We start from the raw sequence: 57,671 nt of genomic DNA, 5'->3' as shown, positions 1-57,671 counted from the left end.
TACGGCATGGCGACCACGCCGGCCAGCCTCGACGTGGCCCTCGAAGACTTTTCCAAAGTCATTCCCGGGCTGCTCCAGCTTGCCGCCGACGAAAAGGCCGTCGCCCTGATGTCGACCGAAATCGAGCGCACCCGCCGCCGCGTCAACGCCCTCGAGCACGTCATGATCCCCAACTACGCCGAGACCATCAAATACATCTCGATGAAGCTGGACGAACAGGCCCGCTCGACCACGAGCCAGCTGATGAAAGTCAAGGAAATCGTCAGCGAACACTGAAACGGCACAAACAAAAATGCCACCCGTCGAACGGCGGGCGGCATTTTTGTTTGTGCTTGCGAAACGGCTGAGTGCGGGGCGACATCCGATGCGCGTACCGGCGTGCCTATTCCACCAAAACGCTGAGTTTTCGTTTTCGCGGAATAGGAGATTGAGTTCATGTTTATGGGGAAGTGCCCGTCCATATTTTTTCTATTCGTTTTGCCTGATTCTAATCATTTTTTCCTCCCAGATTCTAACCACTTTATTGCCAAAATGGTTAGAATTGGGTAGAATTGGTTAGAAAGAACAGAAACGTGAGGTGGAAAAAATGACCGGCGAAAGTCTGACTGTAGAATACAAGCGAGAATACTTCGACGAGATCAAAAAGACGATCATCGCCTTTGCCAACACCGACGGCGGCGAACTGCTGATCGGTGTGGACGACGATGGAACGGTGCTCGGCGTGGACGATCCTGACGACGTGATGCTGAAAGTGACGAACAGCGCCCGCGACACTATCAAGCCCGATGTGACCATGTTCATGCGCGTTGAAACGCGTGTTATCCAGGGGAAAAAAGTCGTTGCCGCGAGCGTGCAGAGGGGAACGGCTTGCCCATATTACCTGAGCGCGAAGGGAGTACGCCCTGAAGGCGTCTATGTGCGGCAGGGCGCATCCACCGTGCCGGCTACGGAAAGCGCGATCCTGAAGATGATCCTCGAAACCAGCGGCGACAGCTTTGAAGACGCTCGTTCGCTGATCCAGACGCTGACGTTCCACAGCGTCCAAAAGACATTTGCCGAAGAAAAAGTCGCGTTCGGCGAAACGCAGAAGCGTACCCTTGGCCTCATCGGCGAAGACGGCGCGTATACCAATCTTGGCCTGCTCCTTTCTGATCAGTGCCAGCATACCATCAAGCTGGCCGTCTTTCAGGGCAGCACAAAGAACACGCTGTTCAAAGACCGCGCCGAATTTTCGGGGTCGCTGTTTGACCAGCTTGATGATGCCTACGTCACGATCGACCGCTATAACGCGACGTGCGCCGAGTTCAAAGGACTCAAACGCATCGACACTCGCGACTATCCGCCCGAAGCCGTGCGCGAAGCCCTGCTCAACGCCGTTGTGCACCGCGATTATTCGTACAGCGGCTCAACACTGATCAGCATTTACGATGACCGCATTGAGTTCCTCTCCCTCGGCGGTCTTGCCAAAGGCATTGCCAAAAGCGACGTGATGATGGGTGTTTCCGTCCCGCGCAACAAAAAACTGGCCAACGTGTTCTACCGCCTGCACCTGATCGAAGCGTTCGGGACGGGAATGCTCAAAATTAAAGAGAGCTACGACGGCCGCCCTCTGCAGGACTTTATCGAGATATCCGACAACGCGTTCAAGATCACCCTGCCGAACGTGAACGCGCAGCGCCAGAATAGCGAAACGGAACGGCTGCAGACGCGCCCCTTCCAGCCGCTTGAACAGCAGATAATGGACTATATAAAAACCCGTGACAGTGCCACGCGCGCCGAAGTGCAAAAGGCGCTGGGCCTGTCGCAGAGTGCGGCGGGGAGAAAACTGAGAGAGCTTGTTGTGAGCGGCATGCTTATGAGGAACGGAGAAGGAAGAAGTACTGCATACTCAATGAAAAAAGAGTCGTGAATGAATCGAAATAACTCGGGATAACAGAGTGCCAGTTGATGAAAAGAGAACTCGGGACCAGCGGCTCAGCCGGCGGTCCTGAGTTTGACTGCGACGATCGTTTCGCGCTGCCACGCACGTTTGTCGGGGCGGTGGCGGAGAGCGTCGAAAGGATGCCTTTCGTGGTCCAGGTCGAGGGCGACAGCATGGCGAACGCGCGTATCTGCGGCGATTCGTATGCGGTCGTCAATCCGGCGGAAGAAATCCTCGACGGCGACGCGGCGCTGGTGAAAGTCGGCTCGAGATACGTGATCCGCTGGCTGTACTGGAAGGCGAACGGCGGCTGTGAACTGCGGGCGGCGTCGGAGAAGTTTCCCGAGATGTCGCTTGACGCGGCGCAGCTGCGCGGCGCGGTGCCGTCGGTGCTCGACAAGGTGATGTGGACTTTTTCGCGCCCGCTGGTGGGGCTGTAAAACGAAAGCGTGAAACTGCGGCTTCGATAAGCCGGGAGTTTCACGCTTTTTTTGTGTATAATTGATGCGACACAGAGGGGTGTGATGCCATGAAAAAACGGATCGTTCTCGCGTTCGGCACGCGGCCGGAGGCGGTCAAGATGGCGCCGGTGTATCTGGCGCTGGCGCGCAGCGGCGCGCTGGAGCCGGTGATTTTGCTGACCGGGCAGCACAGGACGCAGCTCGAACAGGCGCTTTCCATCTTCGGCGTGCCGCACGAGCGCAATCTGGACGTGATGACCGAGCGGCAGACGCTGCCGGAATTGGCGGCGCGGATCTTGCCGCAGGCGGCGGCGGCGTTTCGCGAGCTGGAGGCCGATTACGTGCTGGTGCACGGCGACACGCTGACGACGTTCGTCTCGGCATGGGCGGCGTTTCTGGAGCGGATCCCGGTCGGGCACGTGGAGGCGGGGCTGCGCAGCGGCTCGATGAGCGAGCCGTTTCCGGAGGAAGCCAACCGCGTGCTGACCGACGCGCTGTGCGACACGTTCTTCGCGCCGACGGAAGGCGCGCGCGCCAATCTGTTAAAGGGCGGCGCGCCCCCGGCGCGCGTTTTCGTGACGGGACAGACGGCGGTCGACGCGATCCTTTTTGCCTCGAAAAAAGGAGTTTTGCCCGACGGCGTGCCCGATCTTGGCCCGGTCGTGACGGTGACGCTGCACCGGCGCGAAAACTGGCCCGTGCTGAACGAGCTGGCGCGGCGTCTGGCCGATGTGGCGCGCGCTCGCGCGGAGTGGACGTTCGTGTTCCCGGTCCATCTCAATCCCGTGGTGCGCGAGGCGGTGGTGCCGCCGCTGTCGGGCGTGGAAAACGTGAAGCTCGTCGAGCCGCTGGAATACGGCTGCATGGCGGCGCTGCTGGCGCGCAGCCGTTTGATCCTGACGGACTCGGGCGGTCTGCAGGAGGAGGGGGCGTCGCTGGGCGTACCGGTGGCGGTGGTGCGCAACGTCACGGAGCGCCCGGAGGGCGTGGAAGCGGGGATCGTGACGCTGCTTGGCAACGATCCGGCGCTCGCCATGGATCGATTTGCGGCGCTGATAGACGACGAACCCCGCCTCGACCGCATGGCTTCCGCGCGGAATCCCTACGGCGACGGGCGCGCTTGCGAACGGATCGCCGCGGCGCTGGAACGTCGGCTGGCCTGATTCTTAAAACAAAAGGACTCCCAAAGGCAAATCGCTTTCGGGAGTCCTTTTGTGTGTCGTCAGTCCTCGATACCGTTGGCCTTGAGAACTTCGTTCAGGCCGCTGACGAGATCGTCGGGGTCGATGCCGTGGGCCATGGCGCCCTCTTCGAGGCTTTCGGCGTGGGAGATCGCGCAGCCGATGCAGCCCATGCCGGACAGCATCAGGGGCTGGACGACCTGCGGATACTTGTCGACGATGTCGGCGATCAGCATATCCTTGGTGATCATATCAATGCACTTCCTTTTCGTTAAACAGCAGATTGAATTCGGTCAGATTATATCCGAAGGAATCGCAAATGTACAGTTATTTCTGATTGTAATACTTATGTATGGGCGCCAGGTCACAGCAACGGGCTCAGCAGCTTGGTGACCGACTCGAGCGCCATGGAAACGTGACCGCGTTTTCCCCATTCGTCCTGCGTAAGGCGGTGGGAGTCGCAGATGTAAAGTCCCTGCACGCGGTGGATGCCGAAATTCTCCTGCACGCCGTAGAGGATCATGTTGATCTCGAAATTGAGGGAGAACGAACGGATGTCGAAGTTGCTCGAACCGACGAAGCCGAGGTTGTCGTCCACGGTGACGGTTTTAGCGTGGAGCAGCCCCTTGTCGTAAAGGTACACTTCGACGCCGAGGCGGAGAAAATCCTCGTAATACGCGCGCGAGGCGTAACCGGCGATGATCTGGTCCGACCGGGCCGGCGTCACCAGTCTGACTTTGACGCCGCGCAGGCGGGCGACTTCGATGGCCTGGAGCATGCCCTCGTCGGGGATCAGATAGGGCGTGGTGATCGTCACCTGTTCCTGGGCGCCGATGATGGAGGCGATGATGAGCCGCTGATAGTTTTCGGTCTGGTAGGAGGGGCCGCTCGGCACCGTCTGCAGGCACGACGGCCCCGAGAAGTTATCGTTGGCGGAGAACAGGTGCGCGGTGTCGAGTCGCTCGCCGGTCTCGACATACCAGTCCTCGATGAAGACGCTCTCCAACTGACGCACGACCGGGCCGCGGAAGCGCAGGCTGACGTCTTTCCAGATCAGCTTGCCGAAGCGGCCGTAGCTGGGTTCGGTGACGTTGTGCGAACCGGTGACGGCGACGCGGCTGTCGAAGACGGCGAGCTTGCGGTGGTTGCGCAGGTCGAAGCGGGCCGCTTTGGCGCGGTAGATGCGCACGGGAAGGGCTTCCTCCACCTGGACGCCGTCGCGCTGGATGTCTTCTCTCAGAGAACTGCGCAGGAATTCGCGCGAGCCCACGGAATCGAGGAGCAGCCGCACAGTGACGCCGCGCCGGGCCGCCCGCCGGCAGGCGTTGACCACCTTGCGTCCCTGAGAATCGTCGGCGAAAATGTAGTAAAGCAGGTCGATCTCGCTGGCGGCGGCGTCGATCTCGTCGACGAGCGTATCGATGAAATCGACGGCTTCGGTGACGTACTGCACCGTGTTGCCCTGAACGGCACTCAGATATCCCAGATTCTGAGCCAGATTGGCGGTGGCCTGGAGCGACGGCGGCAGCTGCGGCGAAATGGCGCCCGGCAGTTCGGAATGCATCATGCGCGCGCGGATGTCGTGAAAATACGAGAGCATGGCGTTGTGGCGTTCCATGCGGCGCGACGGCAGCACGTTGGTGCCGAGGATGGAGTAGGCGATCATGCCCGGCCACGGCCAGAGCAGGATCACCAGCAGCCACGCCGTGGCCGTAGAAGGATTGTGCCGCTGGGGGATGATCACCAGCGCGGAGAGGCGGACGATGAACGATACGATGTCCAGCCCGGTGAGGAAGAAAATGCTGAGCCCCTGACCCCACGTCATCAAAATCAGTCCTTTATGCAAAGAGCGATATGAGGAAAACGCATTTATCATAACACAAACGCTTGAGCTTTTTAATTGACGATGAGAATGAGACAGGATAAAACATTTGGCAAAGCGAAGAAACGTCCCGACGCCGTCTTTCCCAAAACTTTGCCATCTTTGCGCTGTGCCGAGACGGAGAAAAGATACGTTGAAAACGGGAACGAGTCCCGGGAAAGCCCTCCTCCATGGCGGCTTCCGCACTCTTGACTTTAAAGCGAGCGGGGAGTAAAAAGTAACGGTCGTAAGGCTTGTTCGATCATTTGCGGAGGAGTGTGGTATTGTGGTCAAGGATCTTTTGGCGGCGCTGGCCGTCGTCGTCAACGGCATCCCGCAGGGGCTGCTGGCGCTGATGTACGGTTTTGCGGCGCTGCCGACGGCGCTGGCTTTTCTGGCCGGCGTGGGCGGTTCGCTGTATTTCAACTCGGTGGCGACGATTTCCTTCCAGGCCGAGACGATCGCGCTGGCCGGCAATCTGGGCAAGGATATCCGCGAGCGTCTCAGCATGGTCTTCTGGGGCGCGGTGTTCCTGCTGGTCCCCTCGCTGCTGGGGCTGAACGAAGCGATCGTGAGCTGGATCGGCCCGGCGGTCGTCGATTCGATGATGGCCGGCGTCGGCCTGATGCTGGCCAACGTTTCGGTGGACATGCTCAAGTCCGAAAAGTATTCCGGCTCGCTCTCGGTGGCCGTGGCGCTGGCCGTGTGGTTCTGGACGCGCGACCTGGCCTGGACGATCATCGTTTCCGTGACGGCGGCGACGCTGCTTTACAACTATCTGCTGCGCGTGCGCCGCATGGAGCTCGACCGTCTGTCCGCCGACGTCGGCAACGAAAAGTTCCGCTTCGGCAACATCGAATGGCGGTTCTGGAGCAGCCGGCGCGTCTTCTCCGGCGCGCTGGCCATGGCCTGTATCAACATCGGCGCCAACATCTCCTTCGGCAAGATCACCGGCTCCATCGCGCGGGTGAACGCCAACGTCGACCATCTGGCGATCTACTCGAGCGCGGCCGACATCGTTTCCACGCTGTTCGGCGGTTCGCCGGTGGAGTCGATCATCTCCGGCACGGCGACCGCGCCCCACCCCGTGCTCTCTTCGGTGATGATGATGGGCATCATGGCGGCGCTGCTGATCTTCCGCCTGCTGCCGACGATCGGGCGTTACGTGCACCGCTCGTCCATCGCCGGGTTTTTGCTCGTGCTGGGCGTGTTCGTGACGTTCATCAACAACGCGGCGCTGGCGATCGGCGCGGTGCCGCCCGAGGCGCTGAACGGCTTTGGCTTCGCGCCCTGGGGCATGGTGGTGGGCGCGACGATCTTCGCCTCGGCGCGTTGGAATCCCTTCGTCGGGCTGGTCGCCGGCACGGCGATCCGCATGATCTTCCATCTATAAAGAGCACAAGGAGAACTGAGCGATGACTGAAAAAACGTACGAACTGCGCCTTTTGGGACTGACCCGCCAGCTGCCGCTGCGCCGCGTGGCCGATCACGTGACGGTGGCTTCGTTCGTCATGCTGGGCGACACCGAGCTGGTCGAAACCTGCGCCGAAGAACTGGCGAGGCGTCTGCCCGAGGGCATCGATTACCTGGTCTGCCCCGAGGCGAAGGCCATTCCGCTGACGCACGCCATCGCGCGGCGTCTGGGCATCGACTACATCGTCATCCGCAAGACCGTCAAGGCCTACATGGAAAATCCGCTCATCGCCGACGTCATGTCGATCACGACGGCGGCGCCGCAGCATCTTGTCATGGACAGCGCCGATGTGCAGAAGATCTATCACAAAAAGGTGGCGATCATCGACGACGTCGTGTCCACGGGCGGTTCGCTGCGCGCCGTGGAGAACATCCTCGCCAAGACGGCCTGCACGGTCGTGGCCAAGGCCGCGCCGCTGCTCGAAGAAGGCGGCTACGACGGCAAGGACCTGATCTATATCCAGCGTCATCCCGTTTTCACGGATTGAGTCGATCGCATCGTGACGGCGTTGTTTTTGCCGTTCTTTTATAGAGGCGCGCGCCGCGGCGGAAGAAAAAAATTTCGCCGCGGCGCTTTTATTTTGGCGCTCTTCGGTTAGAATAAGGGCGGCGATTGACGCCGATTTTCGACGTGAAATTCATGATGGCGAAGGAGATTATCCATGGGACGACTTTTGGTGGTCTTTACGGGCGGCACGATCGCCAGCGGTTTCGACGGGCAGGGCAAGGCCCCGGTTTCGGGCGCGTCGCGGCGTCTGAAAGATTCTCTTGCCGAGCTTTTTGCCGAGCGCGGCGTGGAGGCGGTCTTTCGCGAGCCGCTCGGGAGTCCCGGCATCGACAGTTCGGAGATGGATCCGGGGCACTGGCTGCTGATCTCGCGCTGCATCGCCGCGGAGCTGGAGCGGGGACTTTCGGGCGTGCTGATCCTTCACGGCACGGACACCATGGCGAGCACGGCCGCGTGGATGAGCCTGTGTTTCGGCAGTCTGCCCATTCCGGTCGTCCTCACCGGCAGCCAGCTGACGCTGGACTACATGCCGGAGGACGTCACCTCGAACCTGCGCGGAGCGGCCATGGCCTGCTGTTCCGATCTGCGCGGCGTGTGGGTCTATTTCAACTGGAAACTGATCCCCGGCGACCGGGCGCACAAGACGCACGCCATGCATCCGGACGCGTTTAACGCCGTCAACGGCCAGCCGCTGTTCTTCAATCCCGACTGGGGACTGGATCCGTCGCCGGCGGCTTTCCGCACGGCTGCGGCGGGACAGCTGCCGGAAGAAACGCGCAGGATGATCGGCCTCGATCCCGACGTACTGCGCGAGCGCTGCGCCGCTATCCGCTGGTTCTTCGCCCAGCCGGGAGCGCGTTTTGAATGGCAGGGCGACGAGCGCTTCCTGTGTCTGCTCGGCTACGGCGCCGGCAACATGATCCCGTCCGTGCTGGACGGCATCGAACGGCGTAACGGAACGACGCCGTACGTCGTCGCGTGCAGCCAGGCCGAGGGCGGCGTCAAACACCCCGAAGGCTACGACCGCGTCGGCATGGCCCGTCTGGCGAAGGCGGGGTTCCGCGTCTGGAACCAGATGGACCGCTCCGTCGAGTTCGTGCACAGCCTGTGCTGCTACGCGCTGGCGGCGTCTTTTGACGCGCCGGAAAAGGCGCTGAACCGCTATCTGCGCGAGTGTCGGCCATAAAATCATAACCACCGGCCGTGCCGGTGGTTTGCACAAGCCCCCTTGGGGCATCTTCCCAGCCGAGCCTATAGGCTCATCGAAAAGTCTGTCAGCCGCACAACTCTCACAGGCTGCCCCTAAAGGGGCTCTCTACTTGCCTTCCTGTGCCGGCTTACCCGTAAACGGGTCAACGTACTCTTTGATCGTCAACTGTTCCTCGGCATGATCTTCCTGTAATTGATTCCTGATGGAGGTCTCTATTGCATTCTTGTTGCGTCCTACCGTGCTTACGTAATAACCGCGGCACCTGAAATGTCGATTGCCATATTTGTACTTCAGATTTGCGTACTTCTCGTAAATCATCAGACTGCTTTTACCTTTCAAGTAACCCATCACCTGTGATATGCTGTATTTGGGCGGTATACTCAGGAGCATGTGGACGTGATCTTTACATGCTTCCGCCTCCAATATTTCAATTTCTTTGTACGCGCACAGTTTTCTCAGCATCAAACCAATGTCTTGTTTGATCTTCCCGTAGATGATCTGGCGGCGATACTTCGGCGCAAATACCACGTGATACTTACACTCCCACTTCGTGTGTGCTAAACTACTTATGTCAAGTTTCATCAGGACTTGATCCTCCTTTGGTTTGGCTTGGCGGCTGACAGACCGTTCTTACTTTACCAAAGGAGGAGTCCTTTTTCTCCATAGCTAAAGCCTTTTGGAACCACCGGCACTGCCGGTGGTTTTCGTTTTACAACAAAAGCAGGCGGCCCCGTCAGGCCGCCCGCTTTCGCTATGCTTCCGCTTCCCGGCAGATCGCCACGCCGGCCGAAGCCCCGATCCGCGTCGCCCCGGCGGCGATCATTTCTTCCGCCTCTGCGCGCGTATGGATGCCGCCGGCGGCTTTGACGCCGACGGTCGGTCCTGCGGCGGCGCGCATCAGCGCCACGTCGCGCGCGGTCGCGCCGCCTTTGGAAAATCCCGTCGAGGTCTTGACGAAATTCGCTCCCGCCGCGGCGGCCAGACGGCAGGCGCGGCCCTTTTCCTCGTCGGTGAGCAGGCAGGCTTCGATGATGACTTTGACGGTACGCCCCTGCGCGCCCCTGACGACCGCGGCAATGTCCGATCGCACGTATTTGTCGCCGCCGGCTTTGAGGTCGCCGACGGAGACGACCATGTCCAGTTCGTCGGCGCCGTCCGCTACGGCCTGGCGGGCTTCGAACTCCTTGACGGCGCTGACCGAAGCGCCGAGCGGGAACCCGATCACCGTGCAGACTTTGACGCCGCTGCCGCGCAGCTCTGCGGCCGCCGTCGCCGTCCAGCGGGGATTGACGCAGACCGAAGCGAAGCGCCATTGCCGCGCTTCGGCGCAGAGCGCGCGGATCTGGGATTCTGTGGCGTCGGGCTTCAAAAGCGTGTGATCGATATAGGACGCGAGATCGTTCATGAAAAAACCTCCGACGAGAAAGATCTTTAGGAAAATGACGAATCAGTACGTTCATTATGGCATAAAAAAGTCCCATTGTGTAAAATAAAAGGGACGAAAGACAGAAGGAGGTATGATGATGTACGGAAGAGCGAAAGGAAATTTTCTCGTCCTCTCCGGTCTGGCGGTAGCGTTTTTTGTAGGACTGGTTTCTCTCGGCGCCTGGGAGCTTCACGGCGGCACCGAAGAACCGCCCAAACCGCAGATCGTCGGTACCGCGTTGAAGCCGGCCATCGTCGGCCCTGACCTCGCGAGTGAACAAGCGACCGGCGTCGTGGCCAAGAACGTCGGCGCCAATAAAGGCCTCAGAGATGATGTCGAACTGCCCCGCCCGGCGGACGAGCCGGCACCGGCCGCCATCGCCCGCAGCGATGAAAAAGGACGCTGGATCTATATCGACAAGGCCGGTTTCAGACTGTATCTTGCCGAGGGCAACAAAGCGATCGACTCATGGGGCGTCGCCCTGGGCAAGGTGCCCGGCAACAAGCGGAAAGCCGGCGACATGCGCACGCCCGAGGGCAGTTTCTCCGTGCAGCAGATCCAGGACGCCAGCAGCTGGACTCACGACTTCAAGGACGGCAAGGGCGTCATCAAAAACGCTTACGGCCCGTGGTTCATTCGCCTCAAGACCGGCTGGAAGGGGATCGGCATCCACGGCACGCACGATCCCGAATCGATCGGTACGCTGGCCAGCGAAGGCTGCATCCGCATGAAAAATGAAGATCTGCAAAAACTCAAGCCGCTGGTCGTGAAAGGGATGAAAGTCGTCATCGGTCCCAACGCCGTCCAGGAGAAGAATGAAGAAACAAAAAGCGTGCCCGAAAAAACCGCGAAGGAAAAAAGCAGCCCAAAGAACGGGAAGAAGAAATAAAGTTCCCGCCTGAAAGCTCTTGCATTTTTCCCGGGAGTCTGTTAATATACCCGATGTCGCCATGAAACGGCGCTTTATCGCGGGGTGGAGCAGTCCGGTAGCTCGTCGGGCTCATAACCCGAAGGTCAGAGGTTCGAATCCTCTCCCCGCAACCAATTTAACGGCGGTATAGCTCAGTTGGCTAGAGCATGCGGTTCATACCCGCAGTGTCACTAGTTCGAATCTAGTTACCGCCACCAATCAGAAACGTTCCCCCTCGGATCGCCGAGGGGGATTTTTGTTCTTGTGTTCTGCGCGCTCTCGGCCTGAGGTCATGCTCGTTTTCGTCAAAAATGGCAGAAGGCCTTTGCTCTTTTTAATGAGAACCAGTATGATAATGAAAATAAATCTGCCTGCGGGCATTTTATGGAAGATGATTTTATGGACGTTGAACGGATTCTTGGAGAGAGCGGCGTTTCTCTTGCGCAGATGCTGGCGGCGCGCGAGCGGCGGGGGGCGCGTCAGCGGGACATGCTGCGCGGCGGCGGAAAAAGTCTGATCAGTTATACGCTGAACATGCCGGGCGAGATCAAACAGTTTCCTTTGGCGCAGGCGTTTTTTCGGCACGGGCTGGCGCGGCTGGAGCGGCATCTGGCGCGGAACGGGATCTCGATCGTCACAAAAGCATGCCGCGTCGAGCCGACGGGCAGCGAGGCCATGCTTTTGACCGACGGCGCGCCGGCAGACGTCAAAAGGCTGACTGTCGCCCTCGAGATCAGTTCGCCTGCGTCGCGGCTCTACGACATGGACGTTCTGGCTTCCGACGGGGTGAAAATTTCCCGTGACGCTTTGGGTTTGCCGCCGCGCCGGTGCGTGATCTGCGGGCGCGCCGCGATGGACTGCGCGCCGCGCCGGATCCATCCGGCGCGGGAACTGGCCTGCGCCGCCGTGAAGCTGATGTACGACGACGCCGTCGGCCGTTTTGCCGATACGGTCGCGAGCGCCGCTCAACGGGCGCTGCTGTACGAGGTCTGCGTTTCGCCCAAGCCGGGGCTGGTGGACCGCTTCAACTCGGGATCGCATCGCGATATGGACCTTTTCACGTTTATGGACAGCGCCGGCACGCTGGCGCCGTATTTCCACCTCTGTGCCGCGCTGGGGGCCGAAGCGGCCGAACAGGAGCCGGAGCGGCTTTTTCAATCGCTGCGGCTGCCGGGGATGGAGGCCGAAACGGTCATGCTGGAAGCGACCGGCGGCGTCAACGTTCACAAGGGCGCGATCTTCTCCGTCGGCGTGATCTGCGCGGCCCGCGGCTGGCTGTGGGGGCGCGGGGAAAACGCCGCGGCGGAGCGGTTGGCCGGCGTGGCGCGGAAGATGCTGACGGGGCTGAAAGATGAGTTTTCTCCGCAGGGACAGTCCGCGGGCGAGAAAATTTTTCGCGAAAGCGGCGTCACGGGGATCCGCGGCGAGGCGGCGGCCGGCTTTCCCGCGGTGATCGAATGCGGGCTGCCCGTTTTCGAACGGCTGTTAGCGGAGAATCTGCCGCTGAACGACGCCGCGGCGGTGACTCTGCTGCATCTGATCGGCGCCGCGGACGACACGAACATGATCCGGCGCTCCAGTTTGTTCCGCTTTCGTGAGGTACAACGCGAGATCGGCCGTCTGCTCGATGAAAAAACTGTGCCGGACATGGCGGGCATCGCCCGGCTCGACCGCCAGTTCATAGCGGAGAACCTCAGTCCCGGCGGCAGCGCCGATCTGCTGGCGTTGACGCTGCTGCTGCATTTTATGCGGGATTTCGAGAGTGAAAAAGCGCCATGGCGGAGTGAGAGCTAAGCGGCTCGGGTCAACGTCTGTGTGTGAAAGGAGTGATCCACGTGGCAATTCTTGGAGCTTTTGCGGTGCCTCATCCGCCGTTGATCCTTCCGGAAATCGGGCGCGGAGAGGAAAAGGGAATCCAGGCAACCATCGACGCCTATCGTGAAGCGGCCCGCCGGGCCGCGGCGCTGAAGCCCGACGTTCTGATCGTCCTGTCGCCCCATTCCATCATGTATCGCGATTATTTTCACATCTCGCCAGGGCAACAGGCGCGCGGAAGCTTCGCGGCGTTCGGCCGGCCCGACGCGGCGTGCGCCGTTTCTTACGACGACGCGCTGGCGGAAGCGATCGGGTCTGAAGCGGCGGCATCCGGGATCCCTGCTGGGAAAAAGGGCGAACGCCGTGCCGAACTCGATCATGGCACAATGATTCCATTGCGGTTCTTTTGTCAGTCGTGCGGCGCGATCCCTGTGGTCAGAATCGGTCTTTCGGGACTGCCGTTGCTCGAGCATTACAACTTCGGCAAGGCGATCGCCCGCGCGGCGGAGCGTTTGGGGCGCAGGGCCGTCGTCGTTGCCAGCGGCGACCTGTCGCACAAATTGAAAGCCGACGGGCCTTATGGTTTTGCGCCGGAAGGGCCCGAATTTGATCGGCGGATCATGGAGATTTTTTCGTCGGCCGACTTCGGCGCCATGCTCGAGCTCGATCCCGTTTTCTGCGAAAAAGCGGCGGAATGCGGTCTGCGTTCTTTTGTCGTCATGGCGGGCGCCTTCGACGGCTGCGACGTGGAGAGCGAGGTCCTGAGTTACGAGGGACCGTTTGGCGTCGGTTACGGCGTGGCCTGCTTCGTTCCCTGTGCCGTCGATGAAAGGCGGCGTTTCGATCAGCTGTTCCTGCGGCGGGAACGGGAAAAACTGCGTCAGACCGCCGCGTGTGAAGACGCCTATGTAAAGCTGGCGCGGCTGAGCCTGGAACATTATGTGAAGAGCGGCCGCGTGGCCAAGCTCCCTGACGGCTTGCCGGAAGATCTGACGAAGCGCCGCGCCGGCGTCTTCGTCTCCGTCAAGATTGCCGGCGAACTGCGCGGCTGCATCGGGACGATCGAGCCGGTCAGAGGTTCCGTCGCCGAGGAGATCCTCCACAACGCGGTCTCCGCAGGAACGCGCGACCCGCGCTTCGCTCCCGTAACCGAAGCGGAACTGCCGCGGCTCGTGTACGACGTGGACGTGCTTTCGCCGGCCGAAGAGGCGACAAAAGACGACCTCGACGTCAGGCGCTACGGCGTGATCGTCAGCAGCGGGCACCGCAAAGGACTGCTGCTGCCCGACCTCGAAGGCGTCGATACCGTCGAGCGGCAGCTGGACATCGCGCTTCGCAAAGCCGGCATCGAGCGCGGCGAAAATTACTCGCTTCAGCGCTTCGAGGTCGTGCGTCATCGATGAAACGCTGTCAGCTGTGTTTCCACCGCTGCGCGTTGGAGGAAGGCCAGCGGGGCATCTGCCGCGCCAGAGTGTGCCGCGGCGGGCGCATCGTTGAGGAAAATTACGGCCGGATCACCTCGCTGGCCCTGGATCCGATCGAGAAAAAGCCTTTGCGGCGCTTTTACCCCGGCAGTTTCATCCTGTCGGTTGGAAGTTACGGCTGCAACTTGCACTGCCCTTTTTGCCAGAACGATTCCATCGCCATGTCCAACGGAAGCGGCCTTGCCGTGCGGCGCGCCGAACCCGTTCAGCTGGCGGAATTGGCCGGGGCACTCCGAGTCCGCGGGAACATCGGCTTAGCGTACACCTATAACGAACCCACAGTCAGCTATGATTTTGTCGTCGACTGCGCGCAGCTGATCCATGAGCGGAAGATGAAAAACGTTCTGGTCACGAACGGTTCTCTGCTTTCCGAGCCGCTGCGGCGGCTTTTGCCGCTGATCGACGCCATGAACGTGGATCTGAAGGGCTTTACCGAGGCGTACTACCGCTGGCTGGGCGGCGATCTGGAAACGGTGAAGAACTTCATCCGCTGCGCCGTTGAATTCGGCTGTCACGTCGAGGTGACGACGCTGATCGTGCCCGGAAAGAACGACGGCGACGATGAAATCGAGCGGCTGGCGGCCTGGCTGGCGTCGCTTGACCGCAATCTGCCGTTGCATCTCTCGCGCTTTTTTCCGCACTATAAAGTTCAGGACAGACCGCCGACGCCGGTGGCGCGGATTTACCGCCTGGCGGAGCGCGCTCGCCGGCATCTGACCTACGTTTATGAAGGAAACTGCTGAAAAGAGAGCCTGATATGGTTGAATGACCGTATCGGGCTCATTTTTTTTGACCTTGGCATTAAAGATCGACGGCGGAAATGAGTGCGCTGTCAAAATTCTGTCTGTGCATGTCTTTTTTCAAAAAGACATGCATGTAAATGGATTTTCATGTGCATAAATTTTGTATTTTGTGTGTATCTGCATGATCTTATCCCAATGGATGTGATATACTCTTGCATCATAAAAAGATGAATCGAAAAAAACGCTCGTGTCTTTCCTTGAAGGGTTGGGCACGGCAAACACATTTTCGGGAGGTCAGAGCAAATGGATGAAGGCGTAACCCGTCCTGCGGAGATTTTCGGAATGCATGTTTTCGACAAAGCGGCCATGAAGGAGCGTCTGCCGGAAGACGTGTACCGGCGCCTGATGACGGCGGTCGAGGGAGACGGCAAGCTCGACGGTTCGATTGCCGACTACGTGGCGGCGGCCATGAAGGAATGGGCCCTTTCCAAGGGAGCGACGCACTACACCCATTGGTTCCAGCCGCGGACGGAAGTCACGGCGGAACGTCATATGGCCTTTCTCAACCTCGACGGGGAAGGCCACCCGATCCATACGTTCAGCGGCAAGGAACTGATCCAGAGCGAGCCCGACGCCTCGTCCTTTCCTTCCGGCGGCATGAGAAACACCTTTGAGGCGCGCGGCTACTGCACCTGGGATCCTTCCAGCCCGGCATTCATCGTCCTCAGCCACAAAGGCGGCACGCTCTGCATCCCTTCGGTATTCATCTCCTACGACGGTACGCCGCTGGACATGAAAACGCCGCTGCTGAAAAGCATCGGCGCCATCCAGGAACGGGCCATGCGTCTGCTCAAACTGTTTGGCAACCGCACCGTGCGTTCCGTCGACGTGACCATTGGCGCGGAGCAGGAATATTTCCTCGTCGACGAGGAAAAGGCGCGCCGCCGTCCGGACATCGAGTTGTGCCGCCGCACCCTGATCGGCGCGCCGTCGCCCAAGGCTCAGGCCGTGGAAGCCCATTATCTGGGCGCGATCCATCCGCGTGTCCTCGCCTTCATGGAGGACGTCGAGCGCGATATGTACCGCCTCGGCCAAGTGCTGATAACCCGCCATAACGAAGTGGCTCCCGGGCAGTTCGAGTTCGCGCCCGTCCTCTCGGAAGCCAATCAGGGCTGCGACCAGAACCAGATGCTCATGGAAGTGATGCGCAAGATGGCGCGCCGCCACCATTTCCAGCTGCTGCTGCATGAAAAGCCGTTTGCCAGCGTCAACGGCAGCGGCAAGCACCTGAACGTTTCGCTGCGCGACAGCGAAGGGCGCAATCTGCTCAAGCCGACCAGCAACCCGAGGCGCAATGTCCAGTTCCTTTCTTTTATCGCCTCGTTCCTGCTCGGCGTCAGCCGGCACGGCGGCCTGCTGCGCGCGTCCATCGCTTCGGCGGGCAACAGCTATCGTCTTGGCGGGCATGAAGCGCCTCCGGCGATCATGAGCGTCTACGTCGGCTCGCAGATCGACCGGGCTTTGAACGGTCTGGCCCAAGGCCTCAACGAAGACATGACGGCGAAGGGGTCCATCGACCTCGGCCTGGACCGTCTGCCGACGTTGAACAGAGACGTCAGCGACCGTAACCGCACCTCGCCGATCGCCTTCACGGGCAACAAATGGGAGTTCCGCGGCGTCGGCGCTCCGCAGGCGCTCGGCGGCCCGCTGACCGTGATGCTGGCTGCCTGGAGCGAAGGAATCGAGCGCTTCTGTACGGCGCTGGAGTCGCGTCTCATCGGCGGGGCGGACGTGGCTGACGCGGCGCTGGCCGTGATCAAAGACGCTTGGGAGGAATCGGCGAACGTGCGCTTTGAAGGCAACGGTTACGACGCGGCGTGGATCGAAGAGGCGAAGCGCCGCGGCCTGCCGGTGTGCAGGAATACGGTCGAAGCTCTGGATCAGTATCTGAGCAGAGAACATCGCGATCTGCTGGCGAATCTGGGGATCATGACGGACCGCGAGATCGTCGCTTATCATGAGGTGCGTCTGGAACAGTACAATGAAACGATGCTGACGGAGATCGGCGTGCTGCGCGCGATGATGTTCGAGGGCGTGCTGCCGGCCATTTCGAAACAGCTGGCCTGCGAAGCCGGCGCGCTGTCCGCCCTGCCGGTGGAACTGCGTGCCCATATCGCCCCATGGGAGAAGAATCTGAAACGTCTGGCGGAGATCAAATGCGGCATCCTTGAGAAACTGGAAATGCTGGACGCCGTGGCGGGCTCGGTCAAGGACGGAGACGCTCACGCCGCCGCGAAGACTCTCGCCGGCGACGGCGCGTCGCTGATGGAATCGATCCGCGCCGACAGCGATGAAGCCGAGCGGCTCATTGCCAAAGAGTTGTGGCCTTATCCGACCTATACGGATATGTTCCGTATCGAAGACTTCAAACTTTGAGTCGGAATATATCGGCCGTGCAAAAAGCGCCGTCTCTCGAAAGAAGGACGGCGCTTTTTGCGCGGAGGCGCGTGTCGGTTTGAAGTTTGTCGCCGAATGGCGGGATGAGCTTTGTATAAAAAACACGACGAGAACCGGCATGAAATTTAATCGTATAATAGGAGCACGCGGACTCTTTTTATGCTAATATATTTATTTGTAATAAAAATCACGAATCTGCGTTAAATTTTGAGGGAGGGTGTGCGCTATGGCAACACAGCTTCAGTTTTTAGGTCATGCCAGCTTCAAGATCCAGAGCGATTACAGTTCGATCGTGATCGATCCGTTTTTCACGGGCAACCCCTATGCCTGCTGTACGGCGGATGATTTCATCGCGCTTGACGCGATGCTGCTGACGCACGGACATGCCGATCATCTGCGGGACGCGGCGGCTATCGCCAGACAAACCGAATGTGCCGTGATCTGCAACGATAAGATCGCCGAGTATCTAAGATCACAAGGCGTGAATCCGGAAACGATCACGGTAATGAAAAGCGGCGAGAGCCGAAACTTCCTGTTCGGCAAGGTCGCTGTCGTGCCCGCGGTCCACACCTCGTCGATTCAGGCCGACGGGCAGGAACTGCCTGACGGCGAACCCTGCGGCTACGTGATCGAAGTCGATAAGCACAAGGTTTATCACGCGGGCGACACCATGCTCTTCGACGGCATGAAAGAGCTGCGTTCCATGGCGATCGACGTCGCGCTGCTGCCGATCGGCGGAACCTACACGATGAACGCCGACGAAGCGGCGCAAGCGGCGGAAATGATCCATCCCCGTGAAGTCATCCCCATGCATTACAACACGTTTCCCAACATTATGGCGGATCCGCAGGCTTTTGCCAAAAAAGTCCCCGCCGACGTGGCCGTGGTTGTCCTTCAGTCCAGCGAAAAGGAAACGCTGTGACGGACTGCGAGCGGAAAAGCGGAGGAGCTGCCGTCGTTTTTTCCCTGAGCGTCTGAGCGGAAAAGAGGAATCCATTTGAAATCGGTTCTTGTCTGCGCGGTTTTATTGTGCTGCAGCAACGTTTTTATGACGTTTGCCTGGTATGGTCATCTCAAAAGCCTCGCCGACCGGCCGTGGTTCGTCGCGGCCGCTGCCAGCTGGGGGATCGCGTTCTTCGAGTACTGCCTGCAGGTGCCCGCGAACAGGATCGGGCATCAGGCGCTTTCGGTGGGGCAGTTGAAAATTCTGCAGGAGGTCGTCGCCCTGACCGTTTTCGTGCTGTTTTCCACCTTCTATTTAAAGGAAAAACTGACGCTCGATTACCTGTGGGCGATGCTCTGCATTCTCGGCGCCGTGTTCTTCGTCTTCCGCAGCCGCATCATGGGAGCCTGAACATGCTCGAACGCGGTTTCGTGCAAGTCTATACGGGCAACGGCAAGGGCAAAACCACGGCGGCGCTGGGGCTTGCCCTCCGCATGGCCGGGAACGGCGGGCGCGTTTTCTTCGGGCAGTTCATGAAAGGACAGCTTTATGGCGAGCATCGCGCCCTCTCGGCGCTGCCGCAGATCGACCTGCAGACGTTCGGCGGTCCCCGCTGCCTTCATCGTGAGGAAATGACCGAGAAAGACCGAGAGATGGCGCGGCGGGGACTGGAAATCTGCCGGCAGGCCATGCTCTCCGGGCGGTACGATCTGGTCGTGCTCGACGAGATCAACGTGGCGCTGTGGTTCGGATTGGTCTCCGATGAAACGGTAGAAAACTTTTTGGATGAACGTCCCGGAAGAACGGAGCTGCTTTTGACGGGGCGTTATGCGCCTCGTTGGCTCATTGAACGTGCCGACCTCGTGACCGAAATGAAGCTGATCAAGCACTACTACGACGCCGGGGTCATGGCCCGCGATGGAATCGAGCGTTGAGCTGAGCGTTTGTCTGTGATATCTTGTCTTTAGAATTCTGTACAGGGGCGAGGGAGGAAATTGCGTGAAGGGGCTGGGCGTATCTCCGGGAATTGTCATGGGGCAAGTTTACGTCGACTGGAAGGAACAGCTCGAGATAGAAAAAGACTATGTCGACGACGCCGAAGGGGAAGTGGAGCGTCTGAACCTGGCCGTAGCGACGGCCAGCGAAGAGATCCGACGGCTTTATGGCGACGAGAAGACGGCCGTTGTTGACGGAGACGAAGCGGGCCCCGATTTGTACCGCGTCCATGGCGTGATGCTCGAAGATCCGGAATTTCTCGGTGAGATTCGAGACATGATCGTCGCTCAGAACGTCAACGCCGAATGGGCTGTCAAGACCGTGGCGGAAAAGTTCGCTCAGGTCTTCGAGAATATGGACAACGACTGCCTGAAGGCCCGGGCCGATGACGTCAAAGACGTTTCGGCGCGCGTGTGCCGTCTGCTTCTGCATATCGAAGGCGGTGACCTGCTCAGGGACGAGCGGGAAGGCCTGATCCTTGTCTGCAAAAGCATGGGCACAGCGGAGATCTCGCTGATCCAGAAGAATAATATTGTCGGGTTGATCTGTGAAGAGGGAACGATCGGTTCTCATGCCACCATCATGGCCCGCAATCAGCACAAGCCTGCCGTGGTGGGGCTGAGCGGAGTCGCCGACGACGTATATCGCGGCGATTTTATCATTGTCGACGGCAATAATGGCGATGTTTTTATCAACCCGGACGAGAAAACGATCCGGGAATGTCGCGCGCGACAGGAACGGGAGAGTCTGTTTCAGCAGCGGTTGCGCAGTTTTGTGGGACGGCCGGCTTGCAGCGCCGACGGGGTGCTGTTGAAAGTTTACGGCAACGCGGCTTCCGATGCGGATATCAAGTCGATCGTGGAAGTTGACGGGCACGGCGTCGGACTTTATCGGACGGAATACATTTATCTGACCCGCGCGCATCTGCCGGCGGAAGGGGAACAGTTCTGGGAGTACAAGAAAGCGCTGCTGGCCATGAAGGGCCGTCCGGTGGTCTTCCGCACGCTTGACATCGGCGGCGACAAGATCCCCTCCTATCTGAACATGCCGGAAGAGAAGAACCCGGCGCTCGGCCATCGGGCGATTCGTTATTCGTTGTCGCGCGTGGACATCTTCCGCAGCCAGATCAAGGCCATTCTGCGCGCCAGCGCCTACGGGGACGTTTCCATCCTGCTGCCGCTGATTTCGGCCATTGACGAAGTGCGTTCGGCAAAAGCCGTGATTGATGACGTCAAGGAGGAACTTCGCCGGGAAGGGACGGCCTTCAATCCTCGCACTAAAGTCGGCGTCGTGGTGGAGACGCCTTCGGCCGCCGTCATTTCCGATCTGATCGCGTGCGAATGCGACTTTCTCAGCATCGGCAGCAACGACCTGATCCAATACACCATGGCCGTCGACCGCCTGGCCTCGGCGTTGTCTTATCTTTATTCGCCGTTCTCGCCCTCGGTCCTGCGCCTTGTGCAGACCACCATCAAAAATGGCGCGACGGCGGGCAAGCCCGTCAGTTTGTGCGGAGAAATGGCGGGAGATCCCCTGCTGAGTCCGATCCTTTTCGGCATGGGACTGCGTTCTTTCAGCGTCAACCCTTCCGAGATGCTGCGCACCCAGTGGATCCTTTCGCTGTTGAAAACCGAAGAAATGCGCGCCTGTGCTGATGAAGTGCTGAACTTGGCGACCGCGGGGGAGATCCATCGTTATTGTCGGGAGCATTTCTCGCGCTTCGTGTCCGGGGATCGCGTCCCGACGGAGCAATGATTTTTAAGAGAGCAATCCGCTGTGGTTGCTCTCTTTATTTTATGGACAAGGCCGCGTCGCGATTGTTTTTACATGATTAAGCGAAAGAACAGCATACGGTAGGAAACAGCTGATAAACGAAATTTTATCGCGAAAAATCGCTAAAAGATAAAATATTTTTCTGTGATCACTCTTGAATTTGACCGCCAAAATTGTATCATAACCATTGTTAGCACTCGAAGTGATTAAGTGCTAATAAAAATCACTTCGGAGATTTTTGTCGAACTCAGTATAGGAGGAATAAATAATGCAGTTGAAACCCCTTGCGGATCGTATCGTCGTCAAAGTCGTCAGCGGAGAAGAAAAGACCAAGAGCGGTCTTTATCTGCCGGACACCGCGCAGGAAAAACCTCAGGAAGGCGAAGTCATCGCCGTCGGAACGGGGCGCATTCTCGACAATGGTCAGAAGCTTCCCCTTGAAGTGAAAGTCGGCGACCATATCGTTTTCAGCAAGTATTCCGGCACGGAGATCAAGCTTGACGGCGAGAAGCTCGTGATTTTCAGCGAGCGCGACGTTCTTGCGGTGATCGACTAGTTTTTTTGGACAGACATCATTATTTTTTCAGGAGGAATTCATAAATGGCTAAAATTCTTGCTTTTGGCGAAGAATCCCGTCGTGCGCTCGAGCGCGGCATCAACAAAGTTGCCGATACCGTCGGCGTGACCCTCGGCCCCAAAGGCCGCAACGTCGTGCTGGACAAAAAATTCGGTTCTCCCGCCATCACCAACGACGGCGTGACCATCGCCAAGGAGATCGAGCTTGAAGATCCCTTCGAGAACATGGGCGCTCAGCTTCTCAAGGAAGTCGCTTCCAAGACCAACGACGTGGCCGGCGACGGCACGACCACCGCGACCGTGCTGGCCCGCGAGATGATCAGCGAGGGCATGAAGAACGTGGCTGCCGGCGCCAACGGCATTTACCTGCGCAACGGCATTTCCGTGGCCGTGGACGCTGTGACCGAGCACCTGAAGGCGATGGCTCACCAGGTCAACGGGAAGGACGACATCACCCAGGTCGCTTCGATCTCCGCCAACGACAAGGCCATCGGCGCCATCATCGCCGAAGCCATGGAGAAAGTCGGCCGCGACGGCGTCATCACCGTCGAGGACAGCCAGACCACCGGCACGACGCTGGAGACCGTCGACGGACTTCAGTTCGACAAGGGTTACATCAGCCCCTATATGGTCACCGACCCCGAGCGCATGGAAGCTTCGCTCGAAGACGCCTATGTGCTTATCCACGACGGTAAGATCAGCAACGTCAAAGATCTGCTGCCGATCCTCGAAAAAGTTCTGCAGACCGGCAAGCCTCTGCTGATCATCGCTGAGGACGTGGAAGGCGAAGCTCTGGCGACCCTCGTCGTCAACAAACTGCGCGGCACCATGACCGCCGTGGCCGTCAAGGCCCCCGGCTTCGGCGAGAGACGCAAGGCCATGCTGCAGGATATCGCTGTGGTCACCGGCGGCGAGGTGGTCACTTCCGACCTCGGCGAAAAGCTCGAGAACGTCGAGCTGTCCAAACTTGGCCGCGCCAAGAAGATCCGCATCACCAAAGAAGACACCACCATCGTCGACGGCAGCGGCAACAAGGACGACATCCGTAACCGCGCCGCTCAGATCCGCACCGAGATCGAGAACTCCACTTCCGACTACGACAAGGAAAAGCTCAAGGAGCGCCTTGCCAAGCTGGTCGGCGGCGTAGCCGTCATTCAGGTCGGTTCCGCCACCGAGACCGAGCAGAAGGAACTGAAGCTTCGTATCGACGACGCGCTTTCCGCCACCCGCGCGGCCGTTGAGGAAGGCATCGTGGCCGGCGGCGGTGTGGCTCTCGTCAACTGCGTCGAGGATCTTGAGAAGGAGATCGAGAAGCAGGGACTGAAGGGCGACGTGCGCACGGGCGCCAACATCGTGCTCAACTCGCTGTCTTCGCCTCTGCATCTGATCGCGACCAACGCCGGCCTGCAGGGTGACGTCGTTGTCGCGAAAGTTCGTTCCCTTGAGGAAGGTCATGGCCTTGACGCTTCCAACGGTGAGTATGTCGACCTGATCAAAGCAGGCATCATCGATCCCGTCAAGGTGACCCGCAGCGCTCTCGAGAACGCCGCTTCCATTGCCAAGATGATCCTGACCACCGAAGTCCTTGTGGCTGACAAGCCCGAGGAGAAGAAGGCCGATCCGGCCGGCGGCATGGGCCCCGGCATGGGCGGCATGTACTAGACGGTGTTGTGCTGTTAAAAGCCAAATCGAGAGAAAGAAGAAGCCCGCCGTTGCGGGCTTCTTCTTTCTCTATTATTTCTCTATTATCGAAAACGCGTATGACCGCAGTGGATTGAAAAAGTCCGAAGGCATGGTGCGAAGCCGGCCTTCGGACTTTTCATTATTGAATATTGTATTTTTTGAGCAGTTCCTGATACCGTTCTTCAACGGAACGGTCGTCCTTTTTGATGTAATCGCGCCAGCTGCCAGTGCTGTTCCCCTCTGCTGGCGGGAGGTCGGGGGGGGAGGAACGGGCGGCGGAATCTGGGAGGGATCGAAAATCGGAAGCTGATCTTGGGAGACCAGGAGTTCTTCATCCTTCTTGACGGCTTCGAGATCTGTCTTATCTTGATCCAAAAGCAGCAGTTGCGGTGCGTTGGAATCTTCCATCTCTGCCGCGCCCTCGGCGTGGAGCGGACAGGGGGCGGTGGGGATTCTGTCCGCAGGCATGTAGATATTGGTGACTTTTTTGCATTCCGGCGAGGCCGGAAAACCGCTTTCGACGCATACGCGCATGACCCTGACGCCGCTTTCCTCGTCGGAAAGCTCTCTGGGAAAGACTTGGGGCGTTTCGAGGATTTTGACGGCGCTTCTGATGAACGAGGACCATACGGGAAGGGCAACGTGACTGCCCGTCGCGTTTTTGCCGCCAAGCGGTTTCAGGTCATCATTTCCCGCATAAACGACGGCGACCAGTCCGGGGACGCCGCCGGCGAACCATGCGTCGGTGTAATCGTTTGTCGTGCCGGTCTTACCGAACATTTCGAATCCGGCAAGGCGCGCTTTGCTGCCGGTACCGGCGCGGATGACTTCCTGGAGCATCGAACGAGCGATCATTGCCGTACCAGGCTGAAGGGCTTCTGTGATCTTCGGGGAATTCTGCTGAAGAACTTTTCCCTCGCGACTGCGGATCTCTCGAACGAAGTAGGGCTCGACGCGGCTGCCGTTATTGGCGAAAACCGAGTAGACGACGGCCATTTCCAGCGGCGTGACGCTGGCGACCCCCAAACCAACGGAAAGCGTAGGGGTCAAATACGGCGAAGAGATCCCCATACGCCGGGCCGTCTCGACGACGTTCATCGGCCCCAGCATATAGGTCAGGCGCACCGCCGGAGTGTTATGTGAATGGGCCAGAGCGTTGAGCAGCGTTTCTTCTCCCACATACGTTTCACTGAAATTATGCGGCGTCCAGGCAGGTCCCGATGAATTGGGAACGCGCAGTGAAATCGGCGTGTCCATAATGTGGTCAATCGGGCGGTAGCCGGCTTCAAGCGCAGCCGCATAAACAATTGGCTTGAAAGCCGAACCGCTCTGCCGGAACGCCTGCGTCACCCGGTTGAATTTGCTTTGTTCGAAGTCTTTGCCGCCGACCAGAGCGAGGACCGCTCCGTCTGTCGGATCAAGCGCGACGAGCCCGCCTTCGCTTTTCAACTTTTCCATGGACTCCTCCGCCGCTTGCTGCACGTCGAGATCCAGCGTCGTGTAGATCCTCATGCCGCCCTTGTAAATCTTGTCGCTGCCGTAAACCGGGATCAACTCTTTGAAGAGAATGTGGCTCACAAAATAGGGCGCTTTATTGAAAGCGAGCTTGCTCTTCTCGGTCCGTTCGTTGAATTTCAACTGCTCTTGAGCGGCGGCATTTGCTTCTTCCCGAGTGATCCAGTCCAAATGGACCAGGCGGTTCAGCACATAATTCTGGCGAGCTTTGGCCAGGCTCATGTTCCTGATTGGAGAATATTTTTCGGGAGCGGCGACCAGGCCTGCCAAAATCGAAGCCTCGCCGAGCGTCAAATCGCTGGCGCTCTTGTTGAAGTAGCTGTGAGCCGCCGCGTCGATGCCCCAGGCGCCATGACCGAAATAGATCGCGTTGAGATACGTCTCAAGCAGTTTATCTTTGGAATAGAGCCTTTCCATGTGGAGAGAAATGATGGCTTCTTTGGCTTTGCGGTCCAGACTCTTTTCACTCGACAAAAAGAGATTTCTCGCCAGCTGCTGCGTGATCGTGCTGGCCCCCTGTCCGCCTTCGCCGCTAAACAGCGAACGCAGAATTGCCAGCGGCCGGATTCCCTTGTGAGAGTAAAACTGAGAATCCTCCGCCGCGAGAATCGACATCACCATCCACTTTGAGAACTGTTCCAGCTTCATGGGCTTCCGGTTCTCAACGTACAGCTCCGTGATCACGCGGCCTTTGCGGTCGTAAACGATGCTGGCTTCATTCGCTCGATAAGCAAGAATCTCATCGTCAGTTGGCAACGTATCCGAAATCTTATTGATGTATAAAGCCAATCCTACAGAAACCACCGCGATACAGACGAGGAGCGTCATCCCCAACCACATCAGAAATTTGTTCAGAAACGATTTTTTCCTTTTTGGGGTACTTTTGCAGAAGTCTTCGGCCTCTGCGGTGCAGTGTGCCCCCCTTTAACGTTATTGCTGCTATTCACGGGATTCACCTCAGTAATTCAGAGTAACAACGAACACAGCATCGTCTATTCTAGCGGAAAAAAAAGTCAGTCAAATCTCTGGGCGAAGTACGGGAGAGAAAAATCGAGGAGGAAATCGAAGCGCAGCAGTGTTCGACCGGATCGGAACGATGTTTTTGCAATCGGTAAATTTTCAGAGTAAATGCAACCTCGTCAAAGTAAATGCGACGGGGTTGCATTTACTTTGACAGGACAAAAGCAGCAAGCAGTCATTACGAACACATAATAACGATCAAGATTGCGCTAACGGAACAAATTCAAGGGGATGAAAAGCTGTTACGAGGAAATTGTCCGAAAAAAGTGCATACAAAAGTGATCCTCAACTGAAAGCAAAATTTTCAGTTCAGAGTTAATGCAATCAAGAAATTAAAAAGGAGCCGTTATTTACCGGCGAGAAGAGTCCGCTTTAAACAGATATCCTGTGGCGGAATAAGTTCGAGTCCGAGTAAATGCAATACATCCTCGCCATACAGGTTGATAAAGATCTCTGCAGGAGATTTTCCGTTAAATTTTTTCCTCCCGTATGAGTTTATATGAGACATCATCAGGTTGATATCAGTTTGGGATAAATTGTCGAAAGTTGTTCCCTTGGGAAGGATCCTTCGAATGAGAGTATGATTATTTTCAACCTTCGTTTTTTCCTGCGGTGCTTGTGGATTGCAATAGAACATATATGATTTTCTTTCTCCGTCCGGACCTTTTTCGATAGCCGTCGGATTGGAAAACTCTGTACCGTTGTCAGCAAGAAGGACCTGAAACATGGACTTATAGCGTTTCCTGCCCAGAAGAGTGAAGAGCATTGTAAAAATCTGCTCAACAGATTGAGCAGTATTTTTATCTCTCAAAAAAGCCAGCATAAAGTTGCAGTTTCTTAAGATGACAGTCAGAAGAACTTTTCCTCCTGTGGTGCCAACGACACTGTCGATTTCGGTAATAAGCATGTCCGGATGTTTCTCCGAAAAAGAGAGAAAATCATTGTAGGTACGGCCTTCACGACATTTTTTATCCACCTTCATGTTATTTCTTTTTCCCTTTCTCTTCTTAAAACGGACAGCTCGGGGCAAGTCTATTTTCCGTGCCTCTAAAATACCCGAAAGCAGGAGCCGTCTGGCGGTACTTTCAGAACAGGGAACAGTATCTCGATTATTACGGATAATATGATAGAGAGACTGCCCCTGTTTGATGAGAGGAGAGAAAAAAGAATCAATATCTGCAAGCTCGGCATCGGAGATATTGAAGCCTTCACGAGCCTCATGCAAAGTTTTCTCGTAAGAGTCATTTGCAGATTTAGCAGAATAGATCCGTTTTTTTAAAGTGCAGCGGTGACGGTTGGGGCAGCCGTTACAGACATACGGAGGAACCGAAAGCTGCGGGCAGACCTCCTCCTTAAAGTCAGGACACATCGTATTACATCTTGAGCACCGGAAACACAGTGAACGGCATTTCGGAGAGGTGTTACAAAGGGAAGTAACGGAGCAGTCATACCGGTGAAGGCAGCAGTTTGCTGTCCGGCCATAACAGCCTTTGAAGACAGTCTCTGCATGTTTTCTGATCTCTCTGGAGATCGTACTCGGCGACTTCAGAACTGTTGAGGCAATACTTCTGAGAGATTCTCGCCGGTTGAGGGCGCTTTCAATGGCTTTTCTTTCAGCCAGAGTCAAATGTTTGTTCATGATGATGAACTCCTTTCCGAGATCTGTTGTCTCGTAAGAAAGGTCTTTCATCAATTCATACTAGGGCTTGTTTAAAAAACGTCAAAGTTGCCTAAATCGATCCAATCGCTTAAACTTTTCTCATGGAAGAGAGAAGATATGAACTGACCTCCAGCGAGTGGAATCGAATCAAGAGAATGCTGCCGCCCGAACACCCGAAATCAGGTCAACGTGGACGCCCGGCAAAATACGATAACCGCAGGATCATCAATGGGATTCTGTGGCTTGCCAGAAGTGGAGCGCCATGGAGAGATCTTCCGGAGCGTTACGGCAAATGGCAGGCAGTTTACGCACGTTTCAGGCTGTGGAAACAGCGGGGAATATTCGAGGCGATCTTTGCCGCCCTAAGCGCTGATGCCGACATGGAAAATCTCTCTATCGACTCCACGTCCTGCAAAGTACATCAAAGTGCCAACGGGAGAGGGAAAACCCCGGAAGGGGGAAAAAAGGGGCTCAAGCGATTGGCATGTCCAGAGGCGGCAAGAATACGAAAATTCATGCGATAGTAGATGGTTTAGGCAATCCGCTGGCGCTCCTGCTCAGTCCCGGCAATGACCACGATTCCCGCCATGCCGTGTCCTTGCTCGGGCAAGCGGAAATCAGAGGGAGCAACGTCATCGGCGATAAGGCTTACGGTTCGCAAGCCATCAGAGAGTACATTACTTCTCGGGAGGGAAGTTACACTATCCCGCCGAAGAGCGATAATCCCGAACCGTGGTTTATAGATGAGCATGTTTACAAGGAACGACACTTGGTTGAATGTTTCTTTCAGAAAATCAAATGGTTCCGTAGAATTTTCACCCGCTATGACAAACTTGACGCTTCGTTTTTCGCTTTTGTTCTTGTCGCTGCCAGTGTTATTTTATTGAAATAATACAAGCTGAAATGTTTTTTAAACAAGCCCTAAATGCAAGCTCCTTTTAATTCAGATTTAATGCAACGGGGTACCGGATGTTGCGTTGCATTTACCTTGAAGAATTTCATGTTTTTGCAATCGAATCGAGATGACAAATCGGGGCTTGCATTCTTAAAAGAGTAGTGGTATATTATCCCGGTCGCGCCGAAATCGGCTGCGATGCAGCACCTTGAAAAGTGAATATGGTGAAGAAGAGACAGCTAGTGCATGAGCTCGATCAATTTTCAACGGAGAGTTTGATCCTGGCTCAGGACGAACGCTGGCGGCGTGCTTAACACATGCAAGTTGAGCGAGGATGGTTTGAGGAGACATATGTTGAATTGAATCATTCGAGCAGCGGACGGGTGAGTAAAGCACAAGGACTTGTCCGAAAGAGAGGGACACCTTCGGGAAACCGGAGCTAATACCTCATAAGCCGGAAGGTGAAAAGCAGAGATGCGCTTTTGGAGAGACTTGTGTCCTATCAGGCAGTTGGTGAGGTGAAAGCTCACCAAACCGAAGACGGGTAGCCGGACTGAGAGGTCGACCGGCCACATTGGAACTGAGAGACGGTCCAGACTCCTACGGGAGGCAGCAGTGGGGAATATTGGGCAATGGGCGGAAGCCTGACCCAGCGACGCCGCGTGAGGGAAGACAGCCTTCGGGTTGTAAACCTCTGTTGCAGGGGAAGAAGGAAGTGACGGTACCCTGCGAGGAAGCTCCGGCTAACTACGTGCCAGCAGCCGCGGTAATACGTAGGGAGCGAGCGTTGTCCGGAATTACTGGGCGTAAAGGGCGCGTAGGCGGCGCTTCAAGTCGTCTGTCAAATGGAAGGGCTTAACCCTTTTTCGCAGACGAAACTGGAGAGCTTGAGAAGCAGAGAGGCAAACAGAATTCCTGGTGTAGCGGTGAAATGCGTAGATATCAGGAAGAATACCAGTGGCGAAGGCGGTTTGCTGGCTGCATACTGACGCTGAAGCGCGAAAGCCAGGGGAGCGAACGGGATTAGATACCCCGGTAGTCCTGGCAGTAAACGATGTATGCTGGGTGTGAGACTAGCGATAGTTTCGTGCCGAAGTTAACGCGATAAGCATACCGCCTGGGGAGTACGGTCGCAAGATTGAAACTCAAAGGAATTGACGGGGGCCCGCACAAGCGGTGGAGCACGTGGTTTAATTCGATGCAAACCGAAGAACCTTACCTGGACTTGACATACACGCGGTAGAGAAGCGAAAGCGGATCGACCCCTCCGCAAGGAAGGGAACGTGAACAGGTGCTGCATGGCTGTCGTCAGCTCGTGTCGTGAGATGTTGGGTTAAGTCCCGCAACGAGCGCAACCCCTATTGCCAGTTGCTACCAGGTAAAGCTGAGCACTCCGGCGAGACTGCCATCGACAAGATGGAGGAAGGTGGGGACGACGTCAAGTCATCATGGCCCATATGTCCAGGGCGACACACATGCTACAATGGATGGTACAGAGAGAAGCGAGACCGGAAGGTGAAGCAGATCCCAGAAAGCCATCCCCAGTTCGGATTGCAGTCTGCAACTCGACTGCATGAAGTTGGAATCGCTAGTAATCGCGGATCAGCCAAGCCGCGGTGAATACGTTCCCGGGCCTTGTACACACCGCCCGTCACACCATCCGAGTCGGGTGCTCTCCAAGCCGGAGGCCTAACCGCAAGGAAGGATCCGCCTAAAGAGTGTCCGGTGAGGAGGGTGAAGTCGTAACAAGGTAGCCGTACGGGAACGTGCGGCTGGATCACCTCCTTTCTAAGGAGCACCATCAGCGAACGAGAACTCAAGCTGAACGAAACAAGCTGCACGTTTGCACGACAGAAATACAGAGCGACGCTAGTTTAACTTCTTCACTTTGTGGGCCGCTAGCTCAGTTGGTCAGAGCACTCGGCTGATAACCGAGAGGTCAGAAGTTCAAATCTTCTGCGGCCCACCATATTCATCTTTGCTGGGGGTGTAGCTCAGTTGGGAGAGCGCCTGCTTTGCACGCAGGAGGTCGTCGGTTCGATTCCGGTCACCTCCACCAGCTAAGAACACTTCTTCAAGGGACGTTTTCTTACCCAACAGTCAAGAAAAAGACGGTACGCGCTCTTTGACAATCGAACAGGACGAAACTGAAACAGGTTAAGGTAGAAAGGGCATACGACGGATGCCTGGGCACTTACAGCCGACGAAAGACGCAGCAAGCGGCGAAACGCCGCGGGGAGCCGCAAGCAGGCCTCGATCCGCGGATATCTGAATGGGGCAACCCCACGGGTGCAGACCCGTGACTCCGTAAAGGAGAGGAACCCGGTGAAGTGAAACATCTCAGTAGCCGGAGGAAAAGAAATCGAAGAGATCCCCCCAGTAGTGGTGAGCGAACAGGGGCCAGCCTAAACCCCCGCAGTGCAAGGCAGCAGCCGTTGCTGCGGAGGGAGTTGCGGGACAGTCGGGGAAGCGCTGCTGAGCTTCCGCAGAGTAAGAAAAGCTCGGGTTAGTCGAATCGTGTTGGAAAAGCGAGCCGCAGAACGTGAAAGCCGCGTAGACGAAAACCCGATCCCTCTGAAGACCGAATCCCAAGTAGAGCGGAGCACGAGAAATTCCGTTTGAATCCGGGCCGCCCATGGTCCAAGGCTAAATACTGTAAGTGACCGATAGCGCATAGTACCGAGAGGGAAAGGTGAAAAGCACCCCGGGAGGGGAGTGAAAGAGACCTGAAATCGTATGCCTACAAGCAGTTGGAGCTGGAAATACAGCGATGTATGGAAAGTGACAGCGTGCCTATTGAAAAATGAGCCGGCGAGATATTGCATGCAGCGAGGTTAAGGGATGAAGTTCCGGAGCCGAAGCGAAAGCGAGTTCGAAGAGAGCGCGAAGTTGCCTGCAATAAACCCGAAGCCTGACGATCTAGCCATGGGCAGGTTGAAGTGGGGGTGAAACCCCATGGAGGACCGCACCAGTGCCTGTTGAAAAAGTCTTGGATGACCTGTGGTTAGGAGTGAAAAGCTAATCGAGTTAGGTAATAGCTGGTTCTCCCCGAAATGCATTGAGGTGCAGCCTTGATGGATTCGTGACGGAGGTAGAGCGACTGACAGCTCAAGCGGTCCTGGGGGATTTGCGCGAGCCATCAAACTCCGAATGCCGCCACGTAGAAATCAGGAGTGAGACCGCGGGTGATAAGGTTCGTGGTCGAAAGGGAAACAGCCCAGATCATCAGCTAAGGCCCCGAAGAGCATGCTAAGTGTGACAAGGATGTAGGGACCCCGAAACAGCCAGGAGGTTGGCTCAGAAGCAGCCATCCTTTAAAGAGTGCGTAACAGCTCACTGGTCGAGGACCCCCGCGCCGAAAATGTAGGGGGCTAAGCATGCCGCCGAAGCTATGGGATAGAGCAATCTATCGGTAGGGGAGCGTAGTCAGCGGGACGAAGCGAAATTGTAAAGTTTCGTGGACAGCTGAGTAGTGAGAATGCCGGCATGAGTAACGACATATTTGCGAGAATCAAATACACCGGAAGACCAAGGATTCCTGGGGAAGGTTGATCCGCCCAGGGTAAGGCGGGGCCTAAGTCAAGGCTGAAAAGCGTAGATGATGGACAGCAGGTTGAAATTCCTGCCCCGCGATAAGTTCGCTACGACCGAAGCAGCGACGCAGAAAGCTAGACAGGCCGGCTGATGGAAGAGCCAGTCCAAGGAAGCAGGCTGGGGCGACAGTCAAGCACATCGCCCCGTCAAGGCCGAGATCCGAGAGGGAGCCTCATTTCGAGGCGAAGCTGTTGAAGCTCCGCTGCCAGGAAAACCTGCTAGGGAGAACTTATGGCGCCCGTACCCGAAACCGACACAGGTGGTCAAGCTGAGCAAGCTAAGGTGAGTGGAATAACTCTCGTTAAGGAACTCTGCAAGTTAACTCCGTAACTTAGGGAGAAGGAGTGCTGCCCCCGTCAATCGTAAGGTGAAGCGGGGAGCAGCCACAGAAACCAGGCTCAAGCGACTGTTTACCAAAAACACAGGACTCTGCATAAGACGCAAGTCGAAGTATAGAGTCTGACGCCTGCCCGGTGCTGGAAGGTTAAATGGAAGAGTGAGCCGCAAGGCGCAGCTTGGAAATGAAGCCCCAGTAAACGGCGGCCGTAACTATAACGGTCCTAAGGTAGCGAAATTCCTTGTCGGGTAAGTTCCGACCTGCACGAATGGCGTAACGATTTGAGCGCTGTCTCAACGAGAGATCCAGTGAAATTGTGGTACCGGTCAAGACGCCGGTTCCCCGTGGTAGGACGGAAAGACCCCATGGAGCTTTACTGTAGCCTGATACTGATATTTGAAATCACATGCACAGGATAGGTGGGAGGCGGAGAAGAGAGAGCTTTGGCTTTCTTGGAGCCATCGTTGGGATACCACCCTTGTGATTTCGAATGTCTAACTTTAGCGTCTGAATCGACGAAGAGGACACAGTCAGGCGGGCAGTTTGACTGGGGCGGTCGCCTCCCAAAGAGTAACGGAGGCGCGCAAAGGTCAACTCATGGCGAATGGAAACCGCCAAGAGAGCGCAAGGGTATAAGTTGGCTTAACTGCGAGAGAGACATTTCGAGCAGAGACGAAAGTCGGTCCTAGTGATCCGGCGGTGCTGAATGGAAAGGCCGTCGCTCATCGGATAAAAGCTACCCTGGGGATAACAGGCTGATCTCCCCCGAGAGTTCCCATCGACGGGGAGGTTTGGCACCTCGATGTCGGCTCGTCGCATCCTGGGGCTGTAGCAGGTCCCAAGGGTTGGTCTGTTCGCCCATTAAAGCGGTACGCGAGCTGGGTTCAAAACGTCGTGAGACAGTTTGGTCCCTATCCACCACGGGCGCAAGATATTTGAGGGGAGCTGCTCCTAGTACGAGAGGACCGGAGTGGACGTACCACTGGTGTATCTGTTGTGGCGCCAGCCGCATCAGCAGAGTAGCCAAGTACGGCCCGGATAACCGCTGAAGGCATCTAAGCGGGAAACCGCCCCCAAGATGAGATATCTCATACCAGAAGGTAGTAAGGTGTCCCCGAGACGAGGGGTTCGATAGGCCGGGAATGGAAGCGTTGCGAGACGTTGAGTTAACCGGTACTAATACACCGAGGCCTTAACCTGTTTCAGTTTCGTGCTGTTCGAGAGAAGAGAAACGAAAAAGAGAAACGAAAAAAGAACAACGAAAAGGTTTCGCTTTCGCACTGACTGTGGACGCGTCCATGGCAGTTGCGGAAGTCGAATTGAACAGAGATACTGGTGATAAATGCGGAGGGGGTCCACCCGGTCCCATGCCGAACCCGGCAGTTAAGCCCTCACGCGCCGATGGTACTGCGATTCGCTTCGCGGGAGAGTAGGTCGTCGCCCGTGTCTCTGTTTTTTCTTCCTTACTTCTTCCTTCTTCTCTTTTTCTCTTCCTTTCTCCGCTCGAAAATCTTCGCTTAAAAATCTTCGCTCAAAAATCGCCGGCCCGCTGCGGAAAATCCTTCCCGCTGCAGACCGGCTTTTTTGTAAACGTTGCTCGCTTGGCCTTTTGATGTTTCTCTTGTCCTCTTTGGCTGTCCTCTTTGGCTTTCTTTCGCCTTCTTTAGTTTTCTCTTGTTTTCGCTGTCGGCGGATGGGCCCTCCATGTCAGGGAACTCCGCCGATTTTTTTGTTTCTTGGGCTAATCCTGTATTTTTCTGTGCTTGCTTCATCATGATGAAAAATACAGTATACAAAAATCAATTTTGCCCGATAATTTTTTTTCGATGTTTTTCTTTTAAGATAAATCACAAACTTTTATTGCATTCGTGATAGAATTTGAATCACATAGGGGAATTGCTGTGTCTTTTATGTGGTCGTCGTAACGTGGGCTTCGAGGGAGAGTGTGTTGGTTTCACGGCTGGATGGGGTTGCAAAGGGAAAAGGGTGAATCCCTTTCGATTTTTATCGATACAGCAGATCCTAATTATCATCAAGGGGGAGTTTCGAAATGGCAAAACGTTGGAAGACTATGGATGGCAATATGGCCGCAGCGCACGTCAGTTATGCGTTCACTGAGGTCGCCGCGATTTATCCCATTACGCCTTCTTCGCCGATGGCCGAAGACTGCGACGAATGGGCGGCCCAGGGGAGAAAGAATATTTTTGGCAGGGTCGTCGAGATCTCGGAAATGCAGTCCGAAGCGGGCGCGTCAGGCGCTGTGCACGGTTCTTTGAGCGCCGGATCCTTGACGACGACTTTTACGGCTTCGCAGGGATTGCTGTTGATGATCCCCAATATGTATAAAATCGCCGGCGAACGCCTGCCTGCCGTTTTCGACGTCAGCGCCCGTGCCCTGGCGACGCATGCCCTCTCGATCTTTGGCGACCATGGCGACGTGATGGCTTGTCGCGGCACAGGATTTGCGATGTTGGCTTCCTCCAGCGTACAGGAAACCATGGATCTGACCGCCGTTTCTCATCTGACGGCCATCAAGGCGCGCGTGCCTTTCCTGAACTTTTTCGACGGCTTCCGCACTTCGCACGAGGTCCAGAAGATCGAGGTGCTGGACTACGACGATCTGGCGAAGCTGGTCGATTATGACGCGATTGCCGAGTTCAAGGCCGACTCTTTGAATCCCGAGCATCCTTACACCAAGGGGACCGCGCAGAATCCGGACATTTTCTTCCAGGCGCGCGAAGCCTGCAACCGTTTTTACGATGAGCTGCCCGAGACGGTCGCGCAGTACATGGAGCAGATTTCCGCTCTGACGGGACGCGAGTACCATCCGTTCAACTACTACGGCGATCCCGAAGCGGAACGGGTGATCGTCTGCATGGGGTCCGCCTGTCAGGCGGCCGAGGAAACGGTCGATTACCTGATGGCCCGCGGCGAGAAGGTTGGTCTGGTCATCGTCCATCTGTATCGTCCGTTCAGTCCCAAATATTTCTTCAGGGGCCTTCCGGCCACTGTCAAAAAGATCGCCGTGCTCGACCGCTGCAAAGAACCGGGCGCGTTGGGCGAACCTCTGTATCAGGACGTTTGCGCTCTGTTCGAGGAATACGCCGAAGCCGAGCGTCCGCTGGTCGTCGGCGGCCGTTACGGCTTGGGTTCCAAGGACACGACGCCGACGCAGATCAAGGCGGTGTTCGACAATCTGAAGAACTACAAGCCGGTCAATCATTTCACGGTCGGCATCAACGACGACGTGACCTATCATTCGCTGCCTCTGGGCGAGACGGTCAATGCCGCTCCGGAAGGAACGATCCGCTGCAAGTTCTGGGGCCTCGGTTCCGACGGCACGGTCGGCGCCAACAAGAACGCCATCAAGATCATCGGCGACAACACCGATCTCTATGCCCAGGGCTATTTCTCTTACGACTCCAAGAAGTCGGGCGGCATCACCGTTTCGCACCTCCGCTTCGGCAAAAAGCCCATCAAGTCGACCTATCTCATCGAGAACGCCGACTTTGTGGCCTGCCACAAGCAGGAGTATCTGCACCAGTATGATGTGACTGCCGGCTTGAAGAAGGGCGGCGTGTTCCTTCTGAATACGCAGTGGACCGGCATGGATGCCCTCGAAGCCAATGTCCCGGCCAAGGTCAAGCGTTATCTGGCCAAGAACGACATTCAGTTCTACGTGATCGACGGTACGGACATCGCTCAGAAAATCGGCCTGGGCAACCGCACCAACATGGTCATGATGTCGGCCTTCTTCAAGCTGGCCAACGTCATTCCCATGGAAGACGCCGTCAAGTACATGAAAGACGCCATTCAGAAGTCCTACGGCCGCAAAGGCGAAGATATTATCAACATGAACAATGCGGCGGTCGATCAGGGCTACGGCGCTCTGAAGAAGATCGATATCCCCGCGGCCTGGGCCGAGGCGGCCGACGCTCCCAAGACCGAAGCTGCCGGTTGCTGCGAAGAGCGTCCTGATTTCATCAGGGATATCGTCGATCCGATTAACGCTCAGGAAGGCGACAAACTGCCCGTCAGCGCTTTTGTCGGCATCGAGGACGGACGCTTCCCCAACGGCACTTCCGCTTTCGAGAAGCGCGGCGTTGCCGTTTTCGTTCCCGAGTGGAACAAGGACAAGTGCATCCAGTGCAACCAGTGCTCGATGGTGTGCCCGCACGCGACCATTCGCCCCGTGCTGCTCGACGAGGACGAAGCCGCTCACAAGCCGGCCGGTTTCGAGACGCTGCCGGTGAAGGCGCCCAAGGAACTTGCCGGCCTTCAATTCCGCATTCAGGTCAGCCCGCTTGACTGCCTTGGCTGCGGCAACTGCGCCGATATCTGCCCCGTAAAGGCTCTGGAGATGAAACCGCTGGCCTCTCAGATGGCTCAGGCGGAGAACTGGCATTTTGGCATCGACCATGTCAGCGACAAGTCCGACCGCGTCAACACTCACAATATGAAGAACAGCCAGTTCGCCACGCCCTACTTCGAGTTCTCGGGGGCCTGCGCCGGCTGCGGCGAGACGCCGTACGCCAAGCTGGTCACGCAGCTTTTCGGCGACCGCATGATGATCGCCAACGCCACGGGCTGCTCGTCCATTTGGGGCGCTTCCGCTCCCAGCATGCCCTACACGACCAACGCTCTTGGACAGGGCCCCGCCTGGGCGAACTCTCTGTTCGAGGACAATGCCGAATACGGCTACGGCATGGCCATGTCCGTCAAGAACAGCCGCAACGATCTGACGGCCAATGTCGAAGCGCTGCTTGCATCCGACACGCTGCCCGAAGAAGTTCGCAAGGCGCTGCAGGGTTGGTACGACGTTCGCAACGACGCAGCCGGCAGCAAGGCCGCAGCCGAGGCGGTGTACGAAGTGCTCGACTGCGATCTCGGCGACGAAGAACTGAACGCCAAATTGGCTCGCGTCGGCGACCTGGCCGATTATCTCGTCAAGAAGTCCATCTGGATCTTCGGCGGCGACGGCTGGGCGTACGACATCGGTTTCGGCGGTCTGGATCACGTCCTTGCCAGCGGCGAGAACGTCAACGTTCTTGTCTTCGACACCGAGGTGTATTCCAACACGGGCGGTCAGTCCTCCAAGTCCACGCCCACTTCTGCTGTCGCCAAGTTTGCCGCGGCCGGCAAGAAGGTTGCCAAGAAGGATCTTGGACGTATCGCCATGACCTATGGTTACGTCTATGTGGCTCAGTGTGCCATGGGCGCCGACAAGAACCAGCTGGTCAAGGTGCTGAGCGAGGCAGAGGCTTACGACGGTCCGTCGCTGATCATCTGCTATGCGCCCTGCATCAACCATGGTCTGAGGGCCGGCATGGGCAAGAGCCAGGAGCAGGAGAAGAAGGCCGTGGAAGCCGGTTACTGGCATCTGTATCACTACAACCCCGAGCTCGAAGAACAAGGAAAGAATCCTTTCGTCCTCGATTCCAAGGAGCCCAAAGCTTCGTTCCGCGACTTCCTGATGAGCGAGAGCCGTTACACTTCGCTGGCCAAGACGAATCCCGAAATGGCCGAGCAGCTCTATGCAAAGGCCGAGCGCGACGCCAAGAGACGTTATTGCGTGTACAAGAGTCTGGCTGAAGCTAAGCCTCTTGAAGCGGAATGACTTTAACGAATCATGATGTGCACAAAGGCAGGAGCCGAGATCTTCGGCTCTTGCCTTTGCTGTAATTTGGATCGTTTTTTGTGGAACGGTTTTATGCTGTACTGATTTTCAATTAAAAACAGATTTATAAAAGGCGTGCTTGAAAATGCCGCGTCTCGAAGAGCGTTAGGCCTTTGAGGAACGACATCGCGCAGTTTCCGATGCGCCTTTGCTGCCATAAAAGCCGTGCCCTTCTTAAGGAAAAACGGTATGACTCGCATCGTAGATTTTCATCGGCCGATTTGCGTCCCGGTGGTTCCGCGTTTTTATCGGCAATTGAAATAGATTCTTATGAGTTATATCTATTGATATTGTTATAGCCTCTAAGAACTATAAAGGTATTGACATCGCTTCATTGGCGAGTAAAATGACTAGGGCTTGTTTAAAAAACGTCAAAGTTGCCTAAATCGATCCAATCGCTTAAACTTTTCTCATGGAAGAGAGAAGATATGAACTGACCTCCAGCGAGTGGAATCGAATCAAGAGAATGCTGCCGCCCGAACACCCGAAATCAGGTCAACGTGGACGCCCGGCAAAATACGATAACCGCAGGATCATCAATGGGATTCTGTGGCTTGCCAGAAGTGGAGCGCCATGGAGAGATCTTCCGGAGCGTTACGGCAAATGGCAGGCAGTTTACGCACGTTTCAGGCTGTGGAAACAGCGGGGAATATTCGAGGCGATCTTTGCCGCCCTAAGCGCTGATGCCGACATGGAAAATCTCTCTATCGACTCCACGTCCTGCAAAGTACATCAAAGTGCCAACGGGAGAGGGAAAACCCCGGAAGGGGGAAAAAAGGGGCTCAAGCGATTGGCATGTCCAGAGGCGGCAAGAATACGAAAATTCATGCGATAGTAGATGGTTTAGGCAATCCGCTGGCGCTCCTGCTCAGTCCCGGCAATGACCACGATTCCCGCCATGCCGTGTCCTTGCTCGGGCAAGCGGAAATCAGAGGGAGCAACGTCATCGGCGATAAGGCTTACGGTTCGCAAGCCATCAGAGAGTACATTACTTCTCGGGAGGGAAGTTACACTATCCCGCCGAAGAGCGATAATCCCGAACCGTGGTTTATAGATGAGCATGTTTACAAGGAACGACACTTGGTTGAATGTTTCTTTCAGAAAATCAAATGGTTCCGTAGAATTTTCACCCGCTATGACAAACTTGACGCTTCGTTTTTCGCTTTTGTTCTTGTCGCTGCCAGTGTTATTTTATTGAAATAATACAAGCTGAAATGTTTTTTAAACAAGCCCTAATCACGGAAAGCAAGCGAAATAATCTCTTAATATTTTATTTCGAGGATAATTTTTGAAAAAGAAAAGTCTTCAATAACTTTGGAGAATGACGCCGAGTGCGTGTCGGTAAGCTTTCTTTGTTTTGCGGAGACACGTCTCATGTCAAGGAGGAGTTTTGTATGGCGATTGTAGCGCGCTGGGAGTGGCGGACCTTTGGCAAGGGAGACTTCGGCGTCGGCGAGAAGACGCTGCGGGCCCTGCCGATGGATTCGAACAAGAGGACCGACGAAGAATACATTCTTTCCAGAAATAGCGACGAGAACGTCAAGATCCGCTTTGACCTCATCGACGTCAAATCTCTTCAGAAGGTCAATGCCGACGGCCTGGAGCAATGGCTGCCGGTTCTCAAGACGGGATTCCCGATCGCCGCGGACGAGCTTTCCGCGCTGGCTAAAATCCTCAAGGTGGAGCTGCCGGAACTTGAGCGCGCCGAATACACTCACGACCAGTTTATCAAGGAGCTCGTCGTGCCGCATAAAGATCTGGAGCTTGTTCTGGTGAAAAAGGACCGCGACATTTACAAGATCGACGGCGCCACGGCCGAGATCGCCGCCGCAGAATTCAACGGCGTAGCGTGGCGGACGATGTGCGTCGAGCATGAAGACCCGATCCTGATCATGAGGGTCGTGGAAAAACTCGGTATGAAGGGCGTGGAGAACATGAATTACATCCAGGCCATGAAGAAGTCGGTGGGGATCAAATAAGATGGCTCCGAGAAAAGCGATCATCGATGTCGGTACCAACTCGATCAAGTTCTGTCTGGCGGAAGGGACCGGGGCCGGCGGGTACAAAGTCGTCAAGGACGTCAATGACATTGTCCGTCTTGGCGAAGGGCTGAAAGACGCCGGCTGCATCGGCGCGGAGGCGCTGGAGCGCAACGCGCGGTCCGTGGCGAATTTTGCAGAGGAAGCGAAAGCGGCCGGAGCCGACGAGATCATCGCCGTGGGGACGATGGCTTTGCGCGTTGCCAAAAATGCCGCGGATTTTATCGCCCGCGTCAAAGAGCTCTGCGGCGTGGAGCTGCGCGTGCTTACCGGCGAAGAAGAAGCCCAGCTTTCCTACGTGGCGGTCATGTCGGGCATCGAAGGGGCCGCTGAGGCCGATCTGATGACGATGGATACCGGCGGCGGCAGCACGGAGTTTGTTTTTGGCAAAGCCGGCAGGCTGGTGAGAAAGTTCAGTCTCAACGTGGGGGCCGTCCGCTTTACCGAGCAGTACCTCGCGGAAATGCCCGTCACCGCGAATAAACTGGCGGAAGCGCAGGCGGCCATTGCCAAAGAGCTGACCGACGGTGGCGTTGCCGGTCCCGTCGCGTTCCTTGTCGGCATGGGCGGCACGGTCACCAGCATGGCTTCGGTGAAGCATCAAATGGCTCAATACGATCCCGACGTGATTCAGGGATCCACGCTGAGTCTCGACGACGTAAACGCTCAGATCGCAGACTATGCGGCCAAGACGCTGGATCAGCGCCGCGAGATCGTCGGCCTCCAGCCCAAGCGGGCCGACGTGATCCTAGCTGGCGCCTGCATCGTCAAGGCCGTTCTCGAACTGACCGGCGCCAGGGAAATGACGGTCAGCGACCGCAGCCTGCGGCATGGTTTGTTGTTTCAGCTCTTTAAAGCTTAAGCGGCCTCCGTTCTCTGGAAATGGTCTTGGGGACAGAGAGGCAACTGATGAAGGAGGGTGTTGTTTCGTGAGATTCCGTAAGGCAATGTCATGCGCTTTCGTTCTGTGTGCGGCGATGTTTGCTTCGGCTGCCTGCGCAGCCTATCCCGAGCGCCCTATCCACATTGTGAATTACGTGGCCCCGGGCGGACTGATGGACGTGACCAGCCGCAAGTTCATCTCTGTCGCCGCCAAGTACACCGACGCGACCTTTGTGGTCGAGAACGTGACGGGCGCCGGCGGGCTGGTGGGGCTGGGGCACGTGCTTCAGCAGCCGGCGGACGGTTATACGGTTTTCGCCCCTACGACCGCCGTCGTCAACAAAGTCTTGTCCTCCAAGAAAAACGAGGACGAGATGATCTGGAGTATGGAATGGGTCGCGATGCTGATGCGCGATCCCGAATGCGTCATCGGCGCCGCGGAAGGCGAGTTCAACACGTTCGAGAAAGTCGTCGCCGACGCGAAAGCCAAGAACGGCACCCAGCTGTGGAGCGGCCCCGCTCCCGGCGGCAACGATCATGTGCTGGCGACCAAAGTCTGGCGCATCGTCGGCATGAAGGCCAAATGGGTTCCCTACAAGAGCGGTCCCGAAGCCATGATGGGGACGCTGAGCGGCCAAAGCGTGGCTTACGTGGGCAATCCCGCCGACATGGCCGGGCGTCCCGGCTACAAGATCCTCGCCCTGTGCCGCGGCGAGCGCCTGCCGCAGTTCCCCGACGCGCCGACGTTCAAGGAGCTGGGGTACGAAGGGCTCGAGAACGAGATCATGTGGCGCGGTTTCGCCATCCGCAAAGGCGCGCCCGAAGAGGCCTACGCGTGGTGGGAAGAACTGAACAAAAAAGTCGCTGCCGATCCGGAATGGAAAGAATATCTCGAGCGCGACGGCATCGACGTGGTCGACTGGGGGCGCGAGAAGTTCACCGCGCAGGTCAGGAACGACGTAGAGAACGTCCGGCTTGCGCTTCGCGAAGCCGGGATGATCAAGTAAGCGGGCGGCACGGTATAAAAAGCGGTCCCTGTTTTGTGGTTCACGAAACAGGGACCGCTTTTCGAAAGAGAGAGGTGTCGATATATATGCAGTCAATGCAGGAACTTGCCTTGTCGCTGAACAATCCGCGCGGTCTGGTCGTGATCGCCGGAGTCTGCGCGGCAGTTCTCGCGGTATCCGCGCTGTTTTTCGTTGTCTGCGGCAAAAGGGACCGGCTGGGCTCGCTGCTGGTGTCGACGGCTTTTGTCGAGCTGTCTGTCGTATTTATCTTTCTGACGAACGGCCTTGAAGAGATGGAAGGCATGGACAGCAGTTCGAAGCTGATGCCCTATCTGTGGTCGCTGCCGCTGCTGGTCGTTTCCCTGTTTCAGCTGTTTCGCACGTGGCGGGCCCCCCGCGTCAAAGCCGTCGGGCATGGGCGCGTCGATAAAGTTTTCTGGGCTTTTGCGATTGTGGCGGCGGCTATCTCGCAGTTCGACACGCTGGGTTTTTTCGTTTGTACGGCGGCCATGCTGGCGCTGCTGATGCTGCTTTTGGGCGAGCGGCGGATCCTGCTGATTTTGGGAACCGCGGCCTGTTGGGTTCTGTTCACGTGGTTTGTTTTCAACAAGGTGCTCCTGCTCGGTCTTCCGGCGGGAACGCTTTTCAGCAAGCTGTTCATGTGACGGGGAGCGATGACGATGGAATTGTTGACGAACCTTTGGTCGGGGCTTCGCAATCTGATCGGCGCCGGCCCGTTGCTCATTGTCACCGCCGGCGTCGTCGTCGGCATTCTCGGCGGCGCGATGCCGGGCATGTCGCCGTCCATGGCGGTGGCGATTTTGCTGCCGTTCACGTTTGGCATGTCGCCGACGATGGGGCTGGTGATGCTGTGCGCGATTTATCTGGCTTCGAATTACGGCGGTTCGGTCACGGCCGTCATGATCAACACGCCGGGAACGCCGTCGGCGGTCGTCACGGCTTTCGACGGCTATCCTCTGGCAAAGAGCGGCAAGCCGGGCTATGGTTTGGGAATTTCCCTTGTCGCCTCCGTGTGGGGCGGCTTTATCGGCGTCGTTATCCTCGTGCTGTTCTCGGCGCCGCTGGCGAATTTTGCGTTGAAGTTCTGGCCGGCCGAATACTTCTCGTTGGCGCTGATGGGACTGTCCACGGTTTCGTCCATGGCCGGCCGGAAGTGGGCGGAGTCGCTGATGGCGGTGCTGCTGGGTCTTATGCTGAACACGATTGGCCTGGATCATGTCAACGGCGTGAGCCGTTTTACCTTCGACATTCTCAATCTATACGATGGATTTTCTTTTGTGCCGGCGCTGATCGGGCTGTTCGCCCTCAGCGAAGTTTTCGCCAACATCGAAGAAAACGATTATCGAGCGTATGAAGCGGCGCAGGAGCGCGTGTCGGAGTGGCCGTCGCTCAAAACTTACTTGGGGCTGGAGTGGTCCATTGTCCGTTCGAGCGTTCTGGGAACGCTGATCGGCATTTTCCCCGGCGCCGGCGGGACGATCGCTTCTTTTCTGGCGTATGACATGGAAAAAAGGTTGTCCAACCATCCCGAGACGTTCGGCACGGGAGCTTATGAGGGCGTTGCGGCCGCGGAGGCGGCCAACAGCGCCTCGGTCGGCGGCGCGCTGGTGCCGCTGCTGACGCTGGGGATCCCCGGCAGCGCCTCCACGGCGGTGTTGATCGGCGCGTTGATGATCCACGAACTGCGCCCTGGCCCGGAGCTCTTTGCGAAGCAGCCCGAACTGGTATATACTTTGTTCTCGAGTCTGTTTGTCGCGAATATCGTGCTCTATTTTCTGGGCACGTGGGGCAGCCGCCTGTGGATCAGGGTGACGAAAATCCCCAAGACCGTGCTTTATCCGCTGATCTTTGCGTTCGCGATCGTCGGCAGTTTTGCCGTCCGCTCGTCGGTGTTCGACGTCGGCGTATGTCTCGGCTTCGGCGTGCTCGGCTGGATTCTGAAGAAATTCCATTATCCGCTGTCGCCGATCGTGCTGGGGCTGGTACTGGGGGCATTGATCGAGACGAATCTGCAGATGACGCTGATCATGGGCGGGCCGCAGCTCCTCTATACGCGTCCCCTGAGCGCAGTGCTCCTGGCGATCACGGGCGTGATGCTTTTGGCGCCTATTTTTTCCGAGCTGAAGAATAAGAAAGCCGCGAAAGCGGATCGTTGAAATAGAACCGTCTCCTACGGTGAAGAGGCGGGGGAGGCGATTGTACTGTGCTGTATTTCACCAGCTTTGTCAATATCTTGGGAGGTTTGGCGCTGTTCCTTTTCGGCGTCGACCAGAGCTCGCGCTTTTTTCGTGAGAATATGAGCGCGAACGCCAGAAACTCGATGGCCCGTTTTACGAAGAAGAAAGCGCAGGCTTTTTTGTTGGGCGTGGTCCTTTCCGCGCTCACGCAGAGCAGCACCATCGCTACGTCGTTTGCCGTCGGATTCGTGGATGTCGGCATGCTGAGCTTCGCCGGCTCGCTGATCGTGATGATGGGGGCCAGCCTGGGCGGCACGTTCGTGTCCTTCCTTTTGAGTCTGAATCTGTTCGATTACGCGCCGCTCATGTTCGGCGTGTCCTATTTCCTCTGCAAGAGCAGGAATAAATGGGTCAGTTCCGGTTTCGGCGTGCTTCGCTGCCTGGCGCTGATCTTTCTCGGGATGCAGGTTCTGGGTTTGGGCACGAAGACGCTTTTTGCCGATCCCGAGTTCAGCCGGCTGATGACGCGCTGGGCGTCAGACGCGCTGGTGATGGGGATCATCGCTTTCATCGGCTCGGGCGTGCTGCAAAGCAGCTCGGCCATCATGGCGCTGGGGATCGCCTTGGCCGCGTCGAACGCTTTGCCGGCGACTTCCGCACTGCCCATCGCTCTGGGAGCGCACATCGGTTCCACGACCATGGTGGTGTTGGCGGGCATGAGCGGTTCGCTCAGCGCGCAGCGCCTCGGCTATGCGACGTTCTTCTTCAAGCTGTTGGGGGGGCTGATTTTCTTGTGCTTCTTGCCCTTCGTCCACAGGACGTTCGTCTCCCTCGGCATCTCCGCCGCTCAGGAACTGGTGTACGGTCAAGTGCTGATCGCAACGTTCAACATTCTCGTCTTTCTGCCTTTCCCTCAATTTCTTACGTGGATCGGCGTCCGGCTTGTATCGGGCAGCGGCAGCCTGAGCGAACCCCGCTATATCGACGAAAAGATCCTGGACGTTCCCGAACTGGCGGTCATGCTTTTGTCAAAGGAAATGGGACGCCTCTCCAACTACATGGAGGCGTATCTGCAGATGCTGCTCGAACCGCAGCAGCGCAACGGCGCGCTTTTTGGAAAACTGCCTCGGGCGATCGCCGATTTGTGCGAATCGTGCCAGGAATTTGCCTATCATATTCGCGTTCCTGCCGAAGAAGAAAAAGTGTCGGAGGATTTTACGATCATCAGTTACACGATGTCAATCCTGCGCGGCATGTCCAAGCTGCTGACAGGATCGATCCGATCGCATCTGGAGTCGACGGCGGTTCATGACGCGCTCCGCGCGCTTCTGGGAAACGGCGTGTGGGAGCGCTGGTGCAAACTGTCGCGCAAGTGTATGCGGTCCGCTCTGTGCGCCTTTGTCATTGGCGAGAAAGGCCAGGTCCACGCGCTGGAAAGCCAGGAAGCGGAACTTGCCGGCCTGAGCAACCAGATTCGCCGTGAAGTGGGCGAGAGCACTTCTTACGACCGCAACGCCTCCCGGGCTGTCCGTCTGGTCTCCCTGATGCAGGGGTTCCTGGCCATGGCGAAAGAGGTGGCCGAGGGCGAAGAGTTCACCAAGAAACAGGCAAGATATTCGACCGGAAGAGCTTTTTCCGAGTGGAAGGAGGGGGCTGTGAGTGGCGACTAAAAAGAGCGAATCAAGCGAGCGTAGCCTCGAAAATTATCTTTATTCTTCTGACAAAGCGCGTATGTATACGCTGGTTCAGCAGATGACGATCGGCGCCAGAGAGGCTCTGGCCAAAGCCGTCGCGGGGCTGTGCACTCTCGACGTGGGCGCGGAAGAGGATGTCATCTGCGGCGACGACGCGATCGACGAGCTGGAAGAGCAGATCGATCAGGAGTGCCTTTATTCCATCGCCATGCGGCAGCCGATGCGCGAGGATCTGCGCTATGTCTATGCGGTCATGAAGATCATCACGGATATCGAGCGCATCGGCGATCAGGCGGTCAACGTCGCCGAACGGCTGAAAGAGTATGTCAACGATTACCACGGGCGCGCGCCGCTGCCCAAGATCGACGATCTGCTTGACGTTTCGCGCCGATGCAGCGAGATGATCGACGACTTTCTGGCCGCGCTCGATAAAGAAGACGGCGGCGTGCTCGCCGTGATCCGCGAAAAACGTCGCGAAACCGTGCGGATTTGCCGTAAATGCGCCGAGTCGTTGATGCAGCGTCTTTCTTCCCCTTATCTGTCGGAGACGCCTGCGGAAATCTTCATCGCGATTGACCTTTTTCGCCATCTGAAGCGTGTGGCCGATCACCTGATGAACTTGGGAGAAAAAGTTTACTTCATCGCGACGGGCGTTTCTCCTTTGACTTTGAAAAGACAGCTCGTCAGCCAGGGCTGCTCTCATGAAGATTCGCATCCTACTGAAAGCGCAAAATGAAGATGTGTCCCTCTCACGCGACTTCCCGATTAAAACACTGGATCATCCCGGCGCTTTGGGGGAGAAGCCGCGAAGCGAATTGCGCCGATCGCGCGACAGCCGGGAGAGTTCCAGGTACTGAACTTTCTCGGAGCCGTCCGCATTGAATTGTTCCATGAGAACTCGGTATGAAATATGGGGTGGGGAGACGATCATCGTCTGTCCCGCCCCATATTTTTATACGCTGTCTCCCGCAAGCGTCCCGCGTTCTCCCGGAAGCGTCCGCCCCTAACGCGTTGGGGGCTCGGAATGGGATCGCTGAAATTTTTGGGAAGGAACAGATGAATTCACCGTCCGAAACGAGTATAATGGATGCGTTATCATGAGACGTATTGTGTCTCCCCTGATGCAGAATAAACGTTCCGCGTGATTGGCACCTTGAGAAAAGTATCTATGAGGAGTTGACGATTGCTCTTGGACCGATTGGACAAAAAAAACAGCCGCAGAGTTTTTTGGAGCTTGATGGGTTCGATGATTTTGGCGACGGCCGGCGCTATCTCTCTGGCGGTTTTCAAAGCCGAAGATTTGCCCGCCTATAAGGATTTTCCGCTTTCCGCTTTTTTCCCTTCTCTTGAAGCGCGTGCGGCTCTGGCTCAGGGGCAGATGGTCCAGCTTGAGCGGGAAAATACCAGCGGCGTTATCTCGCCGCTGCTCCCGGATTCTCCTGAATTTGAAGAGAGCGGCCTGATGCTGGATGAGGTCGTTCCCGAGGAAGACCCTCTTGGCGGCGGAAGGCTGGCGATCCTTCCCGCGATGAATGAAGATCGGTCTTTTGACCAGCCGTTGCCGGTGCACGATCCTTTTATGACGTTGTCCCTTTCGGAGCTGAGCAATCAGAAAACCGACGACGGCAGCGTCATTGTCCGGCTGCTGGGCGAGAAAGACGAGATGGACGAAGATATTGACGAGCGTCCTTGGCTGGAGCACACCGTCGGCCAGGGCGAGCGGATGGTCGACATCTCGCGGAAGTACGGGATTCTTGTCGCGACGATCAGCAAGGCCAACAGCATCAGCAATCCTGACCGGCTTTCGTTGGGACAGGTCCTCTTGATTCCGCGCACGGAAGACTTGCTGGAAGACGTCTTGGAAGAACAAAAGAGCCGCACCGAGGAAAAACTCGCTTCCAAACAGAGAGCTGATCCGGTAAAATACCGGAAGTACACGGTAAAGCCGGGCGACTCTCTGTGGACCATTGCCAGCGCAAATAATCTCAGCATCGATTCTCTTTATGGAACCAATATCCTCCGCACGCCGGATCGTCTTTCTCCCGGCGTTGTCCTGCGCATTCCCAATCAGGACGGATTGAGCGTCAAGATTGCCAAAGGGCAGACTTTGAACGCGCTTGCAAAAAAGTACGGCGTTGCCGAGAGAGCGATCCGCATGGCGAACGGATTGGCCGACAAGGTGGAATTGAACGCCGGTCAGGAGGTATTTATCCCCGGTGCAAGCCGGTCCATTGCCGTGTATCGAGGCAGTTCGAGCGGCGGCGGCATGTCGCGCACGGCCCCTCCCGTTGCCAAAGCCGCCAGCGGGGCGGCAGGCCGTTTTTCCTGGCCGGTGGTGGGAAAAATCTCCAGTCCGTTCGGCTGGCGCCGGCATCCGATCCGACGGGCCAGGCTTTTCCACGCCGGCATAGACATACGCGCGCCCCGGCATACTCCCATACGCGCTTCGCGGGGAGGCCAGGTTATTTTCTCCGGCTGGATGAACGGTTATGGACGGACGGTCATTATCCGTCATGACAGCACGTATACGACTTTGTACGGCCACTGCCAGTCGTTGATGACCCGCAAGGGGCAGAACGTGAAAAAAGGGACCGTGATCGCCACAGTGGGGTCGAGCGGGCGCGCTACGGGGCCGCATGTCCATTTCGAAGTCCGCCGCAGCGACAGTCCGACGAATCCGATGAGTTATCTGCGCTGAAAACAGTGAAAGACAAGAGGAGCGAGTGACATGAAAAAAGTAGGAATCGTTTTACTTTTGTGCAGTCTTCTGGGAAGCGCCGCGGGCGCTGCTACGGACACGACGGCGGCGAAACAGATCGATCGTCTGGAAAACGCGATTTATGGTTCAGTGCGTTCAGGCGGTCTGATTTCGAGGCTCGACAGCGTAGAGAAGGATCTTTACGGCACGAAACTGCAAGGCACGTTGGCGGAGCGCGAGTCAGCTCATGTCGATTACCTTGAGAAGGGAACCGAAGGGCAGCCGTCGCTTCTGTACAAGATGAGCGTGGCTGAATGGGGCCTCGAGATTTCTAATAATGCCGATAAGCCGCTTATCGAGCGGATTCCCGTTGTTGAAAAAAGGCTCGAAGGAAGCTCCATGGAAGACAAACCCATGGCGATGCGGGTGGAACGAGTGCTCGGTATGGTCGTCTCCGATCCCGTCGCTTCCGAGCCCGTCGAGGTTCCCGCAGGAACGGTCGTCCGCCTGCAGCTGATGGAAACCTTGAAACCTTCCGTCACCAAAAAGGGCGATCGGGTTTTGCTGAAACTCACGCATAATCTTATCGTGAACCATAGACTTGTCGCGCCTGTGGGAGCCCCCGCGGAAGGGATCGTCACGTCAGTCAAAAAACCGCGCAGTTTTGGCCGCCCGTCGGAGATCCGGATCTCGGTGAAGTCTTTGAAGACGCTGGGGGATCCGGTTTTGCCCCTGAGCGAAGGCGAAGCCTCCAAAAAGGCGACGGAGTTTGAGGCCAGTTATGCGGCGGCGGCGGGAACGAGCCTTGTGGGCGCACTTGCATTGGGGCCGTTGGGGCTGGCGGGCGGATTCTTTATCCGCGGCAACGCCAAAGAAGTGCCGGCGGGGGCCATCATGTACTCTGAAACCGAAAAAAGCGTCTCGGTACCTGCATATCCGATCCCTGCCTCTTTGGGAGCGTTGGCGAACGATAAATATGTCGATGTCCTGAGCGGCAAAACCGTGAATCTGCAGAAAGTGAACGAAGAAAAAACGAAAGTGGAGGACGCTGCGGAGCCCCCTAAAAAGGCGACCGAGATTGACAACCTCTAAACCGTAAGGGACTTTGGAAAGGAATGGTCATGTGCGGCGGAATTGTATAAGAGCCCTGGTCGTCGTATTCGTTGCGCTTGCACTGGCCCTCTGGGGAAGAGCTCTGAGACGCGATCTCGATGTGATCGGGGCCCTCGTCGATACCGGCAAGGAATTGAGCTGGGAAATAGGCGGCGTTACCGCGGTTCGCAACGTCGGCAAAGACCAGTGGAGGATCAGCGCGGAGAAAGTTGTGCGTGACCATCCTGTGGAACATTTGAACAAAATCTCAAGCCAGATCATGGGGCCATCCGGTCTGCGCACGATCAACGCCCCCAACGGAACCTACGATCATGAAAACGGTACGTTGACGCTGCGCGATGCCGATGGAATATGGCAGCGCCCTGAGCATCCTTTCGAGTGGAAGACGCCGGAAGCTCGCTGGGAGCAAAAAAACGACGTGTGGAATTTTCCTCGGGGAGTGACCGTAAGCGGCGACGTTTATACGTTGGTCTGCAAGAATGCGGTTATGGACGGACAACGCAAAATATGTGTCAAAGATGGATGCATACGGTGGTGGAGTGAATGACGAAATATTCGACGTGTCTCGGGGGGCTCGTGCTCGCTTTTTCTCTGCTGGCGCCGACGAATGACGTTTGGGCGGCGCAGAAGAAGCTGCCTGAGGTCACGGACACGCTGCCTGTCGTCCTCGAGGCGGACGGCATCGAGTTTGACGAAGTCAATCATCTTGCCACCGCGCGAGGCCACGCCGTGGTGCGTTATACCGATCTGGTGTTCCGCGCGGATCGGGTGACGCTGGATTCGGAGACGAATGTGATCAGAGCGTTTGCCTCTGCCGGAAAGAAAATCAAAGTCCAGCGTCAAAATGCGGACACGTTGGCGGGCGACTTTCTCGAGTATCATCTGAATGATTCGACAGGATATCTCGAAGGAGCCGAAGGATCGTCGAAAGTTCCTTACGGTGCCGTTTACATCAAGGGAGCGCGCGTCGAAGTTGCGGATCCGCAGACGGCCCACGAGAAAAAATGGCTGCGGGGAAAGTATCTGCGGGGAAGCGCTCCGGACAGCGCTGTCGTGCGTTGGAACAGCGCTTCATATACGACCTGCAAGCAGGATCACCCCCATTATTTGCTTCGTTCCAAGAAAATCGTCATGGTGCCGGGGAAGTATATCGTGCTTCATCATCCCCGGGTTTATGCAGGTTCTGCGTATCTGTTCACGATGCCGTTCAATATGGTCGTCAATCAAAAGCCAAAAGCGAAAAACGTCGTGACGATCATGCCGAACTATGACAGCGACAAACACTTGGGACTGGAAGCGCGTTCGACCTTTTCCTGGGACGCCGGACAGCTTGCCCTCGGGGCGGGGATCTGGCAGGAAGGCATGTTCGAGTATCAGGCGCGCGTCGATCAACAGGTGGCCCCGTGGCTGTCTCTGTATGCGGGAGACAATCATCAGTACGACAGCAATACGGACGAGACCAAGTCCCGTCCCTTCTGGGGGCGGTGCTGGCGCGTTCCGGCTGGGCCATGGACATCGGCTGGGCTCAGAGGGAAAAACGTTCGGTCATAAGAAAGCCTGGTCAGAAAGAATATGAAACGACGCTTTGGCGCGACCCGGAAGTGGAACTGACCTCCCCCTGGGTCGGACTTCATATTGGCGACTTCTCTCAATATGCTCGCTTCAAGGGAAACTGGGGGAGATTTCAGGAAACGGGAGTCGATCGAAAAGGGTATCAGGGCGATTTTATCGAGCGTTACGGCTGGGGGATCGATTATTACACCGAATATCCCTTTCGGCTCGGCGCCTGGACCGTCTCTCCCTTCTTCAAAGGCGACTACTGGAATTACGGCTATAAGAACGACGGCAGCGACCGCCAGATCGTGACGATCGGGACATTGGGCGTCAGGGCATCTTGCGGCGGCTTTGAGATCGGCTCTGCATTCGAGCAGAAAAGGGTGTCGGGGCGTTCCGCGTTTGGCAACGGTTGGGACCGCAATTATGATACGGACACCTTTTATCAGCGCGTGGGCGTAAAGATCGGGCCTTCTCTTACGTTTGCGGTACAGGGAGTTTTTGATCTGACCGGCAATAAGAATGAACTGTCTTCCATGGGGTACATCCTGACTTACGACAACAGCTGCTGTACGCGTTGGGAGCTGACGGTGAACGACGATCTGACGGACAGCAACAACAACGACTGGATCACGTTATCCTTTGCCATCACGGCGTTCCCCGACAGCCGGTTCAAGATCGGCAACGAGAACTTAAGCAATCCCTTTGGGCGTCCCGGCGGTTTGGCTGTGCGCCGGCGGCGCTATAAACCGACCCTTATGGAAAAGGACGGCACGGAACAGGCGGAAAACGCTGAGATCGCGATGCCTAAATTCGATGTCTAGAGAGAGCTTTGTACAGAAACGATAAATCAGGCCATGCCGGTTGAGCTGTACCGGCATGGCCTGATTTATCGTTTGCGATCGATGAAATCTGAAAAACGACGCGAAGCGGCGTACTTTCTTGCTACAAAAATTGCACAAACGGAAACGAGTGGGATATAATAGAAAAGAGGCACAGCCCATCATGCTGAGCCTCTCGGCGTTTTTATATCGCGGTCCGCAAAGAGTTTGGCCGCTGGAACTATTTGACTCTGATCTTGCGAATCTTGAGCTTGCGGATTCCCATCGGGACCTTGACGGGCACTTCGTCGCCCACCCTTTTGTTCATCAGGGCCCGCCCTACGGGGCTCACGGAAGAAATGAGCCCCTTTTCCGGATCGGATTCTTCCGAGCTGACAATGGAGTAGACGAACTCCTTGTTGTGGGTGATATCCATGATGGTCACGGTCGTTCCCACCGAAACGTGCGAATTGTCCAAACTGGCCGAATCGATGATTTTGGCGCGTGAAAGCTGATATTCCATGACTTGGATCTTGCCTTCGAGTTTGGCCTGGTCGTCCTTGGCCGCGGCATATTCGGCATTTTCGCTGAGATCGCCGAAAGAACGGGCCTCTTCGATCCTGCGGGCGATTTTATAACGTTCTTCGCTTCTGAGCTGTTTTAATTCGGTGCTCAGTTTGTCATAGCCTTCCTGAGTCATTTTGTCATAGCCTTCCTGAGTCATTAAAACAGCGTCGTCGTTGTGCTTGTGTTCAGCCACTGTTATACCTCCAGTTGGGGAAAGAAAGATTGAAATGCAAAGATGCCTTATACAATACTATTCTAGCAGAATTGTTCTTTCATTGCGAGAGCCATCGCAAAAATCATAGACAAGGAATGTTGAGATGAAAAATAATTCGAAGAGTGCAATATCAACGCAGCCCGCAACGGCGTCGCCCCAGAGAAAGGGCACCAAAGGGACGTACAGCCGGCGCACGATCAGCGAAAAGGGGACGGCAATGAACGTCTCACGCGCAGCCTATGCCCGCAGAAGAAAGATCGCCTCCGCGCCGACTGAAACGCTGAAGTTTATTCCTCTGGGCGGCCTGGGGGAGATCGGCAAGAACATGTACGCCATAGAGTACGAAAATGACATTGTGGTGATTGATGCCGGTCTGATGTTTCCCGATGAGGAGATGCTGGGCATCGACTTTGTCATTCCCGACATCTCCTATCTCGAAGAAAATCGAAAAAAAATCCGCGGCATCCTGATCACCCATGGGCATGAGGACCATATCGGCGCGCTGCCGTTCGTGCTGCCCAAGCTGGACGTCCCCGTGTACAGCGCCAAGCTTACTCTGGGCATGATCGAGGGGAAGATGCTGGAAGCCGCGCCGCGGTACAAGCCGCGGCTGGTGGAGGTCAAGGCCGGAGAAACCGTTGCGCTTGGCGTTTTCAAGGTTACGTTCATTTCCGTCTGTCACTCGATCCCCGACGCTTTGGGGATCGCCGTCGAGACCCCCCTCGGCGTCGTGCTCCATACGGGCGATTTCAAGTTCGATCCCACGCCTGTCGACGAACACGTCACCGATTACGCCGCTTTCGCCGAACTGGGGCGGAAGGGCGTGCTGCTCATGGCTTCCGACTCCACGAACGCTGAACGCGAAGGTTTTACAAAATCCGAAAAGTCGTTGATCGGGTCCATCGACAATCTTTTCCGCACCTACCGCAACCGGCGCGTCATCATTTCCGCTTTCGCCAGCAACCTTCATCGCGTCCAGCTGGTCCTTGACGCGGCGGCGCGCTTCAACAGGAAGGTCGTCTTCGCCGGGCGCAGCATGGTCAACAACGTCGAGCTGGCAATACGTCTGGGCTATATAAAGGCTGATCCCGAGACCGTTGTCCCTCTTGCCGAGATGGATTCTTACAACGATTCCCATCTTGTCGTGATGACGACCGGCAGTCAGGGAGAACCCTTTTCCGGGCTTGTTTTGATGAGCAAAGGCGCTCATCATCGAGTCAAGCTTGACAGCAAGGATGTGGTGGCCCTTTTCGCCAATCCCATTCCCGGCAACGAAAAATTGGTCAGCAACACCATCAACAGACTTTTTGAACTGGGATGCGAAGTCCTGTACGGCAGGGAGGCGGGGCTGCATGTTTCCGGACACGCCTCCAGAGAAGAGCTGAAAATGCTTCTCAGCATGGTGAAGCCTCGATATTTCGTTCCCGTTCACGGCGAATATCGCATGCAGATCCGTCACTCGCAGCTGGCCGAAGAAGTGGGGATCCCCGAAAAAAATGTTTTCATCATGAACAATGGCGACATCCTTTCCATCACGCGGAATTCGGCCGGGGTCAAAAGCAAAGCGCCGGCCGGCGCCGTGCTGGTAGACGGTATGGCGCTGGGGGAGAAGGAAGGCTCGATCCTGAAGGAACGTCAGGAACTTTCGGAGAACGGGGTCCTCGTGGTCTCGATCACGCTTGACAAGAAAGGACGTCTTGTCGGCGAGCCTTGTTTCGAGAGTTACGGCCAGATCCATTTCAAGGACGCGGAAGGGATGCGTCAGGAGTTTTCCGAAGCCGTCCGCCGCGCTTTGAAACGCGAGGCTTTGGAAGACGACGAGCTTTTGAAAAAGCAGATTTCCCTGCGATGCAAGGAGCTGCTGAGGAAGTACATGCGCAGCGCCTCCGCTGTGATTCCGCTGATCGCAAGGTTATAACGAGACACTGAGATTCGTTCAGAGCTTTTAGGCTCTGAACGAATTTTCTGGCGGATAAATTCTGTGAAACGGGTGAAAGTGATGACTCCATTTATTTCCAGCCTTTCGCAAGGCGTGTTGCAGGGATTGACCGAGTATCTGCCGGTCAGCAGCTCCGCGCACTTGGCGATATTTCAGCATGTGACGGGGAACGGCGAGGCGGGACTGGCGTTCGATCTGGTACTGCATGTGGCTACGGTCTGTTCTACGCTGGTTTATTTCGGCACAGACATTGTGCGGATGCTTTTCGAATTCTTTCGCGGTTTCAGAATGCCGGTCGGACAGAAATCAGACGGATGGTATTTCGGCTGGGCCGTCATCTTCGGATCCGTTCCCACGGCGATCATCGGTCTGCTGCTGAAGCCCTTCGTGGAGAGAATCGGCGCTTCGATGGCGGGCGTCGGCGGTGCGCTTTTGGTGACAGGCGTCTTGATGCTGATCCTTGCGGTCGTTCCCGCCGGCACGCGTAAAATTTGCGTTTCCATCGGCCTTATTGTCGGCATCGCTCAAGGGATCGCGGTGATCCCCGGTATCTCGCGTTCGGGAGCGACGTTGGTTGCAGGCGTTCTATGCGGCTTAAGCGCGGCGGAAGCGTTTCGCTTTTCGTTTTTGCTTTCTCTCCCGGCCATAACGGGCGCGGCAGTGCTTGAACTACGCCATGCCGCCGGGGCGGGCGTATCCCTTCCCGAAGGCTGGCTTTATGGCGCGCTGCTTGCCTTTGTCTCCGGATTGATAGCGTTGTATGTGCTCCATCGCGCGATCCTCCGCGGGCGCTGGTGGATTTTCGCTCTGTACTGCGGAGCGCTGGGACTTGTCGCGCTGCTCTGGCTTTGATTCATGCGCATCAGAGATGTTCACGTGATCCTCGCGTCGGCAAGCCCCCGGCGCAAGGAACTCCTTGAAAAAATCGGCCTGAGCTTCGACGTCATTCCCGCCGATGTTGCCGAAGAGAGGATGGCCGGCGAGTCTCCCGCGCGCTTGGTCATGAGGCTTTCCGAATTGAAAGGGCAATCCCTTGCCGTGAAATATCCGCAGGCATTGATCATCGCGTCCGACACGGTGGTGTCTCTGGGAGCGGAAATTTACGGCAAGCCGCACGACGGCGCGGAAGCTTTTGCCATGCTCTCGTCTCTTTCGGGCAGGGAGCACGCGGTGTACACCGGCCTGGCGCTGTTCTGGAAGAGGCGCCGACTCTGTCGGTACGAGTGTACGAAGGTGCAGTTCAGGGAACTGACCGCCTCGGTCATAAAGAGCTATGTTGCGACCGGCGAACCTTTCGGCAAGGCTGGCGGCTATGCGATTCAGGGGTTGGGCGGTCTTTTCGCGCGGGCGATCCACGGAGATTACTCGACGGTCGTGGGGTTCCCGGTGTGTCTGTTCGGCTCTATGATGGAAGAGTTGAGGTTTTCTTTAAATCAACTCTGGGAGGTGTCTTCATGATGACGAAAACTAAAAATGACGCAAGGGTGTTTGTTTATTGTCTGTTCGCGGCATTGGCGCTTGCCATACCGTCTCTCATGTGGCGGTTGTTTCAAGAGCATGCGAACCGTTCTGCGCTGCTCGTGTTTGACCTGATGGAACTTCATTCCTTAAACGCGGAAGAGGGGCAGAATAGATTTGCGGCGCTGATGGAGGCGGGAATTTCTGCGTTCATGGTGCCCGAGTGCACGGCGGAAGATCTCGTCAAGGGGGCCGTCGATCAGGTAACGGCGGTTCCGGCAGCCGACGTGCCCGATTCAGTCCTCAGGAGTTTTTCTTATCCCTCGGGGACCGTCGTCATTCTCAGGGATCCGGCGCTGGCGGAACTGCAGCAAGAATATTTAAAGAGACGCTTCAAGAGCGGAGAGCGCGTCGCTGAGGGGCGGACCGTCTATTTCAGGATCCCGCGTCCTTATGTGCAGCTGGAAAAAGCGGGCGTCCTGCCCGATCTGCGTTCCATGCAGTACCTTTCGGCGGCCGGCGTGCCGTTGGTTTTCGCGCCGTCGCCCAGTGTGGGCAGCTCGGGTGAAGGGCTTGAGGAGAGCTTGACGTTTGTCTGCGACAATTTCTCCAGCGTCAAGGTCCTCTGTCCCACCGGAGAAATTGCCACAACTTACCCTGATACGGAACGACTGGGCAGCTTTGTCAAGGAACGCGGTTTGCTGATGGCGCAGGTAGAATTCTCGCGGCAGTACGGAGCGGACAGACAGGTCGCTGCCGCCTGGCCGAACGTCGTGTCGCTGCATGCCGTGGATCGCGAGGAAGTCCTGAAAAGGAATATCATCCGCCCCATTATGCTGAATCGCTTTTACCGCGCCGCAGAGGAGAGAGAAGTGCGTCTTCTGGTGCTCCGCGCGGATCCTTTGCGCGCCGTTGCGCCTCAGCTTGCCGAATATTGCGAGGACGTCAAGGCTCTGCGGGCGCGTCTCGACGGAAACGGCTTCAAGCGTCTGTGGCCGGCCCCCGCTCCGTCCAGCCCATGGATCAATTCGTTTTTTTCGGCGATCGCTCTGCAGATTTTGTTTTTGCTGCTGCTGGCGAGATATGTCGAGCGTTATTTCGACATGTCGCTCCTTTCTCGGAAACGTTTTTTGGGCGTCCTTGCGGCGACGGCCGTCGTCCTTGGCGTGTGCTCTTTGTACGCGGGAATCCTTTCCCGACTTGGCGGAGCGTTTGCCGCCGGGTTCCTGGCGGCGGAAGCTTCGCTGTTGGCCATGGATCGCTGGAAGGTGCCCCTGCGCGGGGCGGTTGAAGGTTTTCTGCTCGTGCTTGTCGGCGGTCTCGTGATCGCCGGCCGTTTTTCCGTGCCTCTCTATATGTATCGCCTGA

Annotated in this window: 45 protein-coding genes, 4 tRNA genes and 3 rRNA genes (2 of these 52 only partly in view); 44 read left to right on the top strand and 8 right to left on the bottom strand. The window is 56.8% G+C overall.

Annotated elements, in window-relative coordinates; all coding sequences use genetic code 11:
• The 4 genes from RAH42_RS08915 to wecB form a co-directional block, all read left to right on the top strand.
• A protein-coding gene (locus RAH42_RS08915; RefSeq protein WP_120371819.1) for a V-type ATP synthase subunit D crosses the window boundary here: on the top strand, nt 1-276 show its 3' portion. 348 nt of this gene lie to the left of the window's left edge; 276 of the gene's 624 nt are visible here — the last part of the coding sequence; its start codon lies off the left edge, out of view; it ends in the stop codon at nt 274-276.
• A 310-nt stretch (nt 277-586) separates the two neighbouring features.
• Nucleotides 587-1,909, top strand: a complete 1,323-nt coding sequence (locus RAH42_RS08910) for an RNA-binding domain-containing protein (protein WP_317540255.1) — start codon at nt 587-589, stop codon at nt 1,907-1,909.
• A gap of 38 nt (nt 1,910-1,947) precedes the next feature.
• Nucleotides 1,948-2,361, top strand: a complete 414-nt coding sequence (locus RAH42_RS08905) for a S24 family peptidase (RefSeq protein ID WP_317539284.1) — start codon at nt 1,948-1,950, stop codon at nt 2,359-2,361.
• A gap of 89 nt (nt 2,362-2,450) precedes the next feature.
• Entirely contained in the window at nt 2,451-3,545 is a 1,095-nt protein-coding gene (wecB, locus tag RAH42_RS08900) for a UDP-N-acetylglucosamine 2-epimerase (non-hydrolyzing) (RefSeq protein WP_317539283.1), read from the top strand.
• 59 nt (nt 3,546-3,604) lie between these two features.
• Here the strand turns inward: wecB and RAH42_RS08895 are convergent, their stop codons facing one another.
• On the bottom strand, nt 3,605-3,814 hold the full coding sequence (locus tag RAH42_RS08895) for a DUF1858 domain-containing protein (protein WP_078015337.1): 210 nt from the start codon (nt 3,812-3,814) through the stop codon (nt 3,605-3,607).
• Between the two features lie 113 nt (nt 3,815-3,927).
• On the bottom strand, nt 3,928-5,388 hold the full coding sequence (gene cls / locus RAH42_RS08890; protein ID WP_296427825.1) for a cardiolipin synthase: 1,461 nt from the start codon (nt 5,386-5,388) through the stop codon (nt 3,928-3,930).
• 322 nt (nt 5,389-5,710) lie between these two features.
• On the opposite strand from cls, the gene RAH42_RS08885 reads away from it, so the two are divergent.
• The 3 genes from RAH42_RS08885 to RAH42_RS08875 all read left to right on the top strand — a co-directional run bounded on the left by RAH42_RS08885 (nt 5,711) and on the right by RAH42_RS08875 (nt 8,591).
• Nucleotides 5,711-6,817, top strand: coding sequence for an NCS2 family permease (locus RAH42_RS08885; protein WP_317539282.1), 1,107 nt, complete (start codon nt 5,711-5,713; stop codon nt 6,815-6,817).
• Between the two features lie 22 nt (nt 6,818-6,839).
• Nucleotides 6,840-7,385 (top strand): phosphoribosyltransferase family protein, encoded by a 546-nt coding sequence (locus RAH42_RS08880; RefSeq protein ID WP_296427828.1) that lies wholly within the window; start codon nt 6,840-6,842, stop codon nt 7,383-7,385.
• Nucleotides 7,386-7,559: 174 nt separating this feature from the next.
• Nucleotides 7,560-8,591, top strand: a complete 1,032-nt coding sequence (locus RAH42_RS08875) for an asparaginase (RefSeq protein ID WP_078015334.1) — start codon at nt 7,560-7,562, stop codon at nt 8,589-8,591.
• Nucleotides 8,592-8,720: 129 nt separating this feature from the next.
• Here the strand turns inward: RAH42_RS08875 and tnpA are convergent, their stop codons facing one another.
• Nucleotides 8,721-9,197: an IS200/IS605 family transposase gene (gene tnpA, locus RAH42_RS08870; RefSeq protein WP_317539281.1), complete on the bottom strand. Its 477-nt coding sequence runs from the start codon at nt 9,195-9,197 to the stop codon at nt 8,721-8,723.
• A 169-nt stretch (nt 9,198-9,366) separates the two neighbouring features.
• Entirely contained in the window at nt 9,367-10,020 is a 654-nt protein-coding gene (gene deoC / locus RAH42_RS08865) for a deoxyribose-phosphate aldolase (RefSeq protein WP_317539280.1), read from the bottom strand.
• Between the two features lie 118 nt (nt 10,021-10,138).
• Between deoC and RAH42_RS08860 the strand changes: the two genes are divergently transcribed.
• From RAH42_RS08860 to groL, 13 genes are all read left to right on the top strand, one after another.
• A complete protein-coding gene (locus RAH42_RS08860; RefSeq protein ID WP_317539279.1) occupies nt 10,139-10,930 on the top strand; it encodes a L,D-transpeptidase in 792 nt (263 codons plus the stop codon).
• A 78-nt stretch (nt 10,931-11,008) separates the two neighbouring features.
• Nucleotides 11,009-11,085: transfer RNA gene (locus tag RAH42_RS08855), tRNA-Met, on the top strand.
• A gap of 7 nt (nt 11,086-11,092) precedes the next feature.
• A tRNA-Met gene (locus RAH42_RS08850) sits at nt 11,093-11,169 on the top strand.
• Nucleotides 11,170-11,335: 166 nt separating this feature from the next.
• Complete coding sequence (citX, locus tag RAH42_RS08845; RefSeq protein WP_317539278.1) at nt 11,336-12,745, top strand: citrate lyase holo-[acyl-carrier protein] synthase; 1,410 nt, start codon at nt 11,336-11,338, stop codon at nt 12,743-12,745.
• Between the two features lie 41 nt (nt 12,746-12,786).
• Complete coding sequence (gene amrA, locus RAH42_RS08840; RefSeq protein ID WP_317539277.1) at nt 12,787-14,169, top strand: AmmeMemoRadiSam system protein A; 1,383 nt, start codon at nt 12,787-12,789, stop codon at nt 14,167-14,169.
• A complete protein-coding gene (gene amrS, locus RAH42_RS08835; protein ID WP_317539276.1) occupies nt 14,166-14,993 on the top strand; it encodes an AmmeMemoRadiSam system radical SAM enzyme in 828 nt (275 codons plus the stop codon). The genes amrA and amrS overlap by 4 nt, the downstream gene beginning before the upstream one ends.
• Before the next feature lie 303 nt (nt 14,994-15,296).
• Nucleotides 15,297-17,429: a glutamine synthetase III gene (locus RAH42_RS08830; RefSeq protein ID WP_078016722.1), complete on the top strand. Its 2,133-nt coding sequence runs from the start codon at nt 15,297-15,299 to the stop codon at nt 17,427-17,429.
• Nucleotides 17,430-17,676: 247 nt separating this feature from the next.
• The gene (locus tag RAH42_RS08825; RefSeq protein ID WP_078016723.1) at nt 17,677-18,372 is read left to right on the top strand and encodes a metal-dependent hydrolase; all 696 of its coding nucleotides are present in this window, start codon (nt 17,677-17,679) and stop codon (nt 18,370-18,372) included.
• A gap of 75 nt (nt 18,373-18,447) precedes the next feature.
• Nucleotides 18,448-18,804, top strand: a complete 357-nt coding sequence (locus tag RAH42_RS08820) for a DMT family protein (RefSeq protein ID WP_078016724.1) — start codon at nt 18,448-18,450, stop codon at nt 18,802-18,804.
• A 2-nt stretch (nt 18,805-18,806) separates the two neighbouring features.
• Nucleotides 18,807-19,328, top strand: a complete 522-nt coding sequence (locus RAH42_RS08815) for a cob(I)yrinic acid a,c-diamide adenosyltransferase (RefSeq protein WP_078016725.1) — start codon at nt 18,807-18,809, stop codon at nt 19,326-19,328.
• A 64-nt stretch (nt 19,329-19,392) separates the two neighbouring features.
• The gene (ptsP, locus tag RAH42_RS08810; protein ID WP_078016726.1) at nt 19,393-21,144 is read left to right on the top strand and encodes a phosphoenolpyruvate--protein phosphotransferase; all 1,752 of its coding nucleotides are present in this window, start codon (nt 19,393-19,395) and stop codon (nt 21,142-21,144) included.
• Nucleotides 21,145-21,430: 286 nt separating this feature from the next.
• Nucleotides 21,431-21,718 carry a co-chaperone GroES gene (gene groES, locus RAH42_RS08805; RefSeq protein WP_009164021.1) on the top strand — a complete coding sequence of 96 codons (288 nt, stop codon included), beginning with the start codon at nt 21,431-21,433 and terminating at the stop codon, nt 21,716-21,718.
• A gap of 44 nt (nt 21,719-21,762) precedes the next feature.
• Nucleotides 21,763-23,400 (top strand): chaperonin GroEL, encoded by a 1,638-nt coding sequence (gene groL, locus RAH42_RS08800; RefSeq protein ID WP_078016727.1) that lies wholly within the window; start codon nt 21,763-21,765, stop codon nt 23,398-23,400.
• A gap of 72 nt (nt 23,401-23,472) precedes the next feature.
• Here the strand turns inward: groL and RAH42_RS08795 are convergent, their stop codons facing one another.
• The gene (locus RAH42_RS08795) at nt 23,473-25,776 is read right to left on the bottom strand and encodes a PBP1A family penicillin-binding protein (protein ID WP_317539275.1); all 2,304 of its coding nucleotides are present in this window, start codon (nt 25,774-25,776) and stop codon (nt 23,473-23,475) included.
• A 526-nt stretch (nt 25,777-26,302) separates the two neighbouring features.
• Nucleotides 26,303-27,325, bottom strand: coding sequence for an IS30 family transposase (locus RAH42_RS08790; protein ID WP_317539274.1), 1,023 nt, complete (start codon nt 27,323-27,325; stop codon nt 26,303-26,305).
• Between the two features lie 392 nt (nt 27,326-27,717).
• Between RAH42_RS08790 and RAH42_RS08785 the strand changes: the two genes are divergently transcribed.
• From RAH42_RS08785 to rrf, 6 genes are all read left to right on the top strand, one after another.
• Nucleotides 27,718-28,508 (top strand): IS5 family transposase gene (locus RAH42_RS08785; protein WP_317539161.1). Its coding sequence is split into 2 segments (ribosomal slippage): nt 27,718-28,086 and nt 28,089-28,508, totalling 789 coding nucleotides; the frame shifts between segments, so codons are not numbered across the junction.
• A 266-nt stretch (nt 28,509-28,774) separates the two neighbouring features.
• Nucleotides 28,775-30,299 (top strand): 16S ribosomal RNA (locus RAH42_RS08780).
• A 104-nt stretch (nt 30,300-30,403) separates the two neighbouring features.
• Nucleotides 30,404-30,480, top strand: a tRNA-Ile gene (locus RAH42_RS08775).
• Between the two features lie 14 nt (nt 30,481-30,494).
• Nucleotides 30,495-30,570: transfer RNA gene (locus RAH42_RS08770), tRNA-Ala, on the top strand.
• A 96-nt stretch (nt 30,571-30,666) separates the two neighbouring features.
• Nucleotides 30,667-33,642 (top strand): 23S ribosomal RNA (locus RAH42_RS08765).
• Between the two features lie 131 nt (nt 33,643-33,773).
• Nucleotides 33,774-33,888 (top strand): 5S ribosomal RNA (gene rrf, locus RAH42_RS08760).
• The 16S, 23S and 5S rRNA genes sit together here with 2 tRNA genes alongside, the layout of an rRNA operon.
• Before the next feature lie 71 nt (nt 33,889-33,959).
• Here rrf and RAH42_RS08755 read toward each other — a convergent pair.
• On the bottom strand, nt 33,960-34,238 hold the full coding sequence (locus tag RAH42_RS08755; RefSeq protein WP_317539273.1) for a hypothetical protein: 279 nt from the start codon (nt 34,236-34,238) through the stop codon (nt 33,960-33,962).
• Between the two features lie 254 nt (nt 34,239-34,492).
• On the opposite strand from RAH42_RS08755, the gene nifJ reads away from it, so the two are divergent.
• The 14 genes from nifJ to RAH42_RS08685 all read left to right on the top strand — a co-directional run bounded on the left by nifJ (nt 34,493) and on the right by RAH42_RS08685 (nt 52,128).
• Nucleotides 34,493-38,059 (top strand): pyruvate:ferredoxin (flavodoxin) oxidoreductase, encoded by a 3,567-nt coding sequence (gene nifJ / locus RAH42_RS08750; protein ID WP_078017051.1) that lies wholly within the window; start codon nt 34,493-34,495, stop codon nt 38,057-38,059.
• A 472-nt stretch (nt 38,060-38,531) separates the two neighbouring features.
• Nucleotides 38,532-39,322 (top strand): IS5 family transposase gene (locus RAH42_RS08745; RefSeq protein ID WP_317539161.1). Its coding sequence is split into 2 segments (ribosomal slippage): nt 38,532-38,900 and nt 38,903-39,322, totalling 789 coding nucleotides; the frame shifts between segments, so codons are not numbered across the junction.
• Nucleotides 39,323-39,513: 191 nt separating this feature from the next.
• Nucleotides 39,514-40,098, top strand: coding sequence for a hypothetical protein (locus tag RAH42_RS08740; protein ID WP_078017053.1), 585 nt, complete (start codon nt 39,514-39,516; stop codon nt 40,096-40,098).
• A 1-nt stretch (nt 40,099) separates the two neighbouring features.
• The gene (locus tag RAH42_RS08735; RefSeq protein ID WP_078017054.1) at nt 40,100-41,020 is read left to right on the top strand and encodes a Ppx/GppA phosphatase family protein; all 921 of its coding nucleotides are present in this window, start codon (nt 40,100-40,102) and stop codon (nt 41,018-41,020) included.
• 67 nt (nt 41,021-41,087) lie between these two features.
• Nucleotides 41,088-42,047 (top strand): tripartite tricarboxylate transporter substrate binding protein, encoded by a 960-nt coding sequence (locus tag RAH42_RS08730; protein ID WP_078017055.1) that lies wholly within the window; start codon nt 41,088-41,090, stop codon nt 42,045-42,047.
• Nucleotides 42,048-42,133: 86 nt separating this feature from the next.
• Nucleotides 42,134-42,712: a tripartite tricarboxylate transporter TctB family protein gene (locus RAH42_RS08725; RefSeq protein ID WP_296425814.1), complete on the top strand. Its 579-nt coding sequence runs from the start codon at nt 42,134-42,136 to the stop codon at nt 42,710-42,712.
• 15 nt (nt 42,713-42,727) lie between these two features.
• Complete coding sequence (locus RAH42_RS08720) at nt 42,728-44,224, top strand: tripartite tricarboxylate transporter permease (RefSeq protein WP_296425812.1); 1,497 nt, start codon at nt 42,728-42,730, stop codon at nt 44,222-44,224.
• Nucleotides 44,225-44,271: 47 nt separating this feature from the next.
• Nucleotides 44,272-45,915, top strand: a complete 1,644-nt coding sequence (locus RAH42_RS08715; RefSeq protein WP_296425807.1) for a Na/Pi symporter — start codon at nt 44,272-44,274, stop codon at nt 45,913-45,915.
• 61 nt (nt 45,916-45,976) lie between these two features.
• A complete protein-coding gene (locus tag RAH42_RS08710) occupies nt 45,977-46,675 on the top strand; it encodes a PhoU domain-containing protein (protein WP_317539272.1) in 699 nt (232 codons plus the stop codon).
• Nucleotides 46,676-47,176: 501 nt separating this feature from the next.
• Nucleotides 47,177-48,637, top strand: a complete 1,461-nt coding sequence (locus RAH42_RS08705; protein ID WP_143521856.1) for a LysM peptidoglycan-binding domain-containing M23 family metallopeptidase — start codon at nt 47,177-47,179, stop codon at nt 48,635-48,637.
• 30 nt (nt 48,638-48,667) lie between these two features.
• Nucleotides 48,668-49,729, top strand: coding sequence for a hypothetical protein (locus tag RAH42_RS08700; RefSeq protein ID WP_296425801.1), 1,062 nt, complete (start codon nt 48,668-48,670; stop codon nt 49,727-49,729).
• A gap of 13 nt (nt 49,730-49,742) precedes the next feature.
• Nucleotides 49,743-50,297 (top strand): hypothetical protein, encoded by a 555-nt coding sequence (locus RAH42_RS08695; RefSeq protein WP_205948321.1) that lies wholly within the window; start codon nt 49,743-49,745, stop codon nt 50,295-50,297.
• Complete coding sequence (locus tag RAH42_RS08690) at nt 50,294-51,301, top strand: hypothetical protein (protein WP_317539271.1); 1,008 nt, start codon at nt 50,294-50,296, stop codon at nt 51,299-51,301. Before RAH42_RS08695 ends, RAH42_RS08690 begins: the two co-directional genes overlap by 4 nt.
• Nucleotides 51,235-52,128 carry a hypothetical protein gene (locus RAH42_RS08685; protein WP_317539270.1) on the top strand — a complete coding sequence of 298 codons (894 nt, stop codon included), beginning with the start codon at nt 51,235-51,237 and terminating at the stop codon, nt 52,126-52,128. The genes RAH42_RS08690 and RAH42_RS08685 overlap by 67 nt, the downstream gene beginning before the upstream one ends.
• Before the next feature lie 238 nt (nt 52,129-52,366).
• Here the strand turns inward: RAH42_RS08685 and greA are convergent, their stop codons facing one another.
• Entirely contained in the window at nt 52,367-52,849 is a 483-nt protein-coding gene (gene greA, locus RAH42_RS08680; RefSeq protein WP_317540254.1) for a transcription elongation factor GreA, read from the bottom strand.
• A 160-nt stretch (nt 52,850-53,009) separates the two neighbouring features.
• Between greA and RAH42_RS08675 the strand changes: the two genes are divergently transcribed.
• The 4 genes from RAH42_RS08675 to RAH42_RS08660 all read left to right on the top strand — a co-directional run.
• Nucleotides 53,010-54,824, top strand: a complete 1,815-nt coding sequence (locus RAH42_RS08675) for a ribonuclease J (RefSeq protein ID WP_078015185.1) — start codon at nt 53,010-53,012, stop codon at nt 54,822-54,824.
• A gap of 81 nt (nt 54,825-54,905) precedes the next feature.
• Nucleotides 54,906-55,697, top strand: coding sequence for an undecaprenyl-diphosphate phosphatase (locus RAH42_RS08670; protein WP_078015184.1), 792 nt, complete (start codon nt 54,906-54,908; stop codon nt 55,695-55,697).
• Between the two features lie 3 nt (nt 55,698-55,700).
• Complete coding sequence (locus RAH42_RS08665) at nt 55,701-56,303, top strand: Maf family protein (protein ID WP_078015183.1); 603 nt, start codon at nt 55,701-55,703, stop codon at nt 56,301-56,303.
• Nucleotides 56,300-57,671, top strand: partial view of a DUF5693 family protein gene (locus RAH42_RS08660; protein ID WP_143521668.1) — the 5' portion only. It continues 539 nt past the right edge of the window; only the first 1,372 of its 1,911 coding nucleotides appear in the window; its start codon is at nt 56,300-56,302; its stop codon lies beyond the right edge, outside the window. Before RAH42_RS08665 ends, RAH42_RS08660 begins: the two co-directional genes overlap by 4 nt.

It is taken from the genome of Pyramidobacter sp. YE332 (assembly GCF_033060595.1).
Lineage (GTDB): Bacteria > Synergistota > Synergistia > Synergistales > Dethiosulfovibrionaceae > Pyramidobacter.
The sequence above is the reverse complement of the archived record's forward strand: the minus strand, read 5'-3'. Positions and strand labels throughout refer to the sequence as shown.

Coding starts and splice junctions, on each gene's coding strand:
- RAH42_RS08910 (WP_317540255.1), top strand. CDS start 587: ATGACCGGCGAAAGTCTGACTGTAGAATACAAGCGAGAATACTTCGAC.
- RAH42_RS08905 (WP_317539284.1), top strand. CDS start 1,948: ATGAAAAGAGAACTCGGGACCAGCGGCTCAGCCGGCGGTCCTGAGTTT.
- wecB (WP_317539283.1), top strand. CDS start 2,451: ATGAAAAAACGGATCGTTCTCGCGTTCGGCACGCGGCCGGAGGCGGTC.
- RAH42_RS08895 (WP_078015337.1), bottom strand. CDS start 3,814: ATGATCACCAAGGATATGCTGATCGCCGACATCGTCGACAAGTATCCG.
- cls (WP_296427825.1), bottom strand. CDS start 5,388: ATGACGTGGGGTCAGGGGCTCAGCATTTTCTTCCTCACCGGGCTGGAC.
- RAH42_RS08880 (WP_296427828.1), top strand. CDS start 6,840: ATGACTGAAAAAACGTACGAACTGCGCCTTTTGGGACTGACCCGCCAG.
- RAH42_RS08875 (WP_078015334.1), top strand. CDS start 7,560: ATGGGACGACTTTTGGTGGTCTTTACGGGCGGCACGATCGCCAGCGGT.
- tnpA (WP_317539281.1), bottom strand. CDS start 9,197: ATGAAACTTGACATAAGTAGTTTAGCACACACGAAGTGGGAGTGTAAG.
- deoC (WP_317539280.1), bottom strand. CDS start 10,020: ATGAACGATCTCGCGTCCTATATCGATCACACGCTTTTGAAGCCCGAC.
- RAH42_RS08860 (WP_317539279.1), top strand. CDS start 10,139: ATGTACGGAAGAGCGAAAGGAAATTTTCTCGTCCTCTCCGGTCTGGCG.
- citX (WP_317539278.1), top strand. CDS start 11,336: ATGGAAGATGATTTTATGGACGTTGAACGGATTCTTGGAGAGAGCGGC.
- amrS (WP_317539276.1), top strand. CDS start 14,166: ATGAAACGCTGTCAGCTGTGTTTCCACCGCTGCGCGTTGGAGGAAGGC.
- RAH42_RS08830 (WP_078016722.1), top strand. CDS start 15,297: ATGGATGAAGGCGTAACCCGTCCTGCGGAGATTTTCGGAATGCATGTT.
- RAH42_RS08825 (WP_078016723.1), top strand. CDS start 17,677: ATGGCAACACAGCTTCAGTTTTTAGGTCATGCCAGCTTCAAGATCCAG.
- RAH42_RS08815 (WP_078016725.1), top strand. CDS start 18,807: ATGCTCGAACGCGGTTTCGTGCAAGTCTATACGGGCAACGGCAAGGGC.
- groES (WP_009164021.1), top strand. CDS start 21,431: ATGCAGTTGAAACCCCTTGCGGATCGTATCGTCGTCAAAGTCGTCAGC.
- groL (WP_078016727.1), top strand. CDS start 21,763: ATGGCTAAAATTCTTGCTTTTGGCGAAGAATCCCGTCGTGCGCTCGAG.
- RAH42_RS08795 (WP_317539275.1), bottom strand. CDS start 25,776: ATGTGGTTGGGGATGACGCTCCTCGTCTGTATCGCGGTGGTTTCTGTA.
- RAH42_RS08790 (WP_317539274.1), bottom strand. CDS start 27,325: ATGTGTCCTGACTTTAAGGAGGAGGTCTGCCCGCAGCTTTCGGTTCCT.
- nifJ (WP_078017051.1), top strand. CDS start 34,493: ATGGCAAAACGTTGGAAGACTATGGATGGCAATATGGCCGCAGCGCAC.
- RAH42_RS08740 (WP_078017053.1), top strand. CDS start 39,514: ATGGCGATTGTAGCGCGCTGGGAGTGGCGGACCTTTGGCAAGGGAGAC.
- RAH42_RS08735 (WP_078017054.1), top strand. CDS start 40,100: ATGGCTCCGAGAAAAGCGATCATCGATGTCGGTACCAACTCGATCAAG.
- RAH42_RS08725 (WP_296425814.1), top strand. CDS start 42,134: ATGCAGTCAATGCAGGAACTTGCCTTGTCGCTGAACAATCCGCGCGGT.
- RAH42_RS08720 (WP_296425812.1), top strand. CDS start 42,728: ATGGAATTGTTGACGAACCTTTGGTCGGGGCTTCGCAATCTGATCGGC.
- RAH42_RS08710 (WP_317539272.1), top strand. CDS start 45,977: ATGTATACGCTGGTTCAGCAGATGACGATCGGCGCCAGAGAGGCTCTG.
- RAH42_RS08705 (WP_143521856.1), top strand. CDS start 47,177: ATGGGTTCGATGATTTTGGCGACGGCCGGCGCTATCTCTCTGGCGGTT.
- RAH42_RS08700 (WP_296425801.1), top strand. CDS start 48,668: ATGAAAAAAGTAGGAATCGTTTTACTTTTGTGCAGTCTTCTGGGAAGC.
- RAH42_RS08690 (WP_317539271.1), top strand. CDS start 50,294: ATGACGAAATATTCGACGTGTCTCGGGGGGCTCGTGCTCGCTTTTTCT.
- greA (WP_317540254.1), bottom strand. CDS start 52,849: ATGACTCAGGAAGGCTATGACAAAATGACTCAGGAAGGCTATGACAAA.
- RAH42_RS08675 (WP_078015185.1), top strand. CDS start 53,010: ATGAAAAATAATTCGAAGAGTGCAATATCAACGCAGCCCGCAACGGCG.
- RAH42_RS08670 (WP_078015184.1), top strand. CDS start 54,906: ATGACTCCATTTATTTCCAGCCTTTCGCAAGGCGTGTTGCAGGGATTG.
- RAH42_RS08665 (WP_078015183.1), top strand. CDS start 55,701: ATGCGCATCAGAGATGTTCACGTGATCCTCGCGTCGGCAAGCCCCCGG.